Below are 57,671 nucleotides of genomic sequence, written 5' to 3'. Positions count from 1 at the left end.
GAGATGATCGCGGTGAGGCCCTCACGGATGTCGTCACCGGTGAGGTTGTCCTCCTTCTCCCGCAGCAGCCTCTGCTCACGGGCGTACCGGTTGACCAGGGTGGTCAGCGCCGAGCGGAAGCCCTCCTCGTGGGTGCCGCCCTCCGCCGTGTTGATGGTGTTGGCGAAGGTGTGCACCGAAGAGGTGTAGGACTGGTTCCACTGCATCGCGATCTCGGCCGAGATCCCCTCACCCTCCTCCTCGAAGGAGACGATCGAGGCGTGCGCGGGTTCCTTCTTGTTGTTGATGTGGCGAACGTAGTCCGACAGCCCCTCGTCGTAGTGGAAAGTGTTGACGGTGGGACCGCCGTCGGTGTGCTCGGGCCGCTCGTCGCGGATGGTGATGGACAGCCCCTTGTTGAGGAAGGCCATCTCCTGCATGCGGCGCGCGAGCGTCTCGAACGTGAAGTCCGTGGTCTCGAAGATGTCGCCGTCGGGCCAGAACGTGATCTGGGTGCCGGTCTGCGCCGTTTCCTCCCCCTTGATCAGGTCACCTGTGGGGGCGGTCATCTCGTAGTGCTGGCGCCACACGTGTCCGTCGCGGCTGATCTCCACATCCAGCGCCGTGGACAGCGCGTTGACGACGGAGACGCCCACACCGTGCAGGCCGCCAGAGACGGCGTAGGACTTGCCGTCGAACTTGCCGCCCGCGTGCAGCGTGGTGAGTACGACCTCGACGGCCGGACGTTTCTCCACGGGGTGGAGGTCGGTGGGGATGCCGCGGCCGTTGTCGGCGACACGCACGCCGCCGTCCGCCAACAGGGTCACCTCGATGGCGTCGGCGTGACCCGCCAGCGCCTCGTCGACGGAGTTGTCCACCACCTCGTAGACCAGGTGGTGCAGGCCCCGCTCCCCGGTGGAACCGATGTACATCCCTGGACGCTTGCGTACTGCCTCAAGCCCTTCCAGGACCGTGATTGATCGAGCGTCGTAGGCCAAGTGGGAACACCCTCCTGCTGGGGACGCCTGCCGGCGGCGGCCAGGGGAGAGGGGACGGGGCGCGAAGACGGCGACCGGGCGTGCGCAGGCACGACACCAGGGGGATCACCACTCACCGCACAGTCCGCCCGCCCATATCCTCCTGGGACGTGACACCGGCTACAGGCATCTGAAGAACCGCTTCCATGATACCCCGCGCGGTGTGACAAAGTGGCATTCGCGGCCCTGTGCCGCCTCACAACGAACGTTCGGGGAGGGAGCCGACTCCCTACACGCGGACGGCCCCTTACGCAAGTCCCGGCGGCATTCAGTGGCCGCTGGCGGCCCTACCCGCCCTGGGAACCGCACTCAACGCCGGTGGGGCCCCCGGCGCCGGAAGCCGGGGTTCCTGACGTCGAGGGACACGACCGTCCCCTCGCCCAACTCCTCGTTCAGGCGACGGATCAGGTCCAACGACATCGCCCGGGCGTGGGCCGCCATGGTGGGGGAGTCGGCGACGACCACCAGTTCACCGTCCTCGTAGCTCTCCGGCCGCAGGTGTTCAGCGTTGAACTCACCGACGATGTCCGCCCAGCGGCCGAACACACCGCCGATCGCGACCTGCTCCTGCCACCCGTGCTCGATGAGCCAGGTCCGCACCGCGTCACCGAACAACTGGGGCTCGTTGCGCGACCGGATCCGGCCGCGTCCGCGCCTGCGCGGCATGCCCCTGGGCACCGCCCCTCGCTCGCGGGCCTCGGCCTTGGCCCGTGCCAGGGCCTGGCGGGCCAGGTCGGCACCGGAGGCCGGGGGTGGGGCGGCGGAGCCCGCAGGCTGTGGACCGGAGGGACTGGGGGGGCCAGGAGTGTGCACAGGCTGTGGACGACCGTCAGACACGTCCGACCTCCCCTTCCGTCACGCCGAACCGGGCCCCGTCCAGTTCGGCGGGGATGTCGTCGGGCACCGCCGCGGTCACCAGCACCTGCTCGGCACCGCGCACCCCCTCGGCCAAGCGGCGGCGGCGCTCGTCGTCCAGTTCGGAGAACACGTCGTCGAGGATCAGGACGGGGTCGTCACCGTCCGATCTCAGGAGGTCGAACGAGGCCAGCCTGAGCGCCAGGGCGTAGGACCAGGACTCCCCCTGGCTCGCGTAGCCCTTGGCGGGCAGGTCGCCGAGCCTGAGGTGGAGCTCGTCGCGGTGCGGCCCCACGAGGCTGATCCCGCGCTGGAGCTCCCGGTCCCGCGCGTTGGCCATCGCGGCGCGCAGGGCATCGGCGAGCGGTGGCCGCTCGGCGGGGGGCTCCGCGCCCTCCTCGACGGCCGAGCAGCGGTAGGAGAGCGCCGCGGGGCCACCGGTGTCGGTCAGTCCCGCGTAGGCCTGCGCGACGCGCGGCCGGAGCTCCTCCACCAGAGCCAAGCGGGCCGCGAGGAGTTCGGCCCCGGCCTCGGCCAGGTGCTCGTCCCACACGTCCAGGGTGCTCAGATCGGGTGTGGAGCGCTGCCGGAAGATCCGCGCCGAGGCCGACTTCAGCAAGGCGTTGCGCTGTTTGAGCACCCGGTCGTAGTCCGAGCGCACACCCGCCATCCGCGGTGCGCGCGCCACCAGGAGGTCGTCGAGGAAGCGACGCCGCTCCCCGGGGTCGCCCTTGACCAGGGCCAGGTCCTCGGGGGCGAACAGGACGGTGCGCAGGATGCCCAGGACCTCGCGCGGGCGCCCCACGGCCGACTGGTTGACGCGGGCGCGGTTGGCGCGTCCGGGGTTGAGTTCGAGGTCCACCACCATGGACCGCTCGTCACGTACGACCTTGGCTCGGATGATCGCCCGCGGCGCCTCCCGCCGGATCAGCGGCGCGTCCGTGGAGACGCGGTGGCTCGCCAGGGAGGCCACGTACCCGACCGCCTCGACGAGGTTGGTCTTACCCTCCCCGTTGGCCCCGACGAACACGCTCACCCCGGGTCCGAGTTCCACCAGGGCGTCCGCGTACGACCGGAAATCGACCAGTTGCAGATGGGAAACGTACATCCGGTCCTCCTCCGGGACGGTCGTCGGTGCGGTGGGGGTGTCCGTCGGGGCGGAGCACGGAGGTCAGTCCCGGGAGGCCTTCCGCGGGTCCGGATCGGATTTGGTGACCGCGTGGCCGCCGAACTGGTTGCGCAGGGCCGCCACCACCTTCATGGCCGGACTGTCGTCCTGGCGGGAGGCGAAGCGGGCGTAGAGCGCGGCGGTGATGGCGGGGGTGGGGACCGCGTGGTCCACGGCCGCCTGCACCGTCCAGCGCCCCTCTCCGGAGTCGGCTGCGTAACCGCGTAGCCCGGACAGGTTCGGGTCCTCTTCCAGAGCGCGGCCCAGCAGGTCGAGCAGCCAGGAGCGGACCACGGTCCCCTCTCGCCAACTGTCGAACGTGCCCGGGATGTCCTCGACGATGCCGGACGCGGCCATGAGCTCGTAGCCCTCGGCGAGGGACTGCATCATGCCGTACTCGATGCCGTTGTGCACCATCTTGACGAAGTGTCCGGCGCCGACCGCCCCGGCGTGCACGAAGCCGCCCTCGTCGGGGGTGAGGGCCTCGAAGACGGGGCGGACCCGCTCGACGTGTTCGGCCGCCCCGCCGACCATGATCCCGTAGCCGTTGCGGCGTCCCCAGACACCGCCGCTGACGCCGACGTCGAGGTAGCCGATACCCTCCGCGCCCAGTTCCTCAGCGCGGGTCCGGTCGTCCACGTAGTGGGAGTTGCCGCCCTCAACGACGAGGTCGCCCTCGGAGAGCAGCTCGCCGAGCTGGCGGACGGTGGCGGCGGTGGGGTCGCCCGAGGGGACCATCACCCACACGGTGCGCGGCGCGTCGAGCCGGGCCAACAGGTCGGTCAGGCTGTCCGCGTCGCGTTCGTCCGAGGCCACGTCGTAGCCGACGACCTCGTGGCCCTTCTCACGGAGCCGGGCGGCCATGTTTCCGCCCATCTTCCCGAGACCGATCATTCCGAGCTGCATGCCAGTGCTCCCCTTCGCCGCCTGTGGACACGGTGGTGCCGACCGGTCCGCGGGGTCATCCGCGGACGCGGTTCCGGTGTATCTCAGTCAATCGAACAGAGGGCTCCTCAACCGGACAGGCGCACCGGCATGATGAGGTAGCGGTATTCGGGGGCGGCGTCCTCCGAAGCGGGCTTGCCGGTGAGGATCGCCGGCTTGGTCGAGGTGGTGAAGTGCAGTCGCGCGGTGTCGGTGCCGATGGCGCCGAGGCCGTCGAGCAGGAAGCCCGAGTTGAACGCGATCTGGATCTCCTCGCCGTCCAGCTCGGCCTCCAGGACCTCCACGGCCTGGGCGTCCTCGCCGGTCCCGGCCTCCAGGACGAGCCTGCCGGGGCTGAAGGCCAGGCGCAGCGGGGTGTTGCGCTCGGCGACCAGCGACACGCGCTTGACAGCCTCGACGAACTCGCTGCGGCTGACCTCGGCGACGGTGTTGAAGCTGTCCGGCAGCAGTGCCCGGTACTTGGGGAACTCGCCGTCGAGCAGGCGGGTGGTGGTCCGGCGGCCACCGCCCTCGAAGCCGATCATGCCGTCACCGTTCTCGCCGTTGGACAGGGCCACGGAGACCTCCGCGCCCGAGGTGAGCGACTTGGCGGTGTCGTGCAGGGTCTTGGCGGGGACCAGGGCGACGGCGGACAGCTCGGGGTTCTCCGGCTTCCAGGTGAGCTCGCGCACGGCCAGCCGGTACCGGTCGGTGGAGGCGAGGGTGATGGTCTCCCCCTCGATCTCGACGCGTACACCGGTGAGCATCGGCAGGGTGTCGTCCCGACCGGCGGCGACGGCGACCTGGCTGACCGCGGCGGCGAAGGCGTCGCTGCCGACGGTGCCGCTCACGCCCGGCATCTCCGGGAGGGTCGGGTAGTCCTCGACCGGCATCGTCGTCAGGGTGAACTTGGCGCTGCCGCAGGTGACGACGGCCTTCGGGCCGTCCGTGGTGATCTCCACAGCCTGGGGAGGCAGGTTCCGGGTGATCTCGGAGAGCAGCTTGCCGGGAACCAGGACGGTTCCGGGCTCCTCAACCTCGACGTCGACCGAGGCCTGGGTGGAGACCTCGTAGTCGAAACCGGACAGCCGGACCTGCTGGCGGCCCTCGAACTCGCCGGCGTCGAGCAGGATGCCGACCAGCACCGGGACCGAGGGGCGTGTCGGGAGTGTGCGCGCGGTCCAGGCGACCGCGTCGGCCAGGATGTCGCGTTCGACCCGGAACTTCACTTTCCGACTCACTTTCCGCACGACCGGCAGGGCCGGTCGAAGCCTCAACGTTGCAGCTCGTGGGCGGGTCGGCCGGGGCTCCAGCGGTGGATGCTCCGCTCGTCGGCGGTGGCCCCGGCCCCCGTGGGTCCGCCGCACGGATGCGAGCCGCGGCGGACAGGGGCGAGACCACACGTTACCCGGATTCCTCAGGTGTCGCTGCCAGCCGGTGGAGGGAGCGCGGATCGAGGAGTTGTCCACAGTTTTCCCGCGAAGCGGTTTCGAAGCCACAACTGGGTAACTCTAGGTGCGTCGTAGTAGTAGGGCCTGTGGATAGTGTGGATAACCCTTGTTTATGCAGGTCAAGGTGGAGATTTTTATCCACAGGCCCTGTGGATGGGCTTGGGGATAACTCGGCCCGCCTGTGGACGGCGAAGGACGTCCACAACTTATCCACACTCTGTCCACAGCTTCGTCCACAGGTTTCCCCGGGGTTGTCCACAGCCGCTGGGGATCTCGGCGCGGGGGGTGTGGGCCGACTGTCCACAGGAGTGGTGGAGTTACCCACAGGATCGGAGCGGTTATCCACAGCTTATCCACAGGGTTGTCCACAGATTTTGGGGGTTCCCTGTGGATAACTCGGCCAAAAAAGTCGGCAACTTTTTTTCTAGGCCGAGTACAGACCTCACCAAATCGGGTTGAACCGGTTGTGCACAGGGTTGTCCACAGCCCCTGGTGGTTGCTGTGGAAAGAGCAGGTCAAACCACCCTGATCTGCTCTTTTGGGGCGGCGGTGTGGGTCGGACGGCGGAGGCCGGCCTCCGTGCTCTGGGAGGGCGCAGGGCCGCTCGGCGCCCGCGCGGGGCATCGCCGCGGTTCAGCGCAGGGTGGGGTGTCGCCGGAGCAGCCTGTGGATAACCCCGGTGGTCCGGACACGGACGGGGGGCGGCCCACCGTAGTGGGCCGCCCCCCGGGGCCTCCTGCACGGGAGAGGCGTCACGAGAGCGAGGGCTGGTCCTTGATCCTGCTCGTGAGTTCGTGCACCTGGTTGTAGATGGACCTGCGCTCGGCCATGAGGGCCCGCACCTTCCTGTCGGCGTGCATCACCGTGGTGTGGTCCCGGCCGAACTGCTGACCGATCTTGGGCAGGGAGAGGTCGGTCAGCTCACGGCAGAGGTACATGGCGATCTGCCGGGCGGTCACCAGCACGCGGGAGCGCGAGGTCCCGCACAGGTCCTCCACGGTCAGGCCGAAGTAGGCGGCAGTCTGGGACATGATCGCCCCGGCCGTGACCTCGGGGACCTCGGTACTGGGCACCAGGTCCCGCAGCACCTGGCTGGTGAGGTCCAGGTCCACCGACTGCCGGTTGAGGCTGGCGAACGCGGTGACGCGGATCAGTGCGCCCTCCAGCTCGCGGATGTTGGTGGAGATCTTGCTCGCTATGAACTCCAGGACCTCGGGCGGTGCGGCCAGCCCCTCCTGGGCGGCCTTCTTCCTGAGGATGGCGATCCGCGTCTCCAGCTCCGGCGGTTGGACGTCCGTGAGCAGCCCCCACTCGAACCGGCTGCGCATCCGGTCCTCCAGGGTGGTCAGTTGCTTGGGCGGCCGGTCACTGGAGATGACGATCTGCTTGTCAGAGTTGTGGAGGGTGTTGAAGGTGTGGAAGAACTCCTCCTGGGTCTGCTCCTTGTTCTCCAGGAACTGGATGTCATCCACCAGGAGTACGTCGATGTCGCGGTACCGGCGGCGGAACCCGTCCGCCTTGCCGTCCCGGATCGAGTTGATGAACTCGTTGGTGAACTCCTCGGAGCTGACGTAGCGCACCCGCGACCCCTCGTAGAGCCGGTGCGTGTAGTGGCCGATGGCGTGCAGCAGGTGCGTCTTGCCCAGGCCGGAGTCCCCGTGGATGAACAGTGGGTTGTAGGCCTTGGCGGGTGCCTCCGCCGCCGCGACCGAGGCCGCGTGGGCGAACCGGTTGCTGGAACCGATCACGAAGGTGTCGAAGGTGTACTTCGGGTTCAGCCTGGCGTGCTCTCCCGGGGGCGCCTCGGCGGACCGCCCGGGCGGGGACCCCTCAGGATCCCCGCCCCTGTCGGGTGAGAACCCCTCCTGTCCCTCCGACGGCTCGGGCCCGTTCTCGGCGGCGGTCCCGGCACCTTCGACGCTCTCTGCGGACACGGGGGGCCCAGGGGCCTCCGGGGGGTGCTCCGCTCCCGGTTCCCAGAGGCCGGGAGCCTCGTGTCCGCCGGCGGCCTCCGGAGGACCGGGCCACGCACCGCCGGGCACCTGGTCCTCCGGAGGCCGGGCGTGCTGTCCGGCGGGCGCGGTGGGGCCGGAGGGCGAGGGCGGCCCGGAATGCGCTCCGTAGGGCCCCTGGGAGGAGGGGAGCGAGGGGGACGGGGTGGGCGGCGGGGTCGGTACGGCGGTGGGATCGACCGTCACCGCGACCCGGACGTCTCGGCCCAGGTGAGCGGAGAGCGCCCGGTTGATCGCTGGGTAGAGCCGGGTCTCCAGCACCTTCTTGGTGAACTCGTTGGGTGCCGCGATGAGCGCCGTGTCCTCGATCAGGCCCAGTGGACGGGTCTGTGGGAGCCAGGCGCGCTGGTGCGCGGGCAAGGAGTCGTTGTCGAGCCCGTCCAGCACGCTGGACCAGACCATTGCGAGGTTGACCTGTGCGTCAGCCAAGGTGACCTGCCACGGTTGCTGTCCCTTCGGTGCGGATCTGTTCGGTACGGATCAGGGGGCGTGGGGAGACGGGGGAGACCCGGTTCGTGCGGTGTGTGGACCAACCTTCATTGTCCTCCCTCCCGGGGGTGGCGGGGCGGGAGGACCTGTGGACGGCCGGTGCGGCGGAGCCGTGACGACCTGTGGACAACCTCACCCGGGGCCGCAGGCCGGGGGTGGTGCCTACCTTCCGGTATCCACAGGAAGAGCGCTCTGTCCACAGGTTGTGCACAGGTTTATCCACAGGATGCCAGGCGGGTGTGCACAGTGCGGAGTTATCCACAAATCCCTGTTCACAAGCTGTGTAAACCGAAATCTCCGGGGGGTTGCGTCCGTGGTTCGGCCGCTAGGGGCAAGTTATCCACAGGCTGAGGTTATCCACAGGAAGGGTGTGCGCGTGGAGGAATCCCGGCCTGTGGACAACTCACCGTCCACAGGCCGCGGGGTGCGTGGGACCCAGGGCGGGCCGGGACGGGAAACGCCCACGCGGCCGCGGTGGAGCGCGGTTGGAGGCGGACCCTGATTTGACCCGGGTCCGGCCCCGCCGTATCTTCTTTATGCTGTGGCCGTGGATTCGCCTGCGCCTGTGACCTCCATGACGGCGCGCCCCGGCCCACACACCGTGAGGCCCCGCATATCCTTGGGGGTCTGCCGCACGAGAATTCCCTGACACGCCCCTGGAGCCAGCAGTGAGCAAGCGTACGTACCAGCCGAACAACCGGCGTCGCGCGAAGGTCCACGGCTTCCGGCTGCGCATGCGTACGCGCGCCGGCCGCGCCATCATCGCCTCGCGCCGCCGCAAGGGACGCTCCGCGCTGACCGTGAGCCACTAGGCCACGCTCAGCCTCCAGCCTTCGGGACCGGTCCGGCCTTCACGCCGGCCGGTCCCTTTGTCGTGGAACGAGTCGGTGTCCGAGGGAGTGCTGATGCTGTCGCCGCAGAACCGGATGCGCCGTAGCGCCGAGTTCGGTTCCGTCATGCGCTCGGGGCGCCGCTCCTCGCGCGGTGCCGTGGGCGTGGTCTACCTGCCTCCGCCCGGGGTCACCCCCCGCGACCGGGCCGAGCCGCCGCGTGTCGGCTTCGTGGTGAGCAAGGCCGTGGGTAACGCGGTGGTCCGCAAGCGTGTTCAGCGGCGGCTCCGGCACGTGGTCCGCGATCGATTGGGTGTTCTGCCAGACGGTAGCCTTCTGGTGGTGCGTGCCAAACCCATCGCTGCCACCACACGGCAGTCGGAACTGGACACGCAGCTCGACAGTGCGATCGCCGCGGCCATGCGGCCCCGTGGGACGTCCCGCCGCCGGCGGGGCCGAGGCGGATCGCGTCCCCCGGCGGTCAAGCCGACGGGGCATCAGACAGTGGGGGAGCACCGCCCAAACGAGGGCGGGGAACGGTGGACGGGGCGATGACGGAGCGCGGAACGACGTTCCTGGCACGGGTGCTGATCCTGCCGATCCGCTTCTACCAGCGCTTCATCAGTCCGCTCTTCCCACCGGTCTGCCGCTTCTATCCGTCGTGCAGTGCGTACGCCGTCGAGGCGCTCCGTGTGCACGGTGCCCTGCGGGGGTTGTGGCTGGGAGCCAGGCGCATCGCCCGCTGCCATCCCTTCAACCCGGGGGGTCTCGACCCGGTGCCACCGCCTCGTGGGAGGCGGGGTGCCGTGTCCCCGGACCCCGCGGACGGGGGCGCCGCTCCCGGGGACCAGTAGCCGAACCGAATCACCTAGGAGTTGGCCGGTGCTCGACTGGCTTTACAACATCGTCGGCCATGTGTTGGCCTGGATCCACTCGGGTCTGTCCCTCACCGGTCTGGACCCCGACAGCGGCTGGGCCTGGGGCCTGTCCATCGTCCTGCTCACCGTGCTCATGCGGCTCCTCATGGTCCCGCTGTTCGTCAAGCAGATGAGCACGCAGCGCAAGATGCAGGACCTGCAGCCCAAGATCGCCAAGCTCCGCGAGCGCTACAAGCACGACAAGGAGCGCTTGAGCCAGGAGTCCATGAAGCTCTACCAGGAGAGCGGCACCAACCCGATCATGGGTTGCCTCCCGCTCCTCCTGCAGATGCCGGTCTTCTTCGCTCTGTTCAGCGTCCTGCGCAGTGTGGCCGAGGGCAACGCCCAGTACGGCTTTTCCCAGGAACTGGCCGACAGCGCCCGGCAGGCGCTCATCTTCCAGGCACCGATCGCCGCCCAGTTCAACAGCAGCACCGACGAACTGATCGCGCTGGGGGCCACCAGCCCCATCCTGGCCAAGGTCGTCATCGCGATCGCCTGTGTGATCATGGGGACCACGACCTTCCTCAGCATGCGCCAGAGCATCAGTCGGAGCACGGCACAGATGCCGGACAACCCGATGATGCAGTCGCAGAAGATCATGATGTACATCGCGCCGCTCTTCGGCCTTTTCGGCCTGGCGATGCCGGTCGGTGTCCTCGTCTACTGGGTCACGTCCAACGTCTGGACGATGGGGCAGCAGCACTTCCTGTACAAGAACAACCCCGTGCCGGGGTCGGGGGACGACAAGGGCAAGGGTGCCCCCTCGTCGGGCGGCCCCTCCGGGGGCCCGGCCAAGGGGATGCTCGGTCGGAAGAAGGCGGCTGAATCCGCGCCGGAGCCGAAGGAACAGCCTAAGATCGAACGCAAGCAGCCGAAGAGGCAGCCGCGCTCCAAGCGCGGTGGCGGCTCCGACTAGAAGTTGTTCGTGACCTCGGTGCCGGGCCGTAGGGGGTTGCGAGGGCGCCCTCGCGCGAACCAGGCGGGCAGCGAACCGCGCCGCCAGGCGTCCGTTGAGGGCGGTGGCGGGTGGGCGGAGGTCCAAGGAACACCGCACGTCGGCCGCCGGAGATCTTGTGGCGGGTGCGCAGGCGATACGGCCCCTGAGGCGTACGACGGTCGGGGCGTACATGGTGAGGAGACGGGAACGCTGTGGGACGTAGCGAGGAAGAGAGCGGTGGAGTAGCGGTGGCTGAGGCGCCCGACCCCGGAGTCGATATCGAAGCCCTGGAGAACGAGGGCGACATCGCCGCGGACTACATCGAGGGACTCCTTGACATCGCGGACTTCGACGGCGATATCGACATGGACGTCGAGGGCGACCGTGCGCTGGTCTCCGTCGTCGGTGCGACGCTGGACGAGCTCATCGGTGACAACGGCGAGGTCCTGGAGGCACTTCAGGAGCTGACCCGTCTGGCCGTGCACCGGGCGACGGGTGAGCGCAGTCGGCTGATGCTCGACATCGGCGGCTACCGGGAGGGTCGCCGCAAGGTGCTCGCCGAGGTCGGCGCGGAGGCCGCGGCCAAGGTGAAGAAGACCGGTGAGGTCTACCCGCTGGAGCCGATGACGCCGTTCGAGCGCAAGGTGGTGCACGACGCCGTCGCCCAGGCTGGGCTGCGCAGTGAGTCGGAGGGCGAGGAGCCTCACCGCTACGTGGTGGTGCATCCGGCCGAATAGCCGCAGGGGTCTCTCTTCCGGGGGTGGTGTTTCACGTGAAACACCACCCCCGTTTCGTGCCTCCGGGACCTTCCCCGCCTTCCGTCGCCGTGCCGGCATCTCCGTTGCGAAGGGCCGGCCCGGGAAGTCTTCGGCGGGGGCGTGGGCGGTGAGTCGTGGCACGACATGGGGGACGAGGATGTTTCACGTGAAACCATGGTGCTCCCCGGCCGTAGGATCGTGTGGGGGACCAGCCCGATCATGGAAGTGACGATGGACGAGTTCCGACAGGTGGTGACCGATGACCTCGGGCGCTGATGAGCGCGGAGCCGCGCCGCCCGCCTCGCCGGACGCGGCGGAGGCGGTCTTCGGCGAGGCGATGCCGAAGGTGCGGCGCTACGCCGAGCTGCTGGCCGACGACGGTGTCCGGCGGGGACTGATCGGACCACGCGAGGTTCCCCGCCTCTGGGAGCGGCACCTGATGAACTGCGCCGTAGTGGAGGAACTGCTCCCGGAGAACGCTCACGTGGTGGACGTCGGCTCCGGTGCCGGACTTCCCGGTCTGGTGCTGGCTCTGGTCCGCCCCGATCTCAGGGTGACCCTTCTGGAGCCCCTCCTGCGGCGGACGGTCTTCCTGGAGGAAGCGGTCCAAGTCCTTGATCTGTCCAATGTCGAGGTGCGGCGGGGGCGTGCGGAGGAGGTCCACGGTGAGCTCCACACCGATTTCGTGACCGCGCGCGCCGTGGCTCCGCTGTCCCGTCTGGCTGGGTGGGCCCTGCCTCTGCTGCGCAGGAACGGCAGTCTGCTGGCGCTCAAGGGGGAGCAGGCAGAGGCCGAACTCGCCGCTTCCCAGGACGATGTTTTGAAATTGCGCCCTAGCGTGAGCGATGTGATCCGAGTGGGGCGGGGTAAAGTCGAACCCGCTACCACGGTCGTTCGCGTCACGGTGACATCCGACGGTGGTCCGCCCCTGTCCGCAGGAACCCGGAAGGCACGGGGCGGCAAGAAGAAGCGCGGACGGAAGAGGTGAACTCATTCGTGCCCCAGAACCCGACCGACTACGACGGTGTTTCACGTGAAACATCCGCGGGCGCGCACGGCGACCTGCTGGATGTTTCACGTGAAACGGCCCCCGGTGACCCTCAGGGTCCTGTTTCACGTGAAACATGGAGCGGTGAAGCGCCCGCCCCGACCGACTCCGCCGGAGTTCCCGACACCCCCCTCGCCCGTGCCGCCCAGGCCGCCATGGCCGCCCGCGGTCACGGCGGCCCCTGGCCCCGCCCCGAGTCCTGTCGGGTGATCGGCGTCGCCAACCAGAAGGGCGGCGTCGGTAAGACCACGACGACCGTCAACATCGCGGCGGCGCTGGCGATGCACGGACAGCGCGTCCTGGTGATCGACCTCGACCCCCAGGGGAACGCCTCCACCGCCCTGGGTGCGGAGCGGGACAACCAGGCCCGTTCCATCTACCACTGCCTGGTGGAGGACGAGGAGATCCGCAAGCTCGCGCAGCCGGTGCCGGACATCCCCCACCTGTGGTGTGCTCCGGCGACCATCGACCTCGCCGGAGCGGAGATCGAACTCGTGTCGCTCGTCGCGCGCGAGGCGCGGCTCAAGCGCGCCATCGACGCCTACGACACTTCCGAGCTCGACTACATCTTCATCGACTGCCCGCCGTCGCTCGGCCTGCTCACCGTCAACGCGATGGTGGCGTGCGACGAGGTCATGATCCCGATCCAGTGTGAGTACTACGCGCTGGAGGGGCTGGGCCAGTTGCTCAACAACGTCAACCTGGTCCAGGCCCATCTGAACACCGGGCTGAAGATCAGCACGATCCTGCTGACGATGTACGACGGCCGAACCCGGCTCTCCCAGCAGGTCGCTGAGGAGGTGCGCTCGCACTTCGGTGACCTCGTCCTGGAGACGCTGGTGCCCCGCAGTGTCCGTGTCTCCGAGGCGCCCAGCTACGGGCAGTCGGTGATGACCTACGACCCGGGGTCCACGGGGGCGGCCGCCTACCTCGAAGCCGCTCGGGAGATGGCCCACCGGACTCCGGGGACGGGTCGCTGACGCAAGGGGTGCCCCGGGTGCGGGGTGTTGACGCAAGGAGGAGGGAGTTGCCGGTGAGCCAGCAGCGGCGCGGACTCGGTAAGGGGCTGGGTGCGCTCATCCCGCAGGGACCGGGGTCGGGGGCCGGGGTGGCCTCCGTACCGACGGAGAGCGCCCCGGAGCAGAGTGTTCCGGGAACGGTGTCGACGCCACGTGAACCGGAGCGGTTCTCGGAGCCGGACCTCGGGCCGGCTCCGGCGGAGCTGCCCGACGGGACGTATCTGGAGGAGGTCGAGCTCGGGGCGATCACCCCGAACCCGCGCCAGCCCAGGATCAACTTCGACGAGGAAGCCCTGGAGGAGCTGCGCGACTCGATCAGCGAGGTCGGCCTCCTCCAGCCCGTCGTGGTCCGCAGGATCGCGGATGCGCACGGTTCCCCGAACTACGAGCTGATCATGGGGGAGCGGCGCTGGCGTGCGAGCAAGGAGGCCGGTCTCGACCGGATTCCGGCGATCGTCCGCACCACCTCCGACGACGACCTGCTCCGTGACGCCCTTCTGGAGAACCTGCACCGTCAGGAACTCGACCCCTTGGAGGAGGCCGCCGCCTACCAGCAGTTGTTGGACGACTTCGGTGCCACTCACGGCGAGTTGGCACAGCGGCTCGGCAAGTCCCGCTCGCACATCACCAACACGCTGCGCCTGCTCGGCCTGCCGCCCCAGGTGCAGACGCGGGTGGCGGCGCGGGTCCTCAGCGCCGGGCACGCTCGGGCGTTGTGCGGTCTGAAGGACTCCGACCTCCAGGAGCGTTTCGCCAAACGGGTGGTGGAGGAGGGACTCTCCGTCCGCTCTCTGGAGGAGATGATCGCCCTCCGGGAGACACCGGACGACGAGCGTCCCCGCAGGAGGACGGCGCGGTCCCTTCCCCCGCCGCACGTGGAGGAGTGGGCGAGCCGCCTCGCCGACCGGCTGGACACCACCGTGAAGGTGGACGTCGGTCGGAAGAAGGGCAAACTCGTGGTGGAGTTCGCCTCGATCGAGGACCTGGAGCGGATCATCGACCAGATGGAGTCCCAGAGCACCTGACACGCACACGACGGTGTGCGTGTCAGGTGCTTCCGTGCCCCACGCCCCCCTGTACGGCGGGGGAAGGGGCGGGGCACGTGTCCGGGCGTCGGGAACGACGAAGGGCCCCCAGCGTTGATCTGGGGGCCCTCCGGAGGGCTCATCCGCCGGTCGCGACGGAGCCGGTCACAGGAACTCGGCGAGTTTCTCCTCCAGCTTGCGCTTGGGCTGGGCGCCGACGATCTGCTGGACGACCTCGCCGCCCTTGTAGACGTTCATCGTCGGCAGGGACATGACGTTGTACTGCCGGGGTGTCTCCGGGTTCTGGTCGGTGTTGAGCTTGACGATCTCGATCTTGTCCCCGTGCTCCTCGGCGATCTTCTCCAGGATGGGGGAGAGCTGCTTGCACGGGCCGCACCAGTCGGCCCAGAAGTCCACCAGAACGGGCTTGTCGTTGGAGAGCACCTCGTCCTTGAACGTGGCGTCGGTGACGGTCTTGACAGTCATAATTCTCCTTGGTCGGCGAAACCGGGGTGTGCGTAGCAGGGCGCTCAGTTGCCCATGTCGGCGAGGAAGCGCTCCGCGTCCAGGGAGGCCGAGCAGCCGGTCCCGGCTGCGGTGATCGCCTGGCGGTACTGGTGGTCGACCACGTCGCCGCAGGCGAAGACGCCCGGCAGGTTGGTACGGGTGGAGGGGGAGTCGACCTTCACGTAGCCCTCCTCGTCCAGCTCGACCTGCTTGTCGAAGAGCTCCACGCGCGGGTCGTGGCCGATGGCGACGAACAGACCGGTGACGTCGAGGGTGCTGGTCTCCTCGCTCTGGTTGTTCAGCACCTTCAGACCGGTGACGCGCTCCTCGCCGAGCACCTCCAGGACCTCGGTGTTCCACAGGAACGAGATCTTCTCGTTGGCCTGGGCCCGCTCAGCCATGATCTTGCTGGCGCGCAGCTCGTCGCGGCGGTGGACGACGGTGACGGACTTGGCGAAGCGGGTGAGGAAGAGGGCCTCCTCCATGGCGGTGTCGCCGCCGCCCACGACGGCGATGTCCTGGTCGCGGAAGAAGAAGCCGTCGCAGGTGGCGCACCAGGAGGTGCCACGGCCGGAGAGCTCCTTCTCGCCGGGGACGCCGAGTTCGCGGTAGCCGGAGCCGGTCGCCAGGATCACGGTGTGGGCGAGGAAGGTCTCGCCGCCGGCGGAGACCTCCTTGACCGGCTTGGCCAGGTCCACCTCGGTGACGTCCTCGGGCACCAGCTCGGCGCCGAAGCGCTCGGCCTGCTTGCGGAGGTTGTCCATGAGGTCGGGGCCCATGATGCCGTCGGGGAAGCCCGGGAAGTTCTCGACGTCGGTGGTGTTCATCAGGGCACCGCCCGCGGTGATGGAGCCCTCGAACACGAGTGGGCGCAGTTCGGCGCGCGCGGCGTAGACGGCCGCCGTGTAGCCCGCGGGTCCCGAACCGATGATGATGACATTGCGGACGTCGCTCACGCTGGTAGGCCCTTCACACAGTCGCTTCCGCGGCCACGGGCGTGGCCCCGGGGGAAGTCGGTTAGCTACAACCGATGGTAGGCGCACCGCTATTCCCGGAGGGACGCCGGTGCGACGGGGGTGAGGGGCGCGGAGCCGCCCGGAGCGGGGGAGGGACGCCGGTCAGGGTGCCGGGACGGTGGTGGAGGCCAGGATGCCGGGCGCGGCCTCATCGCTTCTGGAGCAGGGGGAGACGACGTGGACGCCGACTCGCGTGCCCTCGGTGGTGTAGAACACCCAGGCGGGCTCGGAGGCGGATCGGTAGTGGGCGTCGTCCACCAGGGTCACGTGGAGCCCGAGTGACGCCTCGAACCGCTCGATGCAGCGTGTGACGGCGGGGGCCGTCGCACGCCCCAGCGGGTCCGCTCCGGAGGAGGTCGACTCCAGGACGCGGACGGCCTGCTCGTCGAGTTCGGCTGCGGTGTAGACGGTCCCGCTGTTCACCAAGTCCGCCTCGTAGGCCTGGGCCGCCTCCGGCTCGGCCTCTCCCGCGCCGTCGGAGAAGGGCACCGCGGTGGACACACCGCTCTCACCGTGGGAGAGGGTGCCGTTGAGGACCGCCGCACCGCCGCCGACCACGAAGACGGCCGCGGCCGCCGCGGCGACCAGGTGGGGCAGTCCGGGGGAGAAGCGCCGTCGGCGGGCCCGGGCCAGGGGCGTCACCGGGAGGCCGGTGCCGACCGCTGTGTGCGTGTCGGCCCCGGTGCCCGGGGAGTCCGAGCGTTCCCGGACGGCTTCGGCGATGCGCTGGTCGAGGAGGTCGGCGACGTCGCGCGGTAGCTCTGGGACGGGTACGGCCGCCAGCACACGGGAGACCCCCGAGAGTTGTTCCAGGGTCTGGGCACAGGTGGCGCAGGTTTCGGTGTGGGCGGTGACGGTGCGTTCCTCGTCGGTTTCCAGCAGACCTTCGGCGAGGAAGGCGAGTGCCTCCGCGTCAGGGTGAGACGTCACGATGGGTTGGCACCTCCTCTCCCTGATGTGACGTCCGGGGCTGACACAGGGTTCCTGAGATGGGCGAGCGAGGGGAGAAGTTTCGCGCGACCTCGCGCACATCTGCTCTTCACCGTTCCCGGGGCCACCTCCAGGATGCCTGCGGCCTCCTCGACACGGTAGCCGAGCATGTCCACGAGGGTCAGAGCCATGCGCTGTTCCAGGGGGAGCGTGTCGAGCGCGGCCTCGACGTCGAGGCGTGATTCGGTCCGCGAGGCGTGGTCGGGTGCCCCGCCCATCCGGCCGAGCCGCTCGTTGGACATCACGTCCAGTGTCTCGTCCTCGGTGGGGGTGGCCGGGCGGACCTTGCGGCGGCGCAGGCGGTCGTGGCAGGCGTTGACCACGATCCTGTGCAGCCAGGTGCTCACCTGGGCCTCGCCCCGGAAGCGGTCGGCCGCGCGGAAGGCGGACAGGAAGGCGTCCTGGAGGGCGTCGGAGGCCTCTTCCGGGTCGCCCATCATCCGGACGGAGACAGCCCACAGGCGCTCACGGTGACGGGTCACCAGGACCCCGAAGGCCTGGTCGTCGCCCTGAGCGTGTCTGGTCAACAGCTCCCCGTCGGGAAGCTCCTGGACCGCGTCCATCAGCTCCGATCCGTTGCTCGCTATCCGGCGCCCAGAATCTCGATCTCGGTGAGTGCCGCGCGGTACTTGTCCCCGTCCATGGGGGGCTGGGTGAACCAGACGAGGACGTACCGGCCGGCGGCCCCGCCCTCGATCGTAACGGTGTTGCCCGGGCCGCTGGCGGTCGCCTCCGCGGCAACGGGCAGGGCGGCGTCCAGGCTCGCCTGGTCGGTGACGGAGGCCGGGTCCTCACCCACGCGGATCTGGACGGGGTAGTCGTTGGAGGGCATGCTCAGGACCACTTCGTGGACCTCCTGGCTGGAGCCGAGATCGACGATCAGGCCGACACCGGGCTTGCCGAGGTCCGCCAGGGGGTCGTCGTAGCCCTCGGAGTTCCACGGCTCGCCCGAGTCCTCGCCGTCGATGGCGCGCACGGCGTTGTCCCCGTGCTCGGACCCGTCGCCGAACGGGTCGAAGCCGTCGGCGCCCACGGGCGTGAGTGCTTGCAGCTCCGGGCCGTCGGAGGCCTCGGGGCTCTGTTCCGTGTCCGGCTGGTCGCCGCCGCCGGGACGCATCTCGGTACCGATGATCCACGCGCCGACGACCACCACGAGGAAGACGGCCGCGGCGACCACACCGGTGATGATCTTTCTCAGGGGGTCCTGTGGCCGCTCGGAGCGTGCCTGGGCACGCGCCGGGGGGCGGCGCTCCGAGGCACGGGGGCCGGAAGCGGACCTGCCGGAGCGGCGGGGGCCGGATTCGAGCTCCCCGGTGCGCCGGGAGGTACCGGGTTCGGGTTCGGGGATGGCCTCGGTGGGGGTGGCGGGCAACGGGATGAACCGCGGCACGTCGGCCATCGCGGCGGAGAACTCCGCGGGCGAGGCGATCGGCGGTCCGGGGACCAGGTGCCCGGCCAGGTAGGGCATCGCTGCGCGTGTGGTGATGGACGCCAGGGGCTCGGTGGCGTTGGGGGTGATCTGCTCGGGCTGGTAGGGGCCTCCGGGGCCCTCGGGGGCGGCGGGCAGTCCGTCGCGGGCGCCGCCCGGCCAGTACCCGGTGAGGGCGGCGTAGAGGAGGTTTCCCAGGCCTTGGGCGTCGGCTGCGGCGGGGTTGGCCGCCTGTGCGCCCACCAGGGCGGCGTCCACACCGATGCCGGTGACCTTGACCGCGCCGCCGCTGCTCCACATGAGTTTGCCGGGGCTCAGGCACAGGTGGTAGAGGCCGCCGGCGTGGGCGGCGGCGATGGCCTCGGCGGCCTCGGCCACCAGGCCGGCCGCGCGTTCGGGTTCGAGGGGGCCCTGGGCGATGAGGTCGGCGAGAGAGGAGCCGATGACCCACTCCTCCACGACGTAGGGGAGGGGTGCGGTGTCGTCGGCGTCGAAGACCTGGGTGACGCGGGCGTCCGGGATCCGGCTGGTGGCCCGGGCGGCCCGGACGACCTCCGAGGCGCGGGGGAAGCCCGGCTGGAAGGTCCACACGCCGACGGGGCGCGCGAGTGTCTCGTCGGTGGCCTTCCAACGGGTGGCCCCGCTGGTCTCGCTCACCACGTGGTCGAGACGGTAGCGGTCGGCCAGCTTCGCCCCGGGTTCGATCATGTAGGTGCTCATGATGGGAGTGACGGGAGCCAGTGCCGAGGGTTCACGTCCGTGTCCCCTCCGCTGCGGCGGGCGCGGCGGATCGCGGGGGAGAGGTGCCGTGAGGGGGTGTCGGCCCTGTGTGCTGTCCCCAGCCTCCCTTCGGGCAGCTCGGATGAGAGTTCAATGGAGCAGTGCCTGTCCATGCTAGGACGCTTGAACAGCAACTTTGGAGGAGATGAGGTCACTGTTCACTTTCTCTTCCATACAGGTGATCGCCGACCCAAGGTCATCCGTTCGCGGTGATCAGCGGCGTCGCAGTCGAGTGGCGATCATATCGAGCATAGATGTGACTTCTGTCACGTTAAGGATTCTTGATGTGAGGACGAACAGTACGCCACCGCCCACACCCCCGGCCGCCACCGAGGCGAGGGTCGGCCACACGTCACCGGGGAGCCCGGAGAAGGCGTGGATCATGGCCCACCCGAACAGCGCCGAGGGCAGGGAGGCCAGGAACAGCCTGGACAGGGCCCGTGCCGTGCGGCGCCCGTCCAGGCCGTTGAGTCGCCGGTGCAGCAGCCACCACATGATGACCGAGCCGACGATGTAGTAGAGGCCGTAGGGCACCGGCAGCCACACCACGACGTCCTGCGGCGGCAGCAGGAACAGCAGGGCCACCGCCGTCACCGCGTGGACGAGTTCCGAGGGGATCGCCACCAGGGCCGGGGTGCGGGTGTCGCCCAGGGCGTAGAACACGCGCATCTGGAGCTGGAACAGCGTGAAGGGGACCAGCATCACCACGAACACCATGAGAATGCGCCCGATGGCCTGTGCGTCGGCGGTGCTCGTACTGCCCTGTGCGTAGATCATCACGCAGAACGGGACGGCGAAGACGAACATCGCCACCGAGATGGGGACGATCAGTACCGACGACAGCCGGAAGCCCCGGGAGAAGTCCGACCGCACCTGGTCCTTGCGCCCCGCCGCCACGTGCGCGCTCATGCGGGGCAGCAGCGCCGTGATCACCGACACGGCGATGATCGCGTACGGCAGCTGGAACAGCATCGACGCGAACTTGTAGGCGGCGATGCCCGAGCCCGTCTCGAAGCCGAGCCCGGCCGCCGCCGCGCCCGCCCGGGTGGCCACGTTGGTGGAGACCAGGGCACCGGCCTGGGCCACGACGATGTAGAGCATCATCCACGTGGCGGCACCGGTGGCCTCGCCCAGCCCCGCACCCCGCAGGTCCAGACGCGGACGCCAGCGGAATCCCGCCGCGGCCAGAGCCCAGAGCAGTACCACGGCCTGCACGACCTGCCCCAGGGCGGTGCCCAGCCCCAGAAGCATGAGCATCCCCGGCTCGGCGAGCAGGTCCTCGGGGGCGGGGTCGGCGGCGGTGAGGGACAGGAACCACCCGCAGACCGCGATGATGACGAGGTTGTTGAGCACCGGGGCCCACATCGGGGCGCCGAACCGGTTGCGGGCGTTGAGCATCGCGCTCGCGATCCCGCTCGCCCCGATGAAGAAGATCTGGAGCACCAGGTAGCGGGCGAGGATGACCGACACCTCGAACTGGGCGCCCTCGAACCCTCCCGCGTAGATCCGGATGAACCACTCGGCGAGCAGGACAGACAGGACCGTGATCGCCAGGAGGGCGGCCAGCATGAGGGTGAACAGGCGCTGCTCGGTCCGCTCGCCGCCGTCGGCGTCCCGTTTGCGCCGCTTCACCAGGAAGGGCACGAACACACTGGACAGCAGTCCGCCGATGAGCAGGTCGTAGACCATGTACGGGACCATGCCCGCGGTCTGGTAGGCGTCGCCCAGCAACTGGGTGCCGATGGCCGCGGCGATGAGGACCGTGCGGACGAACCCCGTCGCGCGGGAGACCACCGTGCCCAGCGCCATGACTGCGCTGGACTTGGCGATGTTGCCCGGCGCGGTGTGGGAGGTGCCGCCGATCTCGTCGCCGTCCTCCAGACCCGCGCGGTCGGCGGTTCCCGCGTCGCCGATGTCGCTAGGGTCCCGGACCGTCGTCAGCCCGGTCTCGGGGACGGTGTCCGGTTCGGACCGCTCCAGGCGGTCGAGCACGTCGTCCGGCATGACCAGCGTGTGCCGGGTCCGGCCGTCGCGCCGCCTGCCCCTCGGCTCGGAGCCGGGGGGCCGTTCTCTCTCGTCCTCGTCATGGGTGGACACGGTCGGGCCGTCCTTGTCTCGGGGGGGGGCGGGGCATCCTTCGAACGCGGTGCCGCACCGCAGGGGGTCGGTTCGGGCGCCCATGGGGCCGGCGGCTCTCCGTCGGGGCGGTGGCGGTTACCGGCGCAGACGGCCGCGGATGAGTTCCACCGCCGCGGTCAGCTCCGGAACGCGCAGCAGCCTGGCCGTCGCCAGGTACAGCAGCACGCCCAGGAGGCACCCGGCGGCCGGGGCACCGATGTAGGTGAGCAGGCCCGGGCCGACGTAGGAGTCGAAGAGCCGGAGCACCCCGAACCCGGCCGCGACGCTGGGGACGACGGCCGCGTGCAGGCGCAGCAGGGCGCCGAGGGCGTGCTTGCCGTCGAGTCCGCCCAGGCGGCGGCTGAGCACGTTCCCGGCGATGGTCAGGCCGGACAGGAAGGAGACCATGAAGCCGGCGGCCACGCCGACGACCACCTTCTCCGGCGGCAGCAGCAGGTAGGAGACGGCGGCCAGCGCTCCGTGCACGGCCAGGTTGGCGATGGCGATCAGTGCCACGGTGCGGGTGTCACCCAGCGCGAAGAAGACCCGCAGCATGAGCTGGAAGACGGTGAAGGGCACCAGGCCCAGTGCCATGACCGCGAGGATCTGGCCGATGTTGGCGGCGTCGGGCTCCGAGATCGAGCCGCGGGCGAAGGCCAGGATGGACAGCGGTTCGGCGAACAGCGCGACCGCGAACGCCGTCGGCACCAGGATGAAGGCGGAGACCCGCAGCGTGCGAGAGAACCCGGCGCGCACCGCCGCCCAGTTCCGGTCCTCGGCGTCCGCGCTCATCCGGGGCAGCAGGACGGTGATCAGCGAGACCGCGATGATGGCGTACGGCAGCTGGAAGAGCTGGTAGGAGAGGTTGTAGGCGGTGATACCGGCACCGACGTCGTGCCCGGCCTCCAGGGCGGCGACGTTGGCGGCGTTGGCGATGTTGGTGGTGATCCACAGCCCGGCCTGGGTGAGGAGCGTGTAGAGCATCATCCACCCGGCGGTGCGCACCGCCTCGCCCAGCCCGCTGCCGCGCAGGTCCATGCGGGGGCGCCACCGGTAGCCGGAGCGGCGCAGCGCCACGAACAGCACCAGGGCCTGGAGTGCCATGCCCGCGGTGGTGCCCGCGCCCAGCAGCGTCAGGTAGGCGTGGTCCACGGGCGGTTCCCGCCCCGGGCCGGCCGTCCACAGGAACATCCCGGCCACCGCCATGATGACCAGGTTGTTGAGCACGGGAGCCCACACCGGTGCGCCGAACCGGTTGCGGGTGTTGAGCATGGCGCTGAGCAGCCCGCTCATGCCGATGAAGAAGATCTGGACCAGCAGGTACCGGGCGAGGAAGACCGAGTCGTCGAACTGCGCGTCGGTGAACCGGGAGCCGTACATCCAGATGAGGAGTTCGGCCGCCGCGACCGCGACCACGGTCAGCAGGCCCAGCGCCACCAGGGTGGTGGTGAAGAGCCGGTCCTCGGTGGCCTTGCCTCCGTCGGCGTCGCGTTTGCGGCGCTTGACCAGGAACGGCACGATGACGCTCGCCATCAGGCCGCCGATGAGCAGGTCGTTGAGGATGAACGGGATCGTGTGTGCCGTGTGGTAGGCGTCACCGAGCAGGTGGGTGCCGATCGCCGCGCCCAGGACGATGGTTCGCGCGAACCCCGTCAGGCGGGAGGCCATGGTGCCCACGGCCATGACCATGCTCGACCGCATCATCCCGCCGCCGGAACCCCCACCCGGGTCGGAGGGGCCGCCGGAGCCGTGCCCCGGTCCGCCGTCGCCGGAGCCGCCGTCGTCAGGCACCGGCGGCCCCTCCTCGAACGCCGCGGCGGCACCGCCGTCCGGCGCGCTCTCCACGGAGCCCTGCGGGTTCTGGGAAGCACGGCGGCGGTGGCGTCCGCGGCCGTGAGGGGAGTCGGTGACCACCGTGGATCAGGATTCCTTTCGTCGGGGCCCCGGAGCGGTCTCCCCCTCCGGGCCCTCGTCCGTGTCGGGCGTGGAGTTCGTCTCCGGCGACGTCTCCTCGGTCGTGTCGGGTCCGGCCGTCCCGGGTGCGTCCCCGGTGTCGGCCGGACCGTCGTCCCGTGCGCGCTTGGCCCGGTCGCGCGTCCACTTGCGCAGTGCGCGGGGCGCGAGCGCGATGACCAGGATCAGCGCGCCCACCGCGCTGATGGCCAGGGCCTGAGTGCCCAGCCCCGTGGCGTTGACCGGGATCACCGTGTCCTGTGTGGTGATCGGCTCGCCCGCGGCGTTCTGGAGGCTGGCGTGCAGTTCCGTGCGGCCGTTGATCCGGGCGGAGAGCGGGACGTAGACCGTGGTCTTGGCCCCGGGGGCGATCTCGAAGTCCTGTGTGTACTCGCCGACGCTCAGCCGTTCGGAGTTCTCCGAGTACAGCGACAGGTGGATGTGGACGGCCTCGTCCTCCAGGTCGTTGGCGACGAGGATGCCGGTGGTACCCGTGCTGCTGGCCAGCGTGACCGGTTCTCCGGAGATGATGCGCACGTCGTCGATGTCGCTCTCCACAGTGTCGGAGAGCAGTGACCTGGTCACCCCCGCGAGGGTTTCCCGGTCGCGCCAGTGCACCGACTCCAGGCGCAGGATCGCCGGGCGGAACGGGTCGCTGCCGCCGACGAGGACGCTGTTGAACAGGCGCACGTCGCGGATGACGTCGCTCACCTGGCTCAGGTAGGTGGAGGTGAGCTCCTCGGAGTAGGTGCCCTCTGGGTAGGTGAGGGCCCGCCGGGTGGTCTCACGCTCCTCGGCGGGGGCCGGCTCGACGGAGTCGAGCGGTTCCGCCTCCAGCCAGGGCAGGGACAGGGTGGCCGACAGCACCCCTTCCGCCATGTCGGTGCCGGGGTCCCAGACGGCGCCGGGGTAGGCGACGACGACGCGCTCCTCGGCGGCGTTCTCCCCGGCGATCATCGCGGTCTCGGCCGCGAAGCGCTGGAGGGCGAGCACGGCCTCCCCCGGTTCGCGCGAGGGCATGGCCAGCACCTCGGCCAGCCCCGCGTCGGCCACCAGGGCGTAGGGCTCCTCCTCGGGGCCGCCCTCGACCGGGTCCAGCGGCGCCTGCGCGGTGGGTGTGGACGACAGCCAGGAGGCAGTGGGCTTGGCCGACTCCGACAGCAGGAACCGGTGGGCCCCGCTCGTGGCGAGGAACTCGTACACGTCCTGGTCCATGAGGCCGTTCGCCGGGAGCGCGAACGAGCCGTCCGCCGCCTTGTCCAGCGCGCGCGGGACCGCCTCCCGTCCGACCGCGACCGAGGCGCGGGCGCTGCCGCCCATGTCGTTGCGCAGCAGAGCGGCCAGGTCGGGGGAGGCGTAGGGGGTGGCCACCACCGTGTCGGAGGCCAGCGCCTCCCGTGCCTCGCGCAGCCACACCTGGGCGGCCGTGTCGGGGGGCGATTCCTCCCGTCCGGGGTCGGCGCCCTCCGAGAGCGCGAGGGGGTCGCTCAGCACGTCGTGGCTTCCGCTCGCCAGACGCACGATGTCGTCGAGCGTGGCGGGGTCGACCGCCCAGGTGACCGGGACTTCCTTGGGCTCGTCCGATTCCTCCGCCCCGGCGTCTGCCTCCCCGGTCTCCTCGGCCCCGCCGTCGGCGGCGTCGGTCTCCGTTCCCTCCGGCCCGGTCCCCTCGGGTGAGGGCGTGGACTCCGCGGGTTGCGCGGTGGCGGTGTCGGAGGCCTCACCGGGTTCCTCGTCGAGGCCGAGGAGCTCCACCAGGTCTTCGTCGCCGGGGTCGAAGGAGAGCGGTGACTGAGCCCCCGCCGCGAGCAGGCGGCCGAGTCGCCCGTCGGCGGCCACGGAAGCGGACAGGTCGCCGGTGAGGAAGGTGTCGTCGTCGGCGCGGTGGGGCCCGTCCATGAGCGGCCACACCCACGCGATGTCCACGGAGGGGACGTCCTCGTCGTCGCCCGCGTAGGGCAGGAAGGTGTACTGGGCGCCCAGCCTGTCCCCGTTTCCGTCCACGGCCTCGACCACCAGCGGGTACACGCCGAAGCCGGACAGGTCCAGGTCCTCGACGGGGACACGGATCTCGTACCCCTCGGAGGCGTCCGGTGCGAGGACCTCGGCCACCGGTTCCTCGGGTCCGGGCGCGTCGGGCTGCCAGCCGGTGCCGGAGGCGAAGTCGGAGAGCTCGTCGCGGTTGCGGAACGAGTGCCGCGAGTAGCGCATACGGACGGTGACATCGTCGGCGTTCTCCGGCATGGTGTTGGTCACCGTTCCGGAGATCTCCAGCGTGCTGCCCTCGTCGAGTGCGTCCGGAGTGAGCCGCTCGACGACGAGCGGCTCGACGGAGTCGCCCTCTGCGGGGTCGGCGGCCACGGGTGGGAGCGTGGCCGGTATCGGCAGCAGCCCTGCGGTCATGGCCATGACCGCGGCCGCGGAGGCAAATCGACGCAACGCTTGACCGGTCTCCTGGTTCGGGTCCGGGTGGCCACCGGAGGAGCGGGGGCGGATGGGGCCAGAGCGCCCGCACGGCGCACACGACGGAACGGGTGGACGCGAGATGGGCTGTACGTCCCACGACTCCACTCGAAGATACCTTCTCCACCGGTTCACGCGGTGTGCCGACGGTCCTCGCTGAGTACGCGGTACGGCGGTGCGCCCGTGAAAGATCGCCTAACCTGCGTGGTGTGCCGAACACAGAGTTTCCGAGTGAGAACACCACCGCAGAGCGCCCGAAGCACGTCCCGCGGGACCCGCTGACCGGGGTGCAACGGGCGGCGGTCACCGCGTTGGTCGACTCCGCCCAGCCCGTCTCGGGTCAGCTCGGTGACCTTTTCTCCTCCCATGGCCGGCAACTCGCCCTCGTGGGTGGCCCGGTCCGCGACGCGCTCTTGGGCCGGGAGTCCGCCGACATCGACCTGACCACCGACGCCGTGCCGCAGCGGGTCCTGGAGATCGTCGACGGCTGGGCCGACTCGGTGTGGACGGTGGGCATCGACTTCGGCACCGTGGGCCTGCGCAAGCGGGGCCTGCAGCTGGAGGTCACCACCTACCGCAGCGAGTCCTACTCGCCCAAGTCCCGTAAGCCCGAGGTTGCCTACGGCACCGATATCGAGGACGACCTGCTGCGCCGGGACTTCACCGTCAACGCGATGGCCGTACGGCTGCCCCAGGTGGAGTTCATCGACCCGTTCGGCGGGCTGGCCGATCTCAAGGCCAAGGTGCTGCGGACCCCCGGCCGCCCCGAGGACTCCTTCGACGACGATCCGCTGCGCATCATGCGGGCCGTCCGCTTCGCCGCGCAGTTGGGCTTCGCGCTGGCACCCGAGGTGGCCGAGGCGGCCCGGAACATGGCGGACCGGCTCGCCATCGTCTCCGCCGAGCGGATCAGGGACGAGCTCACCAAGCTCATGCTCAGCCCGAACCCGCGTCGCGGCATCGAGCTGATGGTCGAACTGGGGATCGCCGGCCACGTCCTGCCTGAGGTTCCCAGGATGCAGTTGGAGATCGACGAGCACCACCGGCACAAGGATGTCTACGAGCACTCCCTCACCGTCCTTGACCAGGCCGTCGACCTGGAGCGCGAGCGCGGGCACGGGCCCGACCTGGTGCTGCGTCTGGCCGCCCTGCTGCACGACATCGGCAAGCCCAAGACGCGGGCCTTCGAGTCTGGAAACCGGGTGACCTTCCACCATCACGAGGTCGTGGGCGCGTCCATGACGCGCAAGCGCCTGGCCGCGCTGCGGTTTCCCAAGGACGTGGTCTCCGACGTCGCCACGCTCGTCTCCCTGCACCTGCGCTTTCACGGCTACGGCAAGGGGGAGTGGACCGACTCCGCCGTGCGCCGGTACGCGCGTGACGCCGGGGACCTGCTGGAGTGGCTGCACATCCTCACCCGCGCCGACTGCACCACCCGCAATCGCCGCAAGGCCGCGGCCCTGGCGCGCTCCTACGACGACATCGAGCGCCGGATCGCCGAGCTCGCCGAGCAGGAGGAGCTCGACCGCATCCGTCCGGACCTGGACGGCAACGAGATCCAGGAGGTCCTGGCCGTCAAGCCGGGACCCGTCGTCGGCAAGGCCTACCGCTTCCTGCTGGAACTGCGCCTGGAGAACGGCCCGATGTCCAAGGAGGAGGCGACCGCCGCCCTGCGCGAGTGGGCCGCCGAACACCTGTAGCGCGGAACCGTTCGGGGCCGTGGGGGGAGGCGGCCACGTGGGAGGCGGGATGATGCTCCTCGGTATCGATGGGTTGCGTGGCGGTCTGAGCCGACACCTCGGCAAGGTCCGTGAAGGGCACGCCATCACGGTCGCCGACCACGGGGGCGCCGTCGCGAGGGTGGTGCCGGTGGGGAGCACGGAGCACGGGCCAGCTCATCCCGGAAGGGCAGGTCGCGCCTGCCCAGCGTGCGCAGAGCCCCGCACCGCCGCGCATCGAGGCCGACGGCACGGTCCGCGGCCTTCTGGGGGATCCGCACAGACGACCCTCTGATTCGGTGGCGGCGGGGCGGTCCGTCAGGCGGCGCGCTCCGGGGCCTCCTCGGGGGAGGCCGTCCACCGGGCCCGGGCCGCCCACGCCAGGGACATCAGCAGGAAGGCCGTCGCCGCCCCCGCGACCACCGGGACACTCACGCCCGACGGCGGCACCAGGGCCGCGGCGAGCGCGGCGCCCAGCACGAACGTGGCGTTGAACAGCATGTCGTAGACGGAGAACACCCGTCCCCGGAAGGCGTCGTCGACGTGGCGCTGCACCAGGGTGTCGACGGTGACCTTCACCCCCTGGGAGACCAGGCCCAGGACGAACGCGGCCACAGGGAACAGCACGGGGGAGAACGGCGTTCCGCACACCGCCAGCACCATCGCCGCGACGCCCAGCAGCAGGGAGATCCACGCGCTCGGGCTCATGCGGGCCGTCGCCCACGGGGTGGCCACCGCGCCCAGGAAGAAGCCGACCCCGGACAGTCCCGTCACCACGGAGAAGCCCGCGAACCCGGCGACGCCGCCCCCGGTGAACGTGTTGTTGTACAGCAGCAGCGTCATCAGGGTGACCAGGCCGAACAGGACGCGGTGCCCGCCGATGGTGAGGAGCCCGTCCCGGGCGGCGGGCCGGGCCCGTATGTGGCGCACGCCCGCGACCATGCCGCGGAGCACGCCGTCCACGGCCTCCCGGACGGCCTCGGGCTCGCGCTCCAAGTGTGGTCCCAGCTCTCGGCGGCCCAGGGTGAGCGACACGCTGGCGGCACCGGCGAAGCCCAGCGCCGCGACGAACAGGATCAGCCCCGTCCCCAGGGCCGCGTCGCCGCCGACCAGGCCGATCACCGCACCCGTCCCCGCGCCGAGGAAGCTCGCGACCGTCCCGCTCGTGGGGGTGACCGCGTTGGCCATCATCAGCTTGTTCCGGGGCACCACGTAGGGCAGGGCCGCGGAGAGCGCGGACAGGAAGAAGCGGTTGACACTCATCACCAGCAGCGCGGCGACGAAGAACGAGGTCCCCGCGTCGCTGCCCACCAGCACGGCCGTCAGCACCCCGAGGGCCGCCTTGGCCACCGAGGACAGCAGCAGGACCTGGCGCCGCGGCCAGCGGTCGATCAGAACGCCGGCGAAGGGCGCCACGACGGAGAAGGGCAGCAGCAGGACGGCGAACGCCGCCGCGACCGCACCCGCGCTCGTGTGCTGCTCGGGGCTGAAGAAGACGAAGCCCGCCAGACCGGCCTGGTAGACCCCGTCGGAGAACTGCGAGGCCAGACGGGTACCGAACAGTCGGCGGAACCTCGGTCCCCGGAGGACCACGCGCAGATCACCAAAGAAGGACACAACGCCAGAGTAGGCCCGTTACCCGCCCGCGCGGCCCGGGGGCGCGGCCCCCCCGGGCGCGGACGCCGACGCTATTCGGTGTCGCCCGCGATGAAGCGCTCCACCTGGTCGTGGGCCTCGCTGTCGCTGTACTGGACGGGCGGGGACTTCATGAAGTAGGAGGAGGGCTCTAGGATCGGGCCGCCGATCCCGCGGTCCTTGGCGATCTTCGCGGCGCGCACCGCGTCGATGATGATGCCCGCGGAGTTGGGGGAGTCCCACACCTCCAGCTTGTACTCCAGGTTGAGCGGCACGTCGCCGAACGCGCGGCCCTCCAAGCGGATGTAGGCCCACTTGCGGTCGTCGAGCCACGGTACGTGGTCGGACGGGCCGATGTGGACGGAGCCCGCCTTCAGCTCGTGGGGGATCTGGGAGGTGACGGACTGCGTCTTGGAGACCTTCTTGGACTCCAGGCGCTCGCGCTCCAACATGTTCTTGAAGTCCATGTTGCCGCCGAAGTTGAGTTGGTAGGTCCGGTCGACGATGACACCGCGATCCTCGAACAGTTTGGACAGGACGCGGTGGGTGATGGTGGCGCCGATCTGCGACTTGATGTCGTCACCGACGATCGGCACACCCGCGTCGGTGAACTTCTGTGCCCACTCGGGGTCGGAGGCGATGAACACCGGCAGCGCGTTGACGAAGGCCACACCCGCGTCGATCGCGCACTGGGCGTAGAACTTGTCGGCCTTCTCAGAGCCCACCGGCAGGTAGGACACCAGGACGTCGGCCCTGCTGGCCTTGAGCGCCGCGACCACGTCCACGGCGTCCTCGGGGGACTCCTGGACCATTTCGCGGTAGTACTTGCCCAGACCGTCGTAGGTCGGCCCGCGCAGGACGGACACGCCGGTCAACGGGACATCGCAGATCTTGACGGTGTTGTTCTCGCTCGCCGTGATGGCGTCGGCCAGGTCGTGCCCGACCTTCTTCGCGTCCACGTCGAAGGCCGCGACGAACTCGATATCGCGCACGTGGTACGGGCCGAACCGGACGTGCATGAGGCCGGGCACCCGGGACTCCGGGTCGGCGTCCTTGTAGTAGTGCACGCCCTGAACGAGTGAGGCGGCGCAATTGCCGACGCCCACGACGGCTACACGTACCGAACCCATTGGTCCTTGCTCCTTCTTCTCCGCGAACATGGATCCCACAGCGCACGACGGCGGGACCTCCCCGGCCGCGGCCCGGGTGCCTCGCCCCGCGTTCGTTATCCGTATGTGGTCAGCAGCACACGCGGCGGTTCTGTTCCCGACCGCAGCTCACAGTCCCGGGGGGAACATGCCTGTCTGGCTGGTTTATCAACCAATGACTCTATCCCCGCACTTCAGCGGAACGGCATGTCGCCGGTCGGGAGGCGGGTCGGGGGAGCGGGTGGCGGCGGGAACCGCCCCCCTGCGCGGGGGCTGAGTAAATTTCGTGGGAGTGCACAGAGTCCAATGTCACAGGGTTCTCGAACTGGGGCGATACCGGCTTCCCCTGTGCCGCCGGAGGAGCCGGACGCGTGCCCGGCTCGTGTACGGAAAGCTCTGATGTGCCCCTTCGGTGTGTTCCACATGTGGTGTGTCCATGTGTTCGGTCACACGCGTTACCCTCACTCGTGGGTTGTGCTATACGGTTCCCGCGCTCTACCGTGACCTGTGATTTGCGTGAGCGGTCGGTGGAACCCCCGAAGGGCCGCCCTGCCACGGTGGTGACCGCGCCACGGTGGGGCAGGGGCGTCGGGCCGCGCTCCCGCAGGCCAACGATCAGGAGGAAGTAGCGGCCAACGTCTTCGCGACCCAGCGAGAACCGGCGTCCGGGTTCGGGCGTCTTGTCTGCAAGCCTTCAACGAACAGGTGTATCGGTCCGGTCGGTCCCCTCCGTCCTCCCACCGGTCACCGCGGACGGGTCGCGGATCACCGATCCCCCAGGGGGAGCAACCCCCGTTTCCACCACGGAATCGTCAGGCCGACCGGCCGTGAGAGGCAATCGAGGACCACGTGAGTACCGAACGACGACGGAATGCCGGCGGCGGCCGTCGCAGGGCCCAGGGCCCGGGCGACGGCCCCCGCGGCGGTGGACGACGCAGAGCGGACGGCCCCCCTTCGGGTCAGCGTCGGCGCCCGGAGAGCGAGGGCGGTTTCTTCGGCGGTCCCCCAGAGGAGTTCCGCAGACAGCCTCGGCCCCAGGACGACCGCGGCCCCCTGCGCCCCGAGGGCGGCAGGCGGGCCGAGGGCCCGCCCCCGGGCCAGCGCCGCCGCCCCCCGGAGGACGGGGGCCGACCGCGCCGTCGCCCCGAGGACGCCCCGCGCCGTCGCCCCGACGACATGCAGCGCCGCCGCCCGGAGAGCGCCGCCGCTGCGGGCGGCCGCCGCCGTGCCGACGGTCCCCGTGACCCCCGGGACCCGCGTGGGCGTGATCCCCGCGATCCCAGAGACCCCCGTGACCCGTACGGGCGGGGTCCGCGTGATCCCAGAGACCCCAGGGGACGCGACCCCCGCGACCCCCGCGGACGGGAGTACGCCGCGCGCGTCGAGGGCCGCCGCGGCCCCGGACGCGGTGCGGGTGGCGGTGGTGGCGGCGGGTACGGTCCCGACCCCGGCGAGGACGACTGGGACGACCGGCCCTGGTGGCAGCGGTTCCTGTCCAAGGCGTGGAAGCCCGCCCTGGCCGTCTGCGGCCTGATGATCATCGGCGGCGTGGCCGCGTTCGCGATCCTGTACGCGATGGCGCCGGACCCGAACGAACTCGACGACCGGGCCGAACAGCAGGCCTCCGCCTCCCAGATCCTCTGGGAGGGCGGGGACGTCGCGATGACCACCGGTGAGGTCCAGCGCATCGAGGTCACCCGGGAGGAGATCCCGCAGTCGGTGGTCAACGGGGTGCTCGCTGCCGAGCAGCGCACCTTCTACGAGGACCCGGGCATCAACGTCGTGGGTATCGGGCGGGCGGTCCTCTCCGGCGGCCAGTCCGGCGGCGGTTCCACCATCACCCAGCAGATGGCCCGCAACTACTACGGCGACCTCAACAACGAGAACCGCTACATCCGCAAGGTCCAGGAGATCTTCATCTCCATCAAGCTCGGCCAGCAGATGGAGCACGACGAGATCCTCACCCGGTACCTCAACACGATCTACTTCGGCCGGGGCGCCTCGGGCATCGAGATGGCCGCCCAGCGCTACTTCGACAAGTCGGTGGACGAGCTCAACGATGAGGAGGGCGCGTTCCTAGGCATGATCATCCAGTTGCCCAGCACGTTCGAGAACCCCACCGAGAACGACGAGTGGACCCAGAACTACCTGGTCGAGCGGTGGGCGTACATGCGGGAGCAGTTGGCCCTGATGCATGAGGAGACCGGCGGGGAGCGCGGGCTGCCCGAGGCCGAGGCCGATGCGCTGGAGATCCCCGAGCGCATCCCCTACCAGATCGGTGAGGAGGCGGAGAGCGACCCGTCCATCCCCTACATCCACCAGGCGATCATGGACGAGATCGCCGACCGCTACAACGGCTCCGACATCACCGCCGGGGACATCGCCACCCAGGGCTACCGGATCCAGACCTCGCTCAACCCGGACCTGATGGACGCTGCGGCGGAGGCCTTCGCCGCCCTTCCCGAGGGGCCGCCGGAGGACCTCATGCAGGGGCTGACCGCGGTCCGGCCCGGCACCGGAGAGATCGTCGCCTTCTACGGCGGGGCCAACTACACCGAGGAGACCAACCACTCGCTGATCCACCGCACGCAGGCCGGTTCGTCGTACAAGCCCTACGTGCTGGCCACGGCGCTCTCCCAGGGCATCGGTCTGCGGACCACGATCGACGGCTCCAACGCGCGCGAGTTCCCCGGTCTGGCCAGCCCGGTCAACAACGCGGGCAACGGCGACTACGGCGAGGTCAACCTCATCGAGGCGACCGCCAACTCCTACAACACCCCCTACGTGGACCTGGCCACACGGGTCGGCGAGGTGGCCGTCGACGACATGGCGGTGCGGCTCGGGGTGGGGCCGGAGCAGATCGAGACCTCCGCCCGCGGTCCGCTCATCGCGCTGGGCACCCACCTGGTGAGTTCGCTGGACCAGGCCACGGCCTATTCCACCTTCGCCAACCAGGGCGTCCACATGCCGGCGCACATGATCGTCGAACTGACCGACGCCGAGGGCGACGTGGTGCCGCCGGACGACGCGGACGAACTGGAGACCGGCACCGAGGTCATCAGCCCCGACATCGCGGCCGACGTCACCTACGCCCTCACCCAGGTGGTGGAGAACGGCGGTGGAAGCAGTGCCGCCCTGCCCGACCGCAGGGTGGCGGGCAAGACCGGTACCTCCTCGAACGCGGTCTCGGCCTGGTTCGTGGGGTACACCCCGCAGTTGACCACGGCCGTGGGAATCAGCCGCAGCAGCGGTGAACCGCTGGCCTTCGACACCCTGGGCAACGCCTCGGTCTTCGGTGGCTCCACCTCCGCGCTCGTGTGGAAGGAGTTCATGGCCCGGGCCATGGAGGGCCAGGAGGTCCTGGACTTCCCGCCGCCCGCCTACACCGGTGAGGACCAGAAGTTCTACAGCCCGAGCCCGAGCGAGAGCCCGAGCGAGAGCCCCTCTGCGGACGACTGCGAGGGGGACCAGCGGCCGGGGGACGGCAACGGCAACGGCAACGGCAACGGCAACGATCGGGACTGCCCTGACGACGAGGAGACCCCCGAGTGCGAGATGCCCCAGGACTGGAACAACCCCGACTGTGAGGGCGAGTTCGGCCAGGAGGTGTGCGACGAGTACGGCTGGGTCGAGTGGTGCCAGAACGAGGACCCGTCCGAGCAGCCGACCGACGAGGACTGCGGCGGACTCTTCCAGCCCCAGTGCCCGGACCCGTCGACGGATCCGACGGACCCCACGACGAGTCCCAGTGACGGCACAGGGCAGCCGGGACGGTCGCAGAACAACGCCAGCGTGGTGCTTCTGCGGGAGGACTGACCCGGCAGGGTGAGCCTGAGGGGGCCGGTACGCACCGGGGAGGTGCGTACCGGCCCCCTGGCGTCCGCTCCTCGTCCACAGACCAGCCGGCACGGTGCGCGGTTGCTGGTAATCTTGGCTTCCGTATGGCTCAGAGCCCGACCGGCACCCTGCGGGGGACGTCCCGGGCTCCTGCCCTCCTGCCATGGAGATTCCATGGCCGCAACAGTCCAGAGGAGGAACGTACGCCTATGCGTCGTTACGAAATCATGGTCATCCTCGACCCCAGCCTCGACGAGCGCACCGTGGCCCCGTCGCTGGAGAACTTCCTCGGTGTCGTCCGCAACGAGGGCGGCTCCGTCGAGAAGGTCGACATTTGGGGCAAGCGCCGTCTGGCCTACGACATCAACAAGAACTCCGAGGGCATCTACGCGGTCATCGACCTGTCCGCGCAGCCCGCCACGGTCAAGGAGCTGGACCGCCAGCTCGGCATCGCCGAGTCGGTCCTGCGCACCAAGGTCCTGCGGCCCGAGGCCCACTAGGCGCCCGCCGGAACCCCCGCCCCCTCCCACCGGTCGAGTGTCGGTACCGACACCGATGATCGGGGGAACAGGCGACCTGCGCCTGAACCGTCTATCTCGAACCGGAGCCGATCCATGGCAGGCGAAACCCAGATCACGATCGTCGGCAACCTCGTCGACGACCCTGAACTGCACTTCACCCAGAGCGGGGTCGCGGTCGCCAACTTCCGTGTGGCCTCCACGCCCCGTACCTTCGACCGGCAGGCAGGTGAGTGGAAGGACGGCGAGTCCATGTTCCTCACCTGCACCGTGTGGCGCCAGTACGCGGAGAACGTGGCCGAGAGCCTTCAGCGCGGCGCGCGCGTCGTCGTGCAGGGCCGACTGAAGCAGCGCTCGTTCGAGACCCGCGAGGGCGAGAAGCGCACCGTGTTCGAGGTCGACGTCGAAGAGGTCGGTCCGGCCCTGCGCTACGCCACCGCCAAGGTGGCCAAGACGCAGCGCCAGGGCGGCGGCTTCGGCGGCGGTGGCGGTTTCGGTGGCGGTCCGCAGGGGGGCGGACAGCCCCAGGGCGGCGGCTACGGGAACCAGGGCGGCGGCTTCGGCGGCCAGCAGGGCGGCCAGCGCAGCGGTCCCCCGGCCGACGACCCGTGGGCCAACAACAGCGGCGGCGGATTCGGTGGCGGCGGCGGAGGCTTCTCCGACGAGCCGCCGTTCTAAGCGGCCGCACCCGTACACGGCCACGGCGCCAGCCACGGCGCCGGGCCACCATTCCTGTGTCATAGACCATCCCCGGGGAGATCCCGGGGCTCTTGCGAAGGAGCACCACGATGGCGAAGCCGGCAGCGCGCAAGCCCAAGAAGAAGGTTTGCCTCTTCTGCCAGGAGAAGCAGTCCTACATCGACTACAAGGACACCACGCTTCTCCGCAAGTTCATCTCCGAGCGCGGCAAGATCCGCGCCCGCCGCGTCACGGGTAACTGCACCCAGCACCAGCGCGACGTCGCCACCGCGATCAAGAACGCGCGCGAGGTCGCCCTGCTGCCCTACACCAGCACCGCTCGCTAGCGGGGATTTGTCCGAGGGAGGTTTTTGTCGTGAAGCTGATCCTGACCCACGAGGTCAACGGTCTCGGAGCCCCCGGCGATGTCGTCGAGGTGAAGAACGGCTACGGCCGCAACTACCTGCTTCCCCGCGGGTTCGCCATCAGGTGGACGCGCGGCGGCCAGAAGCAGATCGACCTGATCCAGCGCGCCCGCAAGTCGCGTGACATCCGCAGCCTGGACGAGGCCCGCCAGGTCGCCGGTCAGATCGGCGCGCTCACCGTGCGCATGAAGCAGCGCGCGGGCGAGGGCGGCCGCCTGTTCGGTTCGGTCACGCCCGCGGACATCGCCGATGCCGTCAAGGTCTCCGGCGGTCCCGAGCTGGACAAGCGCCGGATCGAGATCAAGAGCCCGATCAAGTCTGTCGGTGCCTACAAGGTGCAGGTCCGCCTGCACCCCGAGGTCTCCGCGCAGATCAAGCTGGACATCACCGGGGCCTGAGGCCCGGCGTCCACCGGCCCCGTCCTTCCCTGGGCGGGGCCTTCGTGTGTTCGGGGCCCGTCTTCCGTAGCGTCTGTATGACACGCCCGGGCAGGACGCCTGATCGTTGATTACGCTATGTAATTTATCGTGTTCTCTGTGTCGGTATCGCATATAGCGGTACCCCGCACAGAGAGGACGACCAACGATGTCCGTGCGAAGAGGACCGAACCATCCGCCCCGAGTGGGGCGCAGGACGATGCTGCGCGGATCCGCACTGGCGGCCGGGGGGGCACTGCTCGGCGGAGCGGTGGGCGCGCTCACGATGGACGCGGCGTTCGCCGCGGGGGCGCCGAAGGTGTACTCAAGGTCGGACTGGCGGGCACGGTCCCCCAAGGTGGCCATCCAGGTCCTGGACCGGGCCCCGACCCACATCGTCGTGCACCACACGGCCACCTCGAACACCTCCGACACGTCGAAGTCGCACGCGGCGTCGCTGTCGCGTGCGATCCAGCGCCACCACATGGACACCAACGGCTGGTCCGACACCGGCCAGCAGCTCACGATCAGCCGCGGCGGCCACGTCATGGAGGGGCGGGACCGCTCGCTGGCGGCGATCCGGGAGGGCCGCCACGTGCTGGGGGCACACACCGCGAACCACAACAGTCACACCATCGGGATCGAGAACGAGGGCCTGTACACGTCCGAGGAGCCGCCGGAAGTGCTGTTCGATGCTCTGGCCGACACGTGTGCCTGGCTGTGCTCGGTCTACGGTCTGGATCCCTCGGAGGCGATCGTCGGGCACCGGGACTACAACGCCACGGCCTGTCCGGGGGACGAGCTGTACGCGATGCTGCCCCGGCTGCGCCGCAAGGTGCGGTACCGGCTGGACGGCGCGCTGATCAGGCTCAGCTACTTCGAGCGCCGTGTCGTGGTACCCGAGGAGCTGCCCGGCTATCCGCCCGTTCCCGAGCAGGAGCGCAGGGCGCTGTTCTACCACGGCCCGGCCTGGGGAAGTGGCGACGTGCCCTCCTGACGTTCGAGGACGCCGCGTCCCCGGAGCACCCGCTACTCCGGGGCCTTGCGCTGCCGTTTTCCCAGAGCGCCCCTGGGCCACACCCTGCCCCGCCGGACGGTGCGCGGGAGCACGGTCCACTCCTCTCGGGGTATGAGGAAGCGCCCGTGTCCGGGGTGCACAGAGCCGCGTGCCACCGGGAGGGTCGGCGGCCTCGACGCAGTTTGACGGGTTGCTGTAGCCGCTCTTGCGGAAAGCGGGTTCGGGGATGGAGCGGCGCATGGTGTCGTCTCCCTGGTCGGTGAGCATGCCGTGTGACCCCTGATCGCTCCGGAGCGCGGTCAGGAACCTCTGCCCCTCTCGGACACCGGGCACGTCCACGCGTTGCCCGAGTTCCGGCTACTGCCTGGCAGTGCCCTCGGGATGTGGGCTCACGTTCGGGACTGAGCGCACGGAAGCCCCCGGACAGGGGCTTCCGTGTACTCAGCCAGCTCATCCGGCGAAGGGTCTGGAGGACCGCTCCCCACTCTCCTCCAGGGAAAGCGAGGTGTCCGGCCTCCCCGTGCTGGGTGCCGCGAAGGAGCGTTTCGGTCCCCTCCGACAGCTCCACGCACGCGGCCTCGCCAGCGCTGCAACCGGACTTGTGGAATATGCGGGAGGAGTCCACGGTGACCCTCTTCTCGTCGGTGAGCATGCTCTTGACCAGGTCGATGCTGGCCCTCGTGAACAGGGTGCCGGCAGCGGCGTCACCCACCGCGAGTCGGTAGTCGGCCATCTGCGCGGGGAAACCCACGTAGGTGCCGCGGCCACGGGTTTCCAGGCAGACGGGGCCGGGGTCCGTTTCATCCTCGTAGTCAAGGAGCACGGTAGACCCGTGCATGCAGCCGTGTGGGCCCGCCCCGATCGGCAGGACCTGCAAAGTCACGGTGCCGACAGCCTCGGCGAGGTCCACCGAGTGGCGGAACCGGTCGTGTGCGAGTTCTGGTGTCACGGCCAAGCGGAGCAGGACGGCCGCGTCGAGGACGTAGCGGAATGCGGGAGCGCCGGATGGGGTGAGGAGCTTTTGACGCTCCATCCGGGCCACGACGATGCGCTCGATCCCCTCCTCCGTGCGTGCCAGGCAAGCACGGGCAGACGCGGCGGCGTCGGCCGGGGTTTGGAGCAGCCCGTGCACCACGATCGGGTGGAACGCCGAGATCCGGTGTGCTCGGGCCTCGAATCCGGCACCCTGACGAAGGAGGTGCCCAGTGTGCTGCCGGGAAACGACCACCGTGGCCCTGGGGGGCACTCGCCCCGAACCGGTGCCTCCGGTCCGGCCGTGTGCGCTTGTACGCCCGCGCACCGCCGCGCCCGCCCTGGCAGACCGGGCGGGCGCCGGGCGCACCGCCCGGTGCCCGTGGGCGCAGTCTCCCCGAACCCGTGGGCGCCCGGTGGGCACACGGCCCCCGGGCAGGGCGCCGCCGGTGCCCGGGGCACGGGCACACCGCCCACGGGTGGGGGCGGCGGTGTGCGCACCGAGGCACGTGCGCGCGCCTTGGACGAACTGATCACGGGTCGCTGGATCGTCTCCTTCGAAGCCGATGCCCAGGGGAAACACACCTACTTCGCGGTCCGCCCGGTGGGCTGGAGCGGCCTCGGCGACCCGTTCGAGCGGGTCGCCGAGGCCCGCGCACCCTCTGCGACACCCGCACCCTGCCCACCAAGGCCGCCCTGCGCACGTGGGCGGCGGAACACGGTGCGCGCGTCACACGGTGCGCGCGTCCGCTGGATGGGCGCCACCCGGGGCGTGGTCACCCGGGTGTGCGCCACGGCACCGGACGGGCGCCCGCACCCGGCGGTGTGGCGCTCCCCGCTCGAACCCCGACCGCCCGAGGGCGCCCGCCCAAGGGGTGCGCGCCCACCGGGAGGACCGCCCTGACCAGAGGCAGACGGGCGCGGCTGCGCACCGAGGAAGACGACCAGGACCGCCCGCTCACCGCCGAGGAGGAGCGCGCCGCGGCGCGTCAGGGCGGGGTGATCCGCCGCGAACTGGGGTGGGGGCCGTCCCCGGGCGCGGGGCCAGTGCCTGCTCGGCCCGTTCGAGGACTCCGTGTGGGGCGACCGCGGCTGAGGACTCCGCCCCCGGCGTCTACGGGCGGCGGGCCCCCGTCACCAGCCAGGCGGTGCCGCGCGCCCGCGCACCGAGGGTGAGGGCGCGGGCCAGGATCCACACCGCGAAAGCGCACCACAGCCCGACCAGCCCCCGCATCGGTGTGTCCGTGACGGCGGGCGGCACTAGGGCGAAGGGCAGGAAGACCAGCATCGTCCACAGAGACGCCCACGCCAGGTACCGCTGGTCCCCGGCACCCATGAGCACACCGTCCAGCACCATCGTCACCCCGCTGAGCGGTTGCAGCAGCGCGGCGACCACCAAGGTCGCCGTGATGAGCGCGCGTACCTGCGGATCGGAGGTGAACGGCACTGGGATCCAGGGCAGCAGGACGAACACCAGGGCCGAAAACACCACGCCCAGCAGGACGCCCCACTCCACCATGCGCCGGGTGGCGTCACGCGTCCCCCGGACGTCGCCCGCTCCCAGGTACCGGCCGACGATCGACTGCCCGGCGATCGCGATCGCGTCCATGGCGAACACCAGCAGCGCCCAGACGTTGTAGGTGACCTGGTGGGCGGCGATCGACGCGTCGCCCAGGCGGGCGGCCACCGCCGTGGTCACCAGCGCGACCACGCGCATCGACACGCTGCGCAGGAACAGGGCGAACCCCGCCGAGGCCGAGGCCCCGATCCCCCGCCGGGTCGGCGCGAGGGACACCCCCTCCCTCCGGGCCGCGCGGCCGATCGCCGCCACGTACCAGAAGGCCCCGGCCGCCTGCGCGAGCACCGTCGCCCACGCCGAGCCCGCGATTCCCCAGTCGAGGACGAAAACGAACACCGCGCACAGCGCCGCGTTGGCCGTGTAGGAGGCGACCGCCACCACCAGCGGGGTGCGTGCGTCCTGGAGCCCGCGCAGCACCCCGGTCCCGGCCATCACGATCAGCAGGAACGGTGTGCTCAGCAGGCTGATCCGCAGATAGGAGAGCGCGAACGGTCGGATCCGCTCCGACGCCCCCAGGAGGTCGACCAGCAGTGGCCCCAGCGGCCAGCCGACCGCGATCGCGGCGACGCCGAGCAGGACCGCCAGCCACAGTCCGTCGACGCCGTCCCGGATCCCGCCGGAGACGTCCCCCGCCCCGAACCGGCGGGCGACCGCCGCCGTGGTGCCGTAGGCGAGGAAGATACACACGGCCGCGAGGGTCAGCAGCACCTGCCCGGCCACGCCCAGGGCCCCGAGTTCGCGGACACCGAGGGTGCCGACGATCGCCGTGTCGGTGAGGAGGAAGAGCGGCTCGGCCACGAGGGCGAAGAACGTGGGGACCGCCAGAGCGAAGATCTCGCGATCGTGACGGTGCCGAAAGGGCGCCGCCGAGAGGAGTTTCGGCATGACAGCGCCACGCTACCGGGTAGGACCCGGAAGCCCGCTGAGGAAGGATCGCCCATCGGTGTGATCCTGTGGATAACTTGTGGAAAGGTTGCGCACCAGAGATCTTTACCGATGTCTTTCCGGGGTGGGTTTCCGCAGATCGGAGGCTATATCCACAGGGGTGTCCCAAGTTATCCACAGGTGATGTGCACAACGTGTGCGGCATTGCCCTGCACAGCACCCCGGGCGAGTGTTATGGGCGGGTCCACAACCCGTGGCAGGGCGTCCGCAGCGCCCGGCATGGGGCATCCTGGAGGGGTCGGTCCGCACCCGGAGCCGACCCGGAAGCGGCCCCAGGGAGAGTGAGTTCGTGAGTGTTGCCGAGCCACCGCCCGACGTCGGCGGATACGATCGCACGCCTCCGCACGACATCCAGGCGGAGCAGAGCGTTCTCGGCGGCATGCTCCTCTCCAAGGACGCCATCTCCCAGGTCGTGGAGATCATCCGGTCCGCTGACTTCTACCGCCCGGCGCACCAGATCATCTACGACTGCGTCGTCGACCTCTTCTCGCGCGGCGAGCCCGTCGACGCGGTCTCCGTCAACGCCGAACTCACCAAGCGCGGCGAGGGTGCCCGGTCCGGCGGTGCCACCTACCTGCACACGCTGACCGAGGCCATCCCCACCGCCGCCAACGCCGGCTACTACGCCAAGATCGTCTCCGACCGCGCCATCCTGCGCCGCCTGGTCGAGGTGGGAACGCGGATCGCCCAGATCGGGTACGCGGGCGACGGCGAGGTGGACGACCTCGTCGACCACGCCCAGGCCGAGGTCTTCAAGGTCGCGGAGAAGCGCACGGGCGAGGACTACGTCGTCCTCGGCGACATCATGCCCGGCGCCCTCGACGAGATCGAGGCGATCAGCTCCCAGGACGGCACGCTCACCGGGGTGCCCACCGGGTTCGCCGACTTCGACGCCCTCACCAACGGCCTCCACCCCGGACAGCTCATCGTCATCGCCGCCAGGCCCGCGATGGGTAAGGCATTGGCGCTGGACACTTTGGTGCCGACCCCTCAGGGATGGACCACGATGGGCGGGATCGAGGTCGGCGACGAGGTGCTGGCCGCCGACGGCACCCCCACCCGTGTGGTCGCCGACAGCGGCGTGATGGTCGACCGGCCGTGCTACGAGATCACCTTCGACGACGGCACGAAGGTCGTCGCTGACGCCCAGCACCAGTGGTTGACAGATACGCACGCCTCGCGACGGGCCGCCCGGGAGGCGCGGAGCCGGGGCGCGGCGCGACCGCGTCTGTTCCCCGCCGTGCGCACGACCGAGGAAATCGCGCGGACGCTGCGCCTGGAGGCGGCCGGTGGGCTGAACCACTCGGTGGCCAACGCCCGGGCACTGGAGCTTCCGGACCGGAACCTTCCGCTTCCGCCCTACTTCCTGGGCGTGTGGTTGGGGGAGGGCACGTCGGACGCGGCACGCGTCACCACCGCCGACCCCGAGGTCCTCGTCAACATCGAGGCCGAGGGCCTGGTCACCAAGCCGGTGGGGTCCGGCCGACCCACCTACGGAGTGTTCCTCCCCTCGGAGGACGCCCGCTCCGCCGGCCACGGCGGTGTGGCCGCCCTGCTCCGATCGGTCGGTGTCCTCGGGGACAGGCACATCCCCGACCTCTACCTGCGTGCTTCGGAGCGGCAGCGCCGAGCGCTCCTTGCTGGCCTCCTCGACAGTGACGGCAGTGTCGACGCCGACGGTTCGGTCCGGTTCGCGGTCACCAGCGAACGGCTGGCACAGGGGTTCCGCGAACTCGCGCACGGCCTTGGCTACCGGACGGCGATGTTCGCCGAGCGCGTCCCCGGAGACGACGCGCGTTCGTCCGTCTGCCACACGATCACGTTCGGTTCGCCAAGCGAGGTCTTCGGCGTCGAACGCAAGCGTGCGGCGCACCGAGAGCGGTCGGAGGGCCGTCGCTACCGGAAAATCGACTCCAGGTTCATCACCGACGTGCGCCGGGTGGACAGCGTCCCGGTCCGCTGTATCCAGGTGGACCACCCGGACCACCTCTTCCTGGTGACCGGGTCCATGGTCCCCACCCACAACTCCACGCTGGCCCTGGACTTCGCGCGTTCGGCGTCGATCAAGCACGAGATGACCTCGGTCTTCTTCAGTCTGGAGATGGGGCGCAACGAGATCGTCATGCGCCTGCTCGCCGCCGAGGCGCGCGTGGCGCTGCACACCATGCGCTCGGGCCAGATGACCGACGAGGACTGGACCCGTCTGGCCAGGCGCATGGGTGAGGTGGCCAGTGCCCCGCTGTTCATCGACGACTCCCCGAACATGTCGATGATGGAGATCAGGGCCAAGTGCCGCAGGCTCAAACAGCAGCACGACCTCAAGCTGGTCGTCGTCGACTACCTCCAGCTGATGAGCTCCCCCGGGAGGGTGGAGAGCCGCCAGCAAGAGGTCTCCGAGATGTCCCGGTCCCTCAAGCTCCTGGCCAAGGAGCTTGAGGTCCCGGTGATCGCGCTCTCCCAGCTCAACCGCGGTCCCGAGCAGCGGACGGACAAGCGGCCCCAGGTGTCCGATCTGAGGGAATCCGGGTCGATTGAGCAGGATGCGGACATGGTGATCCTCCTGTACCGCGAGGACGCCTACGATCAGGAGTCCCCGCGGGCCGGGGAGGCGGACATCATCCTGGCCAAGAACCGCAACGGCCCCACCTCCGACGTGATCGTGGCCTTCCAGGGCCACTACAGCCGGTTCGTCGACATGGCCCCGGGCTGATCCGTCTTTCCCACGGGTATCGGACCACCCTTTATTGGCTTTAAGTGCTGGCCGATTTATCGACATAGCGTCAAGTCGACATAGCGTCACCGGCCACCGCGTCCTCCCGCGGTTCCAGGTGCCGCCCCGTGAAACGCGATCTCGCCCTGCGGCCCTGTGTGGCGGTCAGCAGCGCTCCGGTGCGGTGCGACAGTGCCTCCTCCCGCTCCTCCACCAGGCCGGGGGTTCCGGACCGCGTGCGCGGAGTGCTCGGGTCCGGGGTGTGGTGATGAGACCTTCCTTCGCGGCCGCGGATGGACACCCGGCGGAGGCGCGCCGCCGGGTGGGGCGCGTGTCCTCGTGAACGCGGGGCGTCCTGTCGCGGTGCTCGAGGGAGAGCGGTCTCATCGTGGGACGGTACGCTTCGGCCTCGGCCCGGACCACGTATTTTCGGATCGCGCGCAGCGTGAGACACGCATCACGTTGCGTGGATGAGGGGGCGGTCTGATGAGGGGCGGCTGATTCTCCGGTAAGGGATGAGCCGATTCTTGGGGACGGAGGGGCTGGCATAGAGGAGGACCGCTCCCCTCGGTGGGGGAGCGGTCCTGGTGTCTGGTCCGTCGCGGGACACGGGTCCCGCTGCGGTGGGGGTGTCCCCGGGACGCGGGTCAGAGCCAGCGTGCCTCGGGGCGGGTGCGTCCGCCCTTGTCGACGAGCACCCAGTGCGTGATCGGGTGCTCGGACCGCGTGTTGTCCACGGCCTCGCGCGGCTGCGGAGCCCGGAGGGGCTTGCGCGCAGTCTTGGCGAGTCGGCGGGTCCGGGCCGAAGCGCGCGTGCGGTCTGCGGCGGAGCGAGCCGGGCGACGTGCACGTTCTGTCTTGCGTGCCATGAGACCCTCCTCGTTTCCGTATTAGATGATCACAGTTAACCGTTCATTCACCAAAAAGTCAAGCTTTGTCCGCTTGTGGAGTGAGCCCTCCGGGCGGTCGCCTTGACTTCCCCCAGTTCGGAGGGGTTTCGTGCGCGCGTCTCGGGTGTCTCCGGTGGAGGGTGGGGGCGTCGGGGCGAGTGAAAATGAACATAAGGTGAACAAAGGGGGTTGGGGTGGTGGGCGAACGCACGAGCGGCACCCGCGATCCTCGCGGGTGCCGCTGGCACACAGATCCCTGCCGGGTTCCGAGGGGTGGGCTACTCCTTGAAGATGAGCCCCACGACCTCCAGGTAGAGCTGTTCCGGATAGGGAATGAAGTTGATCTTGCTCAGCGCCTGGTCCTGGCCGGCGGATTCCATCACGAACGTGCCGTACCCCAGGAAGCGTCCCATCAGAGTCCGCTCGAACCGCATGTCGGTGACCTTGCCCAACGGCATCATGTTCACCTGGCGGGTGATCAGTCCCTGGGTCAGCAGCAGACGGGCCGACGTGATGACGAAGTAGTCCACGGACCAGTCGGCGATGCGCCAGACAAACCACACCAGCACCAGCAGCCACAGCCACCAGACGATCGCCAGGGTGGCACCGGTCTGGCCGATCTCGGTGTTGCTGAGGATGCCCGCGGCGACGAGCGCGCCGAGGACGGACGCGGCGGGGCCGAGTAGCACCGCCGGGTGCTTGCGAATGGTCACCACGTCCTGCTCATGGGGCAGGAGATAGCGGTTGACCGACGCTGGGGCGTTGTTGCTCGACGCTACGAGCCGCATGGCCACGGACCCACCTCCGTTACGGCAGGAGCGCGTTGACGAAGCGGGACAGTGATTCGGCACCGCCCATCAGGCCGCCCAGGGCGCCCTGGATCACTCCGGCTGCGCTTTCGGGTTGCGTGAGCAGATAAAAAGCCACGAAACCGATGAGCGCGTAGCCGCCCCATTTTTTCAACTTCGCCACGACTGGCTCCTTTGGGAATCCGCCTGACCCACCAACCCAGGAGTGATTGTCCCACCGACGACCATGCCCGTAAAGCCTGGGGGGCCTCCTCGGCGTGGCGGTTATGCCGGACCTCGGACAGTTGTGGCCTCTGTCCGGTTTCGGTGGTGTAAGTATTGCTGGAGAAGGTGGCCCGGAATGCGTTTCGCCCCCGCTGGGAAGCGGAGGCGAAACAGGGCGGGTCGGAGGAACGGGGACCCCTCCCGCCCGGGTACGGACCGGCGGCTTCGGTCGGAGGCCGTTCGGGAGAGGGCGTCAGCGCCGTTCGGAGTAGGCCATGGCCAGGACCTGGAGGTGCTGGCGGGCGATCCGCTCCACCAGGTCGGGCGTGGCCCTCCCCGTGACGTCTTCGGCACCGTGTCTGGCGGCGTTCACGCAGCGGGTGACGGTGGAGGTGTGGTGGACGCCCGAGAACTCACCTTCCAGTCGGCTGATGACCGGGGTGAAGTGCGGGTCGTGGGCGTGGCGGGTGGATGCGGGAGTCGTCGGCATCTCGCTCCTCGAAGGCCGTTGGGATCGCTGCACAGGGTACTCAACCCGGGGCTTTGAGTAGTCGTCGGAGAGTTGTCGGAAGACCCTGTCGGAATGCGGTGGAGTCGGACGCGTCGTGGACGCCCGGCCCCGCTGTGGCGGTTTTCGGTGTGATGGGTCGCCCCGGTTACGGGTGGTCAGTAACCATGATCACTCTCGTCTGTTACGTTCCCATCTCGAAATGAATTCGGCTAATGCAGCGCCGCGCCGAGCCGCCGGACTCGCTGCCAGCAGGGACGACGCTGGCGCCTAGGAGAGTGGATGCCCGATTTTCGGGCTTTCATTCATGCATGGCCGAAAAGAACCCAAAAAGCGCCCAACCGGGCGTTCCGGTGGGCGCTGGTGCCAGTGAGGCGGGTGCGACGAGTCAGACCGTGCCGTACAGGCGGTCGCCCGCGTCGCCCAAACCGGGCAGGATGAAGCCCCTGTCGTTCAGGCGCTCGTCCACGGCGGCCGTCACCACGTTCAGGTTCGCCCCGTGGTCCGGATCCAGGCTCTCCGCCAGGGTGTGCTCCACCGCCGCCAGTCCCTCGGGGGCGGCGAGCAGGCAGATCGCCGTGATACGGTCGGCGCCCCGCTCCACGAGGAGCGTGAGCGCCGCGGCCAGAGTGCCCCCGGTCGCGAGCATCGGGTCGAGTACGTAGCACTGGCGGCCCGACAGGTCCCTCGGCAGGCGGTCGGCGTAGGTGGCGGGCCGGAGCGTCTCCTCGTCGCGGGCCATGCCAAGGAAGCCCACCTCCGCGGTCGGCAGCAGGCGGGTCATCCCGTCGAGCATCCCCAGACCCGCGCGCAGGATCGGGATCACGAGGGGGGTTGGACGGGACAACTGTGTCCCTCCCGTCTCCATGAGCGGCGTTTCGATGGTGACGTCCGTCACCCGTACGTCCCGTGTCGCCTCATAGGCGAGGAGGGTCACCAACTCGTCGGTCAGGCGCCGGAAGGTCGGGGAATCGGTCCGCACGTCGCGCAGGGCGGTCAGCTTGTGCGCGACCAAGGGGTGGTCGACGACCAGGGTTTCCAAGGCGTACTCCGATTGAGCTGGGACGACGGGTCATGGCCGGGGGAGGTTTCGGCCAGCCCGAGTGTAACCGCGCCTCCTGTCCGAACCGGATCCGTGGCCGCACCGCTCCGCCGGAAACTGGACACGAGGGGCACAGTGTGCCCGAGGAGGGGCGCGGGCTCGACGACTCGTGAGAGCGTGGGGCACAGTGATGCGCGACAAGGGCGGTGCCCGAAGGGCGGTGGTCGTTACCATGGCTGACGCACGGGCGATCGGCACTGCCTCGTCCGGACCTACTGCACCGCCGGGTTGGAGTGACGATGACAGTGATTGATCATGGTGACGACGACTCGGGCGACTTCGCGGCCGTCGCCTACCGGGAAGAGGAGTACTGGGACGTCGACCTGCTCCCGGTGGCACTGACCCATGACATCAAGGGCCTCATCCACGCCCTCCGGCAGCAGCCGAGCATCAGCGGCTCCCTCGGGCTGGTGGCGGTCGGGGACGACTTCTTCATCATCGTCCGGGTGTACGGCGAGGAGGTCTCCCTCTTCCTCTCGGACGTGACCGCGTCCGTGGACTGGCAGGTGGCCCGCGACGTCCTCGACCACCTCGACATCGACGTTCCCGACGACGACGACCTCGACCAGGTGCTGCCCGCCGGAGACCTGTCCATCGTCGCCGATCTCGGCTTGGACGAGATGGAGCTGGGTGCCCTCGCGGGGGACCTCGACCTCTATCCCGACGAAGTGCTGGCCAGCGTGTCCGAGCGGCTGGGATTCGCCCAGTCGTTCCAGCGTGTCTTGGACGGCATGGGGTAGGGAGACGCTCGAGAACCACCCCTGGAGAACAGGAGAGCACGTGGTGTCGACCTTCGCAGCCGTCTTCGCCCCCGACGGGAAGGCGTGGCGGGGAACCGAGGCCGAGCTCGGGGACGTGGAAGCGGTCGACGACGTCGCCGACGTCATGATCGACTTCGCGGCCGAGCAGGGAAGCGATCTCTGCCTGCTCTTCGTCGAGGCCGACGACGAGTGGTTCGCGATCGTGCGGACCGAGGAGAGCGGTGAGCCGCGGATCTACCTTTCCGACGTGCGCGTGGCCGACGACCACCCGTTGGCCAGGGTGCTCTCCGAAGCGAGCGGCCTCTCCGTGCCCGAGCAGCCCGAGAGCGCTGGAGCCCGGCCGGAACCGGCCCCGGAAGGGGACGCCGACCTGCTCACGGACCTCGGTATGACCGGGGACGAACTGCGCTCCCTGTCGACCGGGGGCGGGGTCCTGCCCGGTGACGCGCTGGCGGCCGTGGCGGAGCGGGCGGGTTTCGGTGACCTCCTCGACGGCATGAGGCTGTGACCGGGTGGCCGACCGGGAAGCCCTGGACGCCGCTCTGCGCCTGGCCGTCGACGAGGGCGTGCTGGCTCTGGAGACCGGGGACGTCCCGGTGGGTGCCGTGGTCCTCGATCCCGCGGGTGCCGTCATCGGCAGGGGCCGCAACGGGCGCGAGGCGACCGGAGACCCGACGGCGCACGCTGAGGTGCTCGCCCTGCGGGCGGCGGCCAGGGAACGCGGTGAGTGGCGGCTGAGCGGCTGCACGCTCGCCGTGACCCTCGAACCCTGCACGATGTGCGCGGGCGCGCTCGTACTGGCGCGCGTGGACCGGGTGGTGTACGGGGCACGGGACCCGAAGGCAGGCGCGGCCGGGTCGCTGTGGGACGTGGTGCGTGACCCGCGTCTGAACCACCGTCCGGAGGTCGTTCCGCCGGATCTGGTCGGTGCGGAGGTCGCGGAGCGGTGCGCCGGTCTCCTCCAGCGGTTTTTCGCACACCGTCGTATCCGGTAGGGTGGCTCGCGGTGGAGTCGCCTAGTGGCCGATGGCGCCCGCCTCGAAAGCGGGTAAGGGGCAACCCTTCGAGGGTTCGAATCCCTCCTCCACCGCCGCAGGCCGGTGTTCACCCAGGTGGACGCGGGGCCGTAGAGGTAGCGAGGGCCGGTGGGTTCCGGAGAGCGGAACCCACCGGCCCTCGCGCGTGTCCGGGACGGCCGGGACACGCCTCTGAAACGGAGAACCGCTCCTGGCTGTCCCGGGAGCGGTCCTCCCCGCACCCCGTGGTCCCCGCAATCAGGGGGTCGGTCTGCGCCGCCACTCCGCGACGTCGGGGCGGATCGCCTCGATACGGTCGTGCAGCGAGTCCACCAGGGAGATGTAGCCCCCGCGGATGTCGGTCCGCTCGGACGTGACCACCTGGGAGACGTAGGAGCCGTGCGACCCGTAGCGCTCGGCCCGCTCCGGGTCCGGGTACGGCTCGTACGGGCCGAAGAGGACACGGAAGAAGACCGAGGGGCCCGCAGCGGCGTTCGCGCCGGTGTCGGGGGCGGTGGGCGTCTCCACCCGGGACGGGCGGTACCGCCTTCGGTGGTCTGCTCGACCGGGCCGGCCTTGGGCGGGACGGTGCCGATGGAGTCCCACCGGAGCGCGGGTCGGCGGACCACCCCCACGCCTCTCGTGGGGGTGCTCGGAGAGGAGCACGCCGTCGGCGCACTGGTTGGCGGTGCCGGAGATGATGAACTCTTCTTCGACGTGGTCGTGCCGTTCGAGGTCGGCGTCGGTGGCGAAGAAGGGGTGGGTGTCCTCAACGTCCTCCGCGGCGGGGCCACCGGGGACGGAGCCCGAGAGGGGCCCTCCACGTCGGGAACGGGGATCGGGGCCACGCCGGCGGCGGGGCGGCGGAGGCCAGGGGGCAGTCAGTACGAGGCCAGCGCCAAGGGCGGTGACCGCCGTCGTCCGTCTCCTGGAGGTTGCGGACACGGTGGTGTCTCCTTCGGGGGCTCGCGGAGGAGTGGGGAACCGGCCACTGTCGGCCCCGCGAAGGTAGAGCGGTGTGTCAGAGCGCACAGCGGGCTGGAGGGGGCATTCGGTGGTGAACTGGTTGTTTTCCTGATATTCCGCTCGATGGCCTCCGGGCCGACCGGTGCCCCCCGGACGGAACGTGTCGGCGCACGGGCCCTCCGTGGCCCGGCCGTCGGCCGGGGGAGGAAGGGTCAGCTCTCCAGCCCGGTGCCGCGGGCCACGCCTCGGAGCCCCTCCAGTTCGCCGATCGCCTCGTCCAGCCAGGTGACCCAGAAGCTCTCCAGGTCGATACCGGCCCTGAGCACTAGGCGCTGGACGCGCTCCCGGTCGGTGCCGCGCCGCCGCTCGGTGTCGCGCCGTTCGATCGAGCGGTACTCCTCCAGCCGCGCCGCGTGCAGGCCCCGGTGCCGGTGCATCTCCGCCATGAGACCGCCGAGGCCGACGACCCCCGCCGCGCGCAGGCGCAGCGGCAGGGGGTCGCGGGTCGGCCGCGGCTCCTCGGCCTCGTCCACCCAGCGCTCCAGCTCGGATCGGCCCTGCGGTAGCACCTCGTACTCCTTGCGCATGCCCCGGCTCGGCACGTCGGAGGGCAGCGCCCGGATCAGCCCCGTCTTCTCCAGCTTCCCCAGTTCGCGGTAGATCTGCTGGTGGGTGGCGGACCAGAAGTAGCCGATGGACCGGTCGAACCGGCGGGTCAGCTCCAGCCCGGAGGACGGCTTCTCCAACAGGGCGGTGAGAATCGCGTGGGGCAGGGACATGGGCGCATTCTAGGTTCGCCTCACAGGGCTGCGGCCAGTTCCGTGCCCTGGGCGATGGCGCGCTTGGCGTCGAGTTCGGCGGCCACGTCGGCACCGCCGATCAGGTGCGGCCTCCGGCCGCCCGCGGTCAGCGCGTCGGCGAGGCCGCGGCGCGGCTCCTGACCCGCGCACACCACGACGGTGTCGACGTCGAGCACGCGGGGCTCGCCGTCCACGGTCAGGTGGAGGCCGTCGTCGTCGATGCGCTCGTAGTCGGCACCCGCGATCATCTCCACCCCGCGGTGGCGCAGTTCCACGCGGTGGATCCAGCCGGTGGTCTTGCCCAGGCCCGCGCCGACCTTGCCGGTCTTGCGCTGGATCAGGTACACCTTGCGCCGGGGCGCTGGGCGCTCGGGCTCAGTGAGCCCGCCCGGGGTGGTGTGCTCGGTGTCCACACCCCACTGGCGGAAGAACTCCGCGGGGTCGAGGGAGGCCCGCTCCCCGTCGTCGGTCAGGAACTCGGCGACGTCGAAGCCGATGCCGCCGGCGCCGATGATCGCCACCGCGGCGCCCACCTCGGCGCCGCCGCGCAGGACGTCGGTGTAGCCGATCGCCTTCGGATGGCCGATACCGGGGATCTCCGGGGTGCGGGGGGTGACGCCGGTGGCGATGACGACCTCGTCGTAGCCGTCGAGGTCGTCGGCGGTGACGCGGGCCCCCAGGCGCACGTCCACACCGTGTTCGGCGAGCTGGACGCGGTAGTAGCGGAGAGTCTCGTCGAACTCCTCCTTTCCGGGGATCCGGCGGGCCATGTCGAACTGGCCGCCGATCTCCTCGGCCGCGTCGAAGAGGGTGACCGTGTGGCCCCGTTGCGCGGCGGACACGGAGCAGGCGAGTCCGGCGGGGCCCGCACCGACGACGGCGACGCTCTTGCGGGTCCGGGTGGGGGAGAGGACGAGTTCCGTCTCACGGCAGGCGCGGGGGTTCACCAGGCAGGAGGCGGCCCTGCCGCTGAAGGTGTGGTCCAGGCAGGCCTGGTTGCAGCCGATGCAGGTGTTGATCGTCTCGGGGGTGCCCGCGGCGGACTTGGCGACGAAGTCGGGGTCGGCGAGCAGGGGGCGGGCGAGGGAGACCATGTCCGCGTGGCCCTCGGCGAGGATGCGTTCGGCGACCTCGGGGGTGTTGATGCGGTTGACGGCGACGAGGGGCACGCCCACCTCGCCCATGAGCTTGCGGGTGACCCAACTGTAGGCACCGCGGGGGACGGAGGTCGCGATGGTGGGGACGCGCGCCTCGTGCCAGCCGATGCCGGTGTTGATGATGCTGGCCCCGGCCGCCTCGATCTCCTTGGCGAGCCGTACGACCTCGTCGAAGGTGGAGCCGCCGGGGACCAGGTCGAGCATGGACAGTCGGTAGACGACGATGAAGTCGTCTCCCACACGGGCGCGGACCCGCCGCATGACCTCCAGGGGGAAGCGGACGCGGTTCTCGTAGGAACCGCCCCACCGGTCCCGGCGCCTGTTGGTGGCGGGGGCGATGAACTGGTTGATGAGGTAGCCCTCGGAGCCCATGATCTCGACGCCGTCGTAGCCGGCCCGCTGGGCGAGTTCGGCGGAGCGCGCGTAGGCGTCGATGGTCCGCTCGATCTCGTCGTCGGTGAGCTCGTGTGGAACGAAGGGGCTGATGGGGGCCTGGATGGGGCTGGGGGCCACAGCGTTCTCGTTGAAAGCGTAGCGGCCGGTGTGCAGGATCTGCATGGCGATCCGGCCGCCCGCCCGGTGGACGGCACCGGTGACCGCGCGGTGCCGGTCAGCGTCGGCCTCGGTGGTCATGGCGGCCCTGCCGCTGGAGGTGGCCCCCTCGGGGGCGGGGGCGATGCCGCCGGTGATGATGAGGCCGACCCCGCCGCGGGCGCGCTCGGCGTAGAAGGCGGCCATCCGCTCGAAGCCGTCGGGGGCCTCCTCGAGGCCGATGTGCATCGAGCCCATGATCACGCGGTTGGGCAGGGTGGTGTGGCCCAGGTCCAGTGGTTCCAGCAGGTGCGGGTACTCGCTCATGTGCCTCTCCTCGCGCGGGTGCTCCGTCGGGCCGGTGTCCGGACGGCCCGCATCACATTATGCAACGAGTTGCAAAATGGTTCTCGGGGAGCCCCCGGATCCTGGACCGGGCTACGGTCGCCGGTGCGTGGCGAGCACGCCCGGGACACCGCACGCGTCGTTCCCCCGGAGCCCGACGACGGGGACGAGGAGGACCGCGGGGCCCCCGCACACTCCCGCCGAACGAAGTGGCCGAGCCGTACGGGCGCTTTCCCCACTCGGACGGCCACCTCGGCGGAGCGCCGCTGGTGTATCTGACGGTGGTGCTCACCGCCGTGGCCGTCTACCTGCTGTACTGCGCCTGCCGAGGGTGGCACGGAGCCCTGCCGCCCAACCCGCTGATCGGGATTCGCGCAGGGTACACGCGCTCCGGTAAACGGGCCTGGTACGCCGTCCACCGGCGGATCGCGCCCTGGTCCGGGGGCTCGGGAGCCGTGCTCCTGCCCGCCGTGGCGGCCTTCTTCCCCGCCCGTTTCCGGGGCGGACAGCTCGTCGTCCTCCCGGCGGGTGCGGTTCTGGCCGGTGCCCTGGTGGCGGTCGGCACCGCACGGGCGGCCCGGGTCGCCCGCCGGAACGAGGACGACTGAGACGGGGCCGACGGCGCGGACGGTAGGGGGACACGGATCTCTGTGAGGCCGCTGCCGGAAGGTCAGAGGCTGCTGCGCAACGCCTCCACGCCCGTTCCGGACAGGGAGTCCAGCTCAGTGGTGCGTCCGGTGAGGAGCAGCAAAAGAGCCTGGATCGGACCGCGTACCTCCGCGCCCGACCCCACCTGCCAGTCTGCGTCGGTGGCTGTCAGCCGGAGGCCGTCGAACCGTCGCCGCGCGTGGAAGGGAAAACCGATGGACCAGACCTGGGTCGCACCCGTGCAAGCGGCTTTGACGGGCATCGAGCGCGGGATACCCAGGGGGACGGCGATGTCTTGGCCGTGGACGAGGACATCGAAGAGGGTATTGCGGTAGTTGGTGACCACGGGCAGCCGCCGTGAGGCCGCCAGGGCCCGCAGTTCATCCGCCAAACGGGGACCGAGCCGGTCGGCGCTGCGTACCGCCCAGTCATGGTTCATCCCGTGGAAACTGCCTCCGGAGCGTACGACGTCCACGAGCATCCGGCCCAGGGAAGGCGGATCGGCCACTCCGGCGAGGTGCCCGGCCACGTCGCGTACCCGCCAGCCCTCGCATAGCGAGGGGGTGTTCAGCTGCTCCTCGTCCAGTCCTTCGAGAAGGTCGGCCAGATCGAGCCTTTCCTTCTCTATGACGCGCCAGCACTCCTCGGGGCCCATCAGGTACCTCCTAGCGGAACGGCAGGATTCCCCTACAAAAGACCAGGGGGCCCCTGCGGAGTCAAGAGGGTCACCGCGACTGAGCATGATCGCGACAGCGGCGGTCCCGGGCGGGTGAGTCCGGCCTTGCCGAAGCGTGTCGCGTATCGACGTCATGCCCCGCCCCCACCCCTCACACCGGGTGCCGACACGCAAGAAGCCCTGATCCGCGTTGTCGCAGATCAGGGCTCCCATGGCGGAGGATAGGGGATTTGAACCCCTGAGGGATTGCTCCCAACACGATTTCCAATCCCGCGTACGGGCGTTCAGGGTCGGTCAGCAGCGCGCTGCCCAGGGAAAGTGACTCCAGGGCGGACTGCTCCGAACGACCCCGGACGGCAGTGAATGAGACTAAAACTGAGACTACGAGACGGCCCTCAGAACGCCTGTGAGCAGCGGCTGAGCGATACCTTCGGGTGGCCGTGTTCGCTCCGCAGAGGCCGCCTCAAGAGTCCGGTTTCCGACCATGCACGTGCATCCTGTGGTGCCACCCTTTGGGGAGCCCTCGGTACCCCACCGCAGAACCTGCACAACCCACAGAACTCCTGTCCTGGCTGGTCAACGTCTTGGGAGTCAGAACCGCGCTACTTCGCAGAACCCCCGCAGAACCCCTTGCGCGGGAGGTTCTGCGGTTCTGCGGAGGTTTCTCGGCGTTCTGCGGTTCCGTGGAGAGATGCTGCGAACTGCACCAACGCTAGTTCTGAAGGTTCTGTAGGTTCTGCGGCGCAACGAGCTAGTACATGGGATGATCAGTAACCCCATGGATAGAGGGCAGTTGAAACTCAGAAAACTGATAAAGGAGGCATTAGATGACCAAGGTCGAGTGGAGTCTCATTGATTGGGATGATTTCGAGCATCTCGTCAGTATCTTTATTTGCCTGGATAATCCTAGGGCTCAGAGGATCAAGCCCCAGCAGGGAGACGGGGGGATCGATGTATTCGTTCCTTCGGAAGGCCGCAGGGGCGTAATCGATGTATATCAAGTAAAGGCTTTCTCGGGGAATATAGATAGCGATCGAAGGAGTCAAATAAAACGATCCTTCACAAGGGTAGTTGAGTTCACTGGAAGCGAGAAAATAAAGCTTGAGAACTGGTATGTTGTTGCACCTATTCTCCCTATGAATAAGGACGAGAAATGGCTTCAGGAGATGACTAAAGAGGAGCTTGTGAATTGCGAATGGAGAGGATTGGGCCACCTTGATTCCTGGGCGGCGAAGTACCCTGAAGTTATTGATTACTATATTCACAATGATGGTAGGCGACTTGAACACAGGGTTGCGGAACTTACTGCGCTTCTTCGAACTAGCATGAAGATTAACAATGCTGCTTCTGAAGGTTCCGAAGGTGAGTATCCTGGGATCAGTCCAGGGGAAGTGATTGGAACGCTGGAGTCTCTGGGGAGGATGCTAAATAAGTCAGACCCGCATTTTCGATATGGATTCTCTGTAGATTCAGTCTTGCCTTACATCCCGGATGAGCCTTTCCTTGTTGCAGTTGAGCAGACTGGGCAAGCTGGGTGCTTTGTGACTGTTAAGATCTACGCCAAGTTTGCTGAAGCTCTAAACGAAAGGCCTGCGCCGATCAAGATAAATCTTGCAATCGACCCAGGGAGCAAGCTGGAGCAAGACTTTCTCGACTTTCAAAAATACGGTAAGCCTTTCTCCGCGCCGCTGGGATCCGCTAGTGCTGAGTTTGACCTCCCAGGAGGGATTGGCGGAGGCTTGTGGGAGGGGGCTGGTATCACGATTAGCCGGACTTCTGAAGACGAGGGCGTGTCTCATCAAGTCAGGATTCAGGTGCTTGACAGTAGTGACACAGTCCTCGAGTCATGCAAGGTAAATATGGGAAAGCCAACCTTCGGCATTGACGGCAAGGGTAGTAGATTTTTCGGCATCGAGGAGAATGGAGTTTTCGAGGTCGAGATATTGGTAGATGCTGAGACAGAATTTATGAGTTTTACGATTAGGCAGCTTGATATAACTGGTAAGTGGCCGAGTCTGGTCGTTGCTCCACTGAGGCTCCTGTCGGAAGTGAAGCACCCAAATAAGGTAAGGTTCGCCCGGCCGTTTGGGCCGGTTAACCATCAAGCGATACTGATTCCCCAGGAAATTTCTCACGCGACTGGCGAGAACCTGGTCCTTCAATTTGTTGAGGCTTTGTGAATTATCCAAGAGCACACGGAGGAGCAGGTGTCAATTCCCGACCTTTATGACTTTGATGTCAGGGACTTGCGTCAGTATATTGAAGTCGGGCGCCTGCTCTCGGGGGAAGTGATAACTAAGAATTGGGCTAGTGAAACTGTTCATCTTCACCCGGGGGGGAGTATTGAGTCGTTCAGCCCTGAGGGGAATGCCTTTCTTTGGAGGGCTCCAGTCTCACTGCGGGTATCGGGAAATATGGTGGAGATCGGCACTGTCCAGCACCACGTAGCGCGTGCGATTCTGGACATGGGGGCTGGTCAAATCTCACATGGGGATCACTTTGATGTGGTAATTCGCCCCTTTGAGGGGTGTCCTGTGAATATAAGGATGTTCCCGAAGCAAAATTAATCATGCGAGAGTGCTTTGTATACCGCACTACTCTTGCCGCTGTCTTTGTTCGTCGAGGCAGGCGAACCGTTGAACTCCCGCTATAGAACTTGGGCTGATGCTGACTTTGTGGGATTAATGTTCGTAGATAACTGATGTTCCATCGTGAACGCGAACGTGGGGTGCCTCTCCAGATAGGGCGTCGGATATGCGGACGCCTCGGGCTTCGGGGCAGCGTGCGACAGCATCCTCTGGCGTCAACCAGGTGGCAACGGTTGATTCGTCGCTTGTGCGTAGAACACCGCCGACGGGTTCGCACAGGAAAACCAGAGAGACCACGCCGAGTTTCATGTTTTTGTAGACCCCAGTCAGACGGATCGGTTTGGCCCCGATCCCAGTCTCTTCCTGCACTTCCCGCACCACGCACTGCTCCGGAGTTTCGTCCAATTCCATTACGCCCCCCGGGGGAACCCAGCGGCCATCGTCGGCCCGTTTGATGACAAGGACCTTGCCGTCCTCGGGCCGAACCACCACACCTGTCACGCTGACACTGTGCCGTGGCATTTCCTTGGTCATGACTTCACGTCCTGTTCCCATGCGTAGGTCAGCTTCCACTGGAGGGCTGCCAAGACGTTCAGGCAGGTCTCTACTGGCCGGTCATCCTTGTCGAAGGCGGTACGGAGGATGGCGAACACCGGTTGTCCAAGTGTGATGTTCAGGAAGTCAGCCTCATCCTGTTTGGCTCCGCGGACTTCGATGTCCTCGGTGAACCGCACCGGCCCGAACCCTCGATCCGCGATCCGGGCGTACATGCCACTGGGGCCGGTGTCCGGCATGGCGATGTCAACGCTTCCGGCCACGCTCATCGGGATATAGGAGGCTGCGATCTGCACCGGCTTGTCCTCCGCGTACATGTGACGCTTGCGCAGTAGCGCCTGCTCGGATTCGTCCAGCCGGAGGACTTCCGCGATGTCGGCGTGCGCGTCAACGGCGTCGCAGACGACCAGCTCCGTGCGCGAGGTGCGTCCCGCCTTGGTCAACTCCTCCGCGAAGCTGCTGCCAGTGGGGCGGGTCCGGTAGTCCCGGTCGATGCGCCGGACGCGCTTGACCGTGGGCACCTCCAAGACGACGGAACCCTTGCCGTGCTCCGTGCGGATCAACCCTTCGGCGCGGAGCATGGCCATGGCGCGGCTGATCGAACTCTGGTTCAGGTCGTACTCGCGGGCTAGCTCGGGCTGGCTGGGCAGCGAAGAACCCGCCGGGTAGTCCCCGCGCTTGATGGCGTCGCGCAACAGGTCCGCCACCTGCTTGTACCGCGCCTTCGGCGGTTCGAGGCTGCTCATCTGGCCTCCGTCTTCTGACATATGTGTGGTCCCTCCACGGTAGCCGCACGGCTTGCTCTGCT

At 69.1% G+C, this 57,671-nt stretch carries 49 protein-coding genes, 1 tRNA gene and 2 pseudogenes (1 of these 52 only partly in view); 22 read left to right on the top strand and 30 right to left on the bottom strand.

Translation table 11 applies throughout. The features are described from left to right. From gyrB to dnaA, 6 genes are all read right to left on the bottom strand, one after another. Window positions 1-977, bottom strand: the 5' portion of a protein-coding gene (gyrB, locus tag B042_RS0108415; RefSeq protein ID WP_081748661.1) for a DNA topoisomerase (ATP-hydrolyzing) subunit B. Its footprint begins 961 nt before the window's first position; the window shows 977 of its 1,938 coding nt (coding positions 1-977); it begins with the start codon at window positions 975-977; its stop codon lies beyond the left edge, outside the window. Window positions 978-1,325: 348 nt separating this feature from the next. Further along, the gene (locus tag B042_RS24855) at window positions 1,326-1,829 is read right to left on the bottom strand and encodes a DUF721 domain-containing protein (protein WP_197024206.1); all 504 of its coding nucleotides are present in this window, start codon (window positions 1,827-1,829) and stop codon (window positions 1,326-1,328) included. 16 nt (window positions 1,830-1,845) lie between these two features. Next, window positions 1,846-2,979 (bottom strand): DNA replication/repair protein RecF, encoded by a 1,134-nt coding sequence (gene recF, locus B042_RS0108405; RefSeq protein ID WP_028647920.1) that lies wholly within the window; start codon window positions 2,977-2,979, stop codon window positions 1,846-1,848. Between the two features lie 63 nt (window positions 2,980-3,042). Next, complete coding sequence (gene gnd, locus B042_RS0108400) at window positions 3,043-3,945, bottom strand: phosphogluconate dehydrogenase (NAD(+)-dependent, decarboxylating) (RefSeq protein WP_028647919.1); 903 nt, start codon at window positions 3,943-3,945, stop codon at window positions 3,043-3,045. 107 nt (window positions 3,946-4,052) lie between these two features. Further along, complete coding sequence (dnaN, locus tag B042_RS0108395; protein WP_028647918.1) at window positions 4,053-5,192, bottom strand: DNA polymerase III subunit beta; 1,140 nt, start codon at window positions 5,190-5,192, stop codon at window positions 4,053-4,055. A 974-nt stretch (window positions 5,193-6,166) separates the two neighbouring features. Continuing rightward, on the bottom strand, window positions 6,167-7,828 hold the full coding sequence (dnaA, locus tag B042_RS0108390; RefSeq protein ID WP_028647917.1) for a chromosomal replication initiator protein DnaA: 1,662 nt from the start codon (window positions 7,826-7,828) through the stop codon (window positions 6,167-6,169). Window positions 7,829-8,583: 755 nt separating this feature from the next. Here dnaA and rpmH point away from each other — a divergent pair. The 8 genes from rpmH to B042_RS0108345 all read left to right on the top strand — a co-directional run bounded on the left by rpmH (window position 8,584) and on the right by B042_RS0108345 (window position 14,452). Next, window positions 8,584-8,727, top strand: a complete 144-nt coding sequence (rpmH, locus tag B042_RS0108385; RefSeq protein ID WP_028647916.1) for a 50S ribosomal protein L34 — start codon at window positions 8,584-8,586, stop codon at window positions 8,725-8,727. A 93-nt stretch (window positions 8,728-8,820) separates the two neighbouring features. Further along, entirely contained in the window at window positions 8,821-9,300 is a 480-nt protein-coding gene (rnpA, locus tag B042_RS24850; protein ID WP_081748670.1) for a ribonuclease P protein component, read from the top strand. Further along, window positions 9,297-9,599: a membrane protein insertion efficiency factor YidD gene (gene yidD, locus B042_RS0108375; protein WP_028647915.1), complete on the top strand. Its 303-nt coding sequence runs from the start codon at window positions 9,297-9,299 to the stop codon at window positions 9,597-9,599. Before rnpA ends, yidD begins: the two co-directional genes overlap by 4 nt. Window positions 9,600-9,627: 28 nt before the next feature. Further along, the gene (gene yidC / locus B042_RS0108370) at window positions 9,628-10,581 is read left to right on the top strand and encodes a membrane protein insertase YidC (RefSeq protein WP_028647914.1); all 954 of its coding nucleotides are present in this window, start codon (window positions 9,628-9,630) and stop codon (window positions 10,579-10,581) included. A 269-nt stretch (window positions 10,582-10,850) separates the two neighbouring features. Beyond that, a complete protein-coding gene (locus B042_RS0108365; protein WP_028647913.1) occupies window positions 10,851-11,339 on the top strand; it encodes a R3H domain-containing nucleic acid-binding protein in 489 nt (162 codons plus the stop codon). Between the two features lie 280 nt (window positions 11,340-11,619). Beyond that, on the top strand, window positions 11,620-12,348 hold the full coding sequence (gene rsmG, locus B042_RS0108355) for a 16S rRNA (guanine(527)-N(7))-methyltransferase RsmG (protein ID WP_028647912.1): 729 nt from the start codon (window positions 11,620-11,622) through the stop codon (window positions 12,346-12,348). Next, a complete protein-coding gene (locus B042_RS0108350; RefSeq protein ID WP_369797687.1) occupies window positions 12,345-13,388 on the top strand; it encodes a ParA family protein in 1,044 nt (347 codons plus the stop codon). Before rsmG ends, B042_RS0108350 begins: the two co-directional genes overlap by 4 nt. Window positions 13,389-13,441: 53 nt before the next feature. Continuing rightward, window positions 13,442-14,452 (top strand): ParB/RepB/Spo0J family partition protein, encoded by a 1,011-nt coding sequence (locus tag B042_RS0108345; protein ID WP_028647910.1) that lies wholly within the window; start codon window positions 13,442-13,444, stop codon window positions 14,450-14,452. Between the two features lie 165 nt (window positions 14,453-14,617). On the opposite strand, the gene trxA is transcribed toward B042_RS0108345, so the two are convergent. The 8 genes from trxA to B042_RS22390 all read right to left on the bottom strand — a co-directional run bounded on the left by trxA (window position 14,618) and on the right by B042_RS22390 (window position 25,684). Next, window positions 14,618-14,941, bottom strand: a complete 324-nt coding sequence (trxA, locus tag B042_RS0108340) for a thioredoxin (protein ID WP_028647960.1) — start codon at window positions 14,939-14,941, stop codon at window positions 14,618-14,620. 41 nt (window positions 14,942-14,982) lie between these two features. Beyond that, entirely contained in the window at window positions 14,983-15,915 is a 933-nt protein-coding gene (gene trxB, locus B042_RS0108335; protein ID WP_028647909.1) for a thioredoxin-disulfide reductase, read from the bottom strand. A 162-nt stretch (window positions 15,916-16,077) separates the two neighbouring features. Beyond that, window positions 16,078-16,905, bottom strand: a complete 828-nt coding sequence (locus tag B042_RS0108330) for a hypothetical protein (RefSeq protein WP_028647908.1) — start codon at window positions 16,903-16,905, stop codon at window positions 16,078-16,080. Then, window positions 16,902-17,528 (bottom strand): RNA polymerase sigma factor SigM, encoded by a 627-nt coding sequence (gene sigM / locus B042_RS0108325; protein WP_028647907.1) that lies wholly within the window; start codon window positions 17,526-17,528, stop codon window positions 16,902-16,904. The genes B042_RS0108330 and sigM overlap by 4 nt, the downstream gene beginning before the upstream one ends. Window positions 17,529-17,548: 20 nt before the next feature. Next, window positions 17,549-19,114: a hypothetical protein gene (locus B042_RS0108320; RefSeq protein WP_028647906.1), complete on the bottom strand. Its 1,566-nt coding sequence runs from the start codon at window positions 19,112-19,114 to the stop codon at window positions 17,549-17,551. Between the two features lie 273 nt (window positions 19,115-19,387). Continuing rightward, on the bottom strand, window positions 19,388-21,178 hold the full coding sequence (murJ, locus tag B042_RS0108315; RefSeq protein WP_231493880.1) for a murein biosynthesis integral membrane protein MurJ: 1,791 nt from the start codon (window positions 21,176-21,178) through the stop codon (window positions 19,388-19,390). A gap of 210 nt (window positions 21,179-21,388) precedes the next feature. After that, complete coding sequence (gene murJ / locus B042_RS0108310) at window positions 21,389-23,206, bottom strand: murein biosynthesis integral membrane protein MurJ (RefSeq protein ID WP_028647904.1); 1,818 nt, start codon at window positions 23,204-23,206, stop codon at window positions 21,389-21,391. A 6-nt stretch (window positions 23,207-23,212) separates the two neighbouring features. Further along, window positions 23,213-25,684 carry a DUF6049 family protein gene (locus B042_RS22390; protein ID WP_155988954.1) on the bottom strand — a complete coding sequence of 824 codons (2,472 nt, stop codon included), beginning with the start codon at window positions 25,682-25,684 and terminating at the stop codon, window positions 23,213-23,215. A gap of 233 nt (window positions 25,685-25,917) precedes the next feature. Between B042_RS22390 and B042_RS0108300 the strand changes: the two genes are divergently transcribed. After that, window positions 25,918-27,408 carry a CCA tRNA nucleotidyltransferase gene (locus tag B042_RS0108300; protein ID WP_028647903.1) on the top strand — a complete coding sequence of 497 codons (1,491 nt, stop codon included), beginning with the start codon at window positions 25,918-25,920 and terminating at the stop codon, window positions 27,406-27,408. A gap of 336 nt (window positions 27,409-27,744) precedes the next feature. Here B042_RS0108300 and B042_RS0108295 read toward each other — a convergent pair whose 3' ends face one another. Both B042_RS0108295 and B042_RS0108290 read right to left on the bottom strand, forming a co-directional pair. Beyond that, window positions 27,745-29,043, bottom strand: a complete 1,299-nt coding sequence (locus tag B042_RS0108295; protein WP_028647902.1) for an MFS transporter — start codon at window positions 29,041-29,043, stop codon at window positions 27,745-27,747. A 71-nt stretch (window positions 29,044-29,114) separates the two neighbouring features. Further along, complete coding sequence (locus B042_RS0108290) at window positions 29,115-30,191, bottom strand: inositol-3-phosphate synthase (protein WP_028647901.1); 1,077 nt, start codon at window positions 30,189-30,191, stop codon at window positions 29,115-29,117. 867 nt (window positions 30,192-31,058) lie between these two features. On the opposite strand from B042_RS0108290, the gene B042_RS22385 reads away from it, so the two are divergent. The 6 genes from B042_RS22385 to B042_RS0108260 all read left to right on the top strand — a co-directional run bounded on the left by B042_RS22385 (window position 31,059) and on the right by B042_RS0108260 (window position 37,080). After that, on the top strand, window positions 31,059-34,025 hold the full coding sequence (locus B042_RS22385; protein ID WP_036554300.1) for a transglycosylase domain-containing protein: 2,967 nt from the start codon (window positions 31,059-31,061) through the stop codon (window positions 34,023-34,025). Window positions 34,026-34,255: 230 nt separating this feature from the next. Continuing rightward, complete coding sequence (gene rpsF, locus B042_RS0108280; RefSeq protein WP_028647899.1) at window positions 34,256-34,546, top strand: 30S ribosomal protein S6; 291 nt, start codon at window positions 34,256-34,258, stop codon at window positions 34,544-34,546. 114 nt (window positions 34,547-34,660) lie between these two features. Beyond that, window positions 34,661-35,242: a single-stranded DNA-binding protein gene (locus tag B042_RS0108275; protein ID WP_028647898.1), complete on the top strand. Its 582-nt coding sequence runs from the start codon at window positions 34,661-34,663 to the stop codon at window positions 35,240-35,242. Between the two features lie 110 nt (window positions 35,243-35,352). Beyond that, complete coding sequence (rpsR, locus tag B042_RS0108270) at window positions 35,353-35,589, top strand: 30S ribosomal protein S18 (RefSeq protein ID WP_013155832.1); 237 nt, start codon at window positions 35,353-35,355, stop codon at window positions 35,587-35,589. 29 nt (window positions 35,590-35,618) lie between these two features. Then, window positions 35,619-36,065, top strand: a complete 447-nt coding sequence (rplI, locus tag B042_RS0108265) for a 50S ribosomal protein L9 (RefSeq protein WP_028647897.1) — start codon at window positions 35,619-35,621, stop codon at window positions 36,063-36,065. A gap of 187 nt (window positions 36,066-36,252) precedes the next feature. Further along, a complete protein-coding gene (locus B042_RS0108260; RefSeq protein WP_028647896.1) occupies window positions 36,253-37,080 on the top strand; it encodes a peptidoglycan recognition family protein in 828 nt (275 codons plus the stop codon). A 688-nt stretch (window positions 37,081-37,768) separates the two neighbouring features. Here B042_RS0108260 and B042_RS26450 read toward each other — a convergent pair. Both B042_RS26450 and B042_RS0108250 read right to left on the bottom strand, forming a co-directional pair. Next, a pseudogene (locus B042_RS26450) lies at window positions 37,769-38,329 on the bottom strand (DUF5753 domain-containing protein); the annotation flags it as partial. An 858-nt stretch (window positions 38,330-39,187) separates the two neighbouring features. Continuing rightward, window positions 39,188-40,537: an MATE family efflux transporter gene (locus B042_RS0108250; protein ID WP_028647895.1), complete on the bottom strand. Its 1,350-nt coding sequence runs from the start codon at window positions 40,535-40,537 to the stop codon at window positions 39,188-39,190. Window positions 40,538-40,886: 349 nt separating this feature from the next. On the opposite strand from B042_RS0108250, the gene dnaB reads away from it, so the two are divergent. Continuing rightward, window positions 40,887-43,307: a replicative DNA helicase gene (gene dnaB, locus B042_RS0108245; protein ID WP_036554298.1), complete on the top strand. Its 2,421-nt coding sequence runs from the start codon at window positions 40,887-40,889 to the stop codon at window positions 43,305-43,307. 647 nt (window positions 43,308-43,954) lie between these two features. Here the strand turns inward: dnaB and B042_RS0108235 are convergent. From B042_RS0108235 to upp, 5 genes are all read right to left on the bottom strand, one after another. After that, window positions 43,955-44,176, bottom strand: a complete 222-nt coding sequence (locus tag B042_RS0108235; protein WP_028647893.1) for a hypothetical protein — start codon at window positions 44,174-44,176, stop codon at window positions 43,955-43,957. A gap of 299 nt (window positions 44,177-44,475) precedes the next feature. Further along, window positions 44,476-44,985, bottom strand: a complete 510-nt coding sequence (locus tag B042_RS0108230; RefSeq protein ID WP_028647892.1) for a PH domain-containing protein — start codon at window positions 44,983-44,985, stop codon at window positions 44,476-44,478. Between the two features lie 19 nt (window positions 44,986-45,004). Beyond that, on the bottom strand, window positions 45,005-45,169 hold the full coding sequence (locus B042_RS26030) for a hypothetical protein (RefSeq protein ID WP_197024203.1): 165 nt from the start codon (window positions 45,167-45,169) through the stop codon (window positions 45,005-45,007). A gap of 294 nt (window positions 45,170-45,463) precedes the next feature. Then, window positions 45,464-45,700, bottom strand: a complete 237-nt coding sequence (locus B042_RS0108220; RefSeq protein ID WP_028647891.1) for a hypothetical protein — start codon at window positions 45,698-45,700, stop codon at window positions 45,464-45,466. 406 nt (window positions 45,701-46,106) lie between these two features. Then, on the bottom strand, window positions 46,107-46,760 hold the full coding sequence (gene upp / locus B042_RS0108215; RefSeq protein WP_028647890.1) for a uracil phosphoribosyltransferase: 654 nt from the start codon (window positions 46,758-46,760) through the stop codon (window positions 46,107-46,109). 299 nt (window positions 46,761-47,059) lie between these two features. Between upp and B042_RS0108210 the strand changes: the two genes are divergently transcribed. The 4 genes from B042_RS0108210 (at window position 47,060) to B042_RS0108195 (ending at window position 48,671) form a co-directional block, all read left to right on the top strand. Then, window positions 47,060-47,560 carry a tRNA adenosine deaminase-associated protein gene (locus B042_RS0108210; protein WP_036554294.1) on the top strand — a complete coding sequence of 167 codons (501 nt, stop codon included), beginning with the start codon at window positions 47,060-47,062 and terminating at the stop codon, window positions 47,558-47,560. 43 nt (window positions 47,561-47,603) lie between these two features. Continuing rightward, window positions 47,604-48,089: a tRNA adenosine deaminase-associated protein gene (locus tag B042_RS0108205; protein WP_028647888.1), complete on the top strand. Its 486-nt coding sequence runs from the start codon at window positions 47,604-47,606 to the stop codon at window positions 48,087-48,089. Window positions 48,090-48,093: 4 nt separating this feature from the next. Further along, the gene (locus B042_RS0108200) at window positions 48,094-48,576 is read left to right on the top strand and encodes a nucleoside deaminase (RefSeq protein WP_028647887.1); all 483 of its coding nucleotides are present in this window, start codon (window positions 48,094-48,096) and stop codon (window positions 48,574-48,576) included. A gap of 10 nt (window positions 48,577-48,586) precedes the next feature. Further along, window positions 48,587-48,671, top strand: a tRNA-Ser gene (locus tag B042_RS0108195). 184 nt (window positions 48,672-48,855) lie between these two features. On the opposite strand, the gene B042_RS0108190 is transcribed toward B042_RS0108195, so the two are convergent. From B042_RS0108190 to B042_RS0108180, 4 genes and pseudogenes are all read right to left on the bottom strand, one after another. After that, window positions 48,856-49,125, bottom strand: a complete 270-nt coding sequence (locus B042_RS0108190; RefSeq protein WP_028647886.1) for an alpha/beta hydrolase domain-containing protein — start codon at window positions 49,123-49,125, stop codon at window positions 48,856-48,858. Between the two features lie 153 nt (window positions 49,126-49,278). Next, window positions 49,279-49,542 (bottom strand): annotated as a pseudogene (locus B042_RS27185) (alpha/beta hydrolase domain-containing protein); the annotation flags it as partial. A gap of 233 nt (window positions 49,543-49,775) precedes the next feature. Continuing rightward, complete coding sequence (locus tag B042_RS0108185) at window positions 49,776-50,342, bottom strand: PadR family transcriptional regulator (protein WP_028647885.1); 567 nt, start codon at window positions 50,340-50,342, stop codon at window positions 49,776-49,778. Between the two features lie 20 nt (window positions 50,343-50,362). Beyond that, window positions 50,363-52,378: an NADPH-dependent 2,4-dienoyl-CoA reductase gene (locus B042_RS0108180; RefSeq protein ID WP_028647884.1), complete on the bottom strand. Its 2,016-nt coding sequence runs from the start codon at window positions 52,376-52,378 to the stop codon at window positions 50,363-50,365. Window positions 52,379-52,605: 227 nt separating this feature from the next. Here B042_RS0108180 and B042_RS22380 point away from each other — a divergent pair, with 227 nt between their 5' ends. Beyond that, the gene (locus tag B042_RS22380; RefSeq protein WP_051415544.1) at window positions 52,606-53,004 is read left to right on the top strand and encodes an SdpI family protein; all 399 of its coding nucleotides are present in this window, start codon (window positions 52,606-52,608) and stop codon (window positions 53,002-53,004) included. Between the two features lie 62 nt (window positions 53,005-53,066). On the opposite strand, the gene B042_RS0108170 is transcribed toward B042_RS22380, so the two are convergent. Next, window positions 53,067-53,699 carry a maleylpyruvate isomerase family mycothiol-dependent enzyme gene (locus B042_RS0108170; RefSeq protein ID WP_028647883.1) on the bottom strand — a complete coding sequence of 211 codons (633 nt, stop codon included), beginning with the start codon at window positions 53,697-53,699 and terminating at the stop codon, window positions 53,067-53,069. A gap of 848 nt (window positions 53,700-54,547) precedes the next feature. Here B042_RS0108170 and B042_RS25595 point away from each other — a divergent pair. Continuing rightward, a complete protein-coding gene (locus B042_RS25595) occupies window positions 54,548-55,900 on the top strand; it encodes a hypothetical protein (protein ID WP_155988950.1) in 1,353 nt (450 codons plus the stop codon). A gap of 501 nt (window positions 55,901-56,401) precedes the next feature. Here B042_RS25595 and B042_RS24835 read toward each other — a convergent pair. Beyond that, window positions 56,402-56,842 (bottom strand): NUDIX hydrolase, encoded by a 441-nt coding sequence (locus B042_RS24835; protein ID WP_081748657.1) that lies wholly within the window; start codon window positions 56,840-56,842, stop codon window positions 56,402-56,404. Further along, window positions 56,839-57,609: a GntR family transcriptional regulator gene (locus tag B042_RS0108165; protein ID WP_028647882.1), complete on the bottom strand. Its 771-nt coding sequence runs from the start codon at window positions 57,607-57,609 to the stop codon at window positions 56,839-56,841. The genes B042_RS24835 and B042_RS0108165 overlap by 4 nt, the downstream gene beginning before the upstream one ends. Window positions 57,610-57,671: the final 62 nt, after the last annotated feature.

This window comes from Nocardiopsis sp. CNT312, assembly GCF_000515115.1.
Lineage (GTDB): Bacteria > Actinomycetota > Actinomycetes > Streptosporangiales > Streptosporangiaceae > Nocardiopsis.
This window is presented reverse-complemented; position numbering and strand designations above follow the sequence as displayed.

Excerpts from the sequence above, each read along its gene's own strand:
- recF (WP_028647920.1), bottom strand. The coding sequence starts at position 2,979 with ATGTACGTTTCCCATCTGCAACTGGTCGATTTCCGGTCGTACGCGGAC.
- gnd (WP_028647919.1), bottom strand. The coding sequence starts at position 3,945 with ATGCAGCTCGGAATGATCGGTCTCGGGAAGATGGGCGGAAACATGGCC.
- dnaA (WP_028647917.1), bottom strand. The coding sequence starts at position 7,828 with ATGGTCTGGTCCAGCGTGCTGGACGGGCTCGACAACGACTCCTTGCCC.
- rnpA (WP_081748670.1), top strand. The coding sequence starts at position 8,821 with ATGCTGTCGCCGCAGAACCGGATGCGCCGTAGCGCCGAGTTCGGTTCC.
- yidD (WP_028647915.1), top strand. The coding sequence starts at position 9,297 with ATGACGGAGCGCGGAACGACGTTCCTGGCACGGGTGCTGATCCTGCCG.
- rsmG (WP_028647912.1), top strand. The coding sequence starts at position 11,620 with ATGACCTCGGGCGCTGATGAGCGCGGAGCCGCGCCGCCCGCCTCGCCG.
- sigM (WP_028647907.1), bottom strand. The coding sequence starts at position 17,528 with ATGGACGCGGTCCAGGAGCTTCCCGACGGGGAGCTGTTGACCAGACAC.
- B042_RS0108320 (WP_028647906.1), bottom strand. The coding sequence starts at position 19,114 with ATGAGCACCTACATGATCGAACCCGGGGCGAAGCTGGCCGACCGCTAC.
- murJ (WP_231493880.1), bottom strand. The coding sequence starts at position 21,178 with ATGCCGGACGACGTGCTCGACCGCCTGGAGCGGTCCGAACCGGACACC.
- B042_RS0108290 (WP_028647901.1), bottom strand. The coding sequence starts at position 30,191 with ATGGGTTCGGTACGTGTAGCCGTCGTGGGCGTCGGCAATTGCGCCGCC.
- rpsF (WP_028647899.1), top strand. The coding sequence starts at position 34,256 with ATGCGTCGTTACGAAATCATGGTCATCCTCGACCCCAGCCTCGACGAG.
- B042_RS0108275 (WP_028647898.1), top strand. The coding sequence starts at position 34,661 with ATGGCAGGCGAAACCCAGATCACGATCGTCGGCAACCTCGTCGACGAC.
- rpsR (WP_013155832.1), top strand. The coding sequence starts at position 35,353 with ATGGCGAAGCCGGCAGCGCGCAAGCCCAAGAAGAAGGTTTGCCTCTTC.
- B042_RS0108260 (WP_028647896.1), top strand. The coding sequence starts at position 36,253 with ATGTCCGTGCGAAGAGGACCGAACCATCCGCCCCGAGTGGGGCGCAGG.
- B042_RS0108250 (WP_028647895.1), bottom strand. The coding sequence starts at position 40,537 with ATGCCGAAACTCCTCTCGGCGGCGCCCTTTCGGCACCGTCACGATCGC.
- B042_RS0108235 (WP_028647893.1), bottom strand. The coding sequence starts at position 44,176 with ATGGCACGCAAGACAGAACGTGCACGTCGCCCGGCTCGCTCCGCCGCA.
- B042_RS0108230 (WP_028647892.1), bottom strand. The coding sequence starts at position 44,985 with ATGCGGCTCGTAGCGTCGAGCAACAACGCCCCAGCGTCGGTCAACCGC.
- B042_RS0108220 (WP_028647891.1), bottom strand. The coding sequence starts at position 45,700 with ATGCCGACGACTCCCGCATCCACCCGCCACGCCCACGACCCGCACTTC.
- B042_RS0108210 (WP_036554294.1), top strand. The coding sequence starts at position 47,060 with ATGACAGTGATTGATCATGGTGACGACGACTCGGGCGACTTCGCGGCC.
- B042_RS0108185 (WP_028647885.1), bottom strand. The coding sequence starts at position 50,342 with ATGTCCCTGCCCCACGCGATTCTCACCGCCCTGTTGGAGAAGCCGTCC.
- B042_RS0108180 (WP_028647884.1), bottom strand. The coding sequence starts at position 52,378 with ATGAGCGAGTACCCGCACCTGCTGGAACCACTGGACCTGGGCCACACC.
- B042_RS0108170 (WP_028647883.1), bottom strand. The coding sequence starts at position 53,699 with ATGGGCCCCGAGGAGTGCTGGCGCGTCATAGAGAAGGAAAGGCTCGAT.
- B042_RS25595 (WP_155988950.1), top strand. The coding sequence starts at position 54,548 with ATGACCAAGGTCGAGTGGAGTCTCATTGATTGGGATGATTTCGAGCAT.
- B042_RS24835 (WP_081748657.1), bottom strand. The coding sequence starts at position 56,842 with ATGACCAAGGAAATGCCACGGCACAGTGTCAGCGTGACAGGTGTGGTG.
- B042_RS0108165 (WP_028647882.1), bottom strand. The coding sequence starts at position 57,609 with ATGAGCAGCCTCGAACCGCCGAAGGCGCGGTACAAGCAGGTGGCGGAC.